Source organism: Parasphingorhabdus sp., from assembly GCF_048267785.1.
Lineage (GTDB): Bacteria > Pseudomonadota > Alphaproteobacteria > Sphingomonadales > Sphingomonadaceae > Parasphingorhabdus.
Window position 1 is genome coordinate 57672 of the sequence record NZ_JBLWWU010000004.1, and the last position, 57671, is coordinate 115342.

Sequence of the window (57671 nt, forward strand, 5' to 3'; positions counted from 1 at the left end):
TCTTTGGCCATATCCAGATTGCTTTTGCGTTCCGCGATTTGCCCACCAAGGCGTATGCCGTGATACATTGCCCAGCGGACGTAAGTCCCGATCCAAGCAATCGTTTTGATTGGGTTAATGGGGAAACCTTCCAGCGCGGTGGCAACTTTTTCGTCTGTTATAGCCGAAATCCAAGGTCCGGTTTCGTGCAGTCGATAAATCCAATCGCCTTGCTCTTGGTCTGATTGGCTCATTGATCTCTGACCAATTTCAGGGTTCCAGTAGCGGTGCCGCGACAATAATCCGCCCAATTATCCATTAATATCCGTCTCTTATCGAACATACTCCCCCTCCTGTAAGCCGCCTCCGTTTTGTCTTTTATGGTATGCGCCAAGGCCATTTCGGCAACGTCACCAGCAAAGCTGGTTTCCTCTCCCACCCAATCGCGAAAACTGGAGCGGAATCCGTGAACGGTGAACGGCAAGGCTTGGTCCCGCAATATTTTGGTCAGAGTCATATCGGAGAGTGGTTTGCCTTTCTTGGTCCCTTGAAAGACGAAATCGCTGCCCGCTATGCGATGACCCTTTGCGGCCTCAATTACGGCCAGCGCGGCCTTTGAAAGCGGAATGACATGTTCCCGTCCTGCTTTCATCCGTTCGGCTGGAATGGTCCATGTTGCCGCTTCAAAGTCGATTTCATCCCATGTCGCCAGCCGGACCTCTCCAGACCGCGCAGCCGTCAAGATTGCCAGTCGTAAGGCCAGCGCACCAATGCTGTTCTTTTCCTGTAATGCCCTCGTAAATTCGGGGACGTCAGAATAAGGCATGGCAGCAAAATGCCTCTTCTGTCCCTTTGGCACTTTGGGAAGCGACTTGTTGATGATGGCCATCGACAAAGGCGCGTCGCGGTAGCCCTTGGCCACCGCCCAATCGACAATCGTATTGATACGCTGCCGCACCCGCGTTGCGGTTTCATGCTTGGTCAGCCAGATAGCCGCCAATATGTCCCGCACGGCTGGGCCATCGATCTGGTTGACCGCCCTGTCTCCGATGGCAGGGAAAGCATAAGCCTCCAGCGATGAAATCCACTGGGCATTGTGTTTCTTGTTTTTCCACGCTTTGCGTTGTTCGGCATAGACCAGCGCCGCCGCCTCGCGGAATGTTGGAATGCCAGCCGCCTTGCGCCGTTCGGCTATCGGGTCGACGCCCAGTTCAATCTGGCTTCGCGCTATTGCTGCACGGTCGCGCGCAACGGCAAGCGAGACTTTCTTGGCGCTGCCCAATCCAATATCGCGCCGACGCCCGTCTTTCTGCACCCGCACCATCCAGGAACGGGAACCAGATTTGCCAACGACCAGATAGAGTCCATCGCCATCGCCATAACGCCCAGCCGCTTTTGCTGCCTTTACCGCCGTTGCTGTCAGACTGCCCATTTCGCTTTCCCCACACTATTTCCCACATCGTAATCGGGTTAACAGGGAATAGCAAGCGACAGTGAGTTACACGGAAGCCCAGAAAACCCTTAGTGAAACCTTATGGTTCGGGATTTTCAGGAATTGGGAGATATAGGGAAATGGCGGACACGGAGGGATTCGAACCCTCGAAGGACCGTGAGGCCCTTGCCTCCTTAGCAGGGAGGTGGTTTCAGCCGCTCACCCACGTGTCCAAGCAGTTGGCTAGAAGGCGCGCTATAACCATCCATCGCGCTGGCTGCAACGGGTAAAGTGGGCCTTATAAAAACATCCTCCAAAAAGTCGGAATGGGGTCAATTTTGGCGTTGAGACTCAAACCGCCGCATAATCGACTCATTTCGTCGTCCGTTCATTGCGTGGTCAGGTCCAACGGTCGAGAGCTTTCGGCGGCTGGTAATGGGAAGGAGTTTACCCATGTTACCGTTGTGCGTGAAGAAATCTTTGGGACTATTTGCTGTTTTGGCCATGGCCATGACACCAACAATGTCGCCTGCATTTGCCCAGGTGGAGACGGTCGATCCCAATGACATGATCGACGCCGATCTGGCAGCGCCCGACTATGACGGCAATTTCGAATCCGATACCTCGCGCCCGACGATGGTCGAGGACGCGCCGATGGACAGCACCGTCGACGCCGATATTGTGCCGCCCTATGGAACAGAGGCCCCGGCGGCGGACGGGGCAGTTGCCAATACGGTCGACGACAGCGCCACATATCAGGACGATGACCTGATCGGAGCGGCGGAAGGGGTCTTCGGCAAAGGCGCAAAAGGTCTCGCCGAAGTGATCGAGGATATCCTCAAGAAACAGGGCCGCCCCAACGCCTATATCGCAGGCCGCGAAGCCAGCGGCGCCTTCATCGTCGGATTGCGCTATGGCTCGGGCAAGCTTTACCACAAGATTGAGGGCGAGCGTCCGGTTTACTGGACCGGGCCGTCGATCGGTTTCGATGTCGGAGGCAACGCGGCGAATACCTTCGTACTGGTCTATAATCTCTATGATACCGAAGAATTATTCCAGCGCTTCCCGGCTGGCGAAGGCGCTGCCTATTTTATCGGCGGCTTCCATGTCAGCTATTTGCGCAGCGGCGACAAGGTCCTGATCCCTGTACGGCTCGGTGCCGGTCTGCGCCTCGGCGCCAATGTCGGCTATATGAAATTCAGCAAGAAGCAGAAATGGCTGCCCTTCTGACCAGCTGATTCACCCGCTACCGGTCGACGGTCTTCGGGTCAGGCTGTCGACCGGACCATTTCCATCCTCGCCAGATAACGTGCCAATATATCAATCTCGAGATTGACCGGCCGCTCCGGTTCCAGCTCCCCGAGCGTGGTCACCTGCGCGGTGTGCGGGATAATATTGAGGGTGAACAAAGCGCCCGTTTCGTCATCGGTAACCGCATTCACGGTCAGCGAGACGCCATCGACCGTGATCGATCCCTTGGCGGCAATGAATGGCGCCAGATCCTTCGAAACCCGGATCAGAATCTCGCGAGAATCACCGGCAGGCTTGCTTGAAACCACCTCGCCGACGCCATCAATATGGCCGGTTACAATATGGCCGCCCAGTTCATCGCCGACCTTCAGGGCACGCTCAAGATTGAGCCGGCGTCCGACGGTAAACTGTCCTTGCGCAGTGCACGCGAGGGTCTCGCTGGATATGTCGACCGCAAACCAGTCCGGGCCCTTGTCGACCACCGTAAGGCAGACGCCCGAACAGGCAATCGACGCGCCCATGTCGACACCGTCCATGTCATAGCTGCACTGAATGTGTGCGCGCAGGTCGCCACGCTGGTCGAGCGACGAAATCGCGCCGATATCTGAAACAATGCCTGTAAACATGGGCGATCCTATTTGCTGAGCCTATTTGCCGTGAACGGAACGAAACCTAGGCGGCGCGATCATATATCTCAAGCATATCCTGCCCGAGATCGCGCTGCTCGATACGCCGCCACTGGTCGTGCGCATCGCCCAGTCTTTCCAGCCCGATATCGGCGATGCCGGGCAGGCCGCCGCCGATAATGATCGGTGCGCGATAGAGCAGAAGCCGGTCGACCAGATCCGCCTGCAAGAAAGATGTGGCGGTTTTAGCGCCGCCTTCAACCAGCAGCCAGTTGATATCGGCGAGATCCGCTATCGCCGCCGGCTCGGCAATTTGCAGCCAATGCGCCGGCATTCCGGGATCATTGCCGAGCACAACCGGCTGGGGTGAACGGTCCGTCAGTCCGTCGATCCGGACATCAAGCCCTGGCCGGTCCGCCCGCGCCGTGCCTGCTCCGACCAATATGGCATCGCTGCGCGCACGTTCGAGATGGGCATGCGCCCGCGCCCGGTCACCGGTGATCCACTGGCTTGTGCCATCTGCCATCGCAATACAGCCATCGAGCGACATCGCAAGCTTGAGCGTGACAAAGGGGCGCGCTTTTTCGACGCGGCACAGAAAGCCGGCCATCGCACGGCGCGCCTGATGCTCGCGGATACCGACCGAAACAGGAATGCCTGCGTCGCCCAGCCGGTCGATGCCTCTGCGCCGGGTCCGTTCATCCGCGTCGAGCGTCGCGACAATCACTCTTTTGGGTTTGGCGTCAATGATTGCATTACTGCAGGTCGGACCACGGCTGCTTTCATGGGCACAGGGCTCCATGGTCACATAAATGTCGGCGCCTTTGGCCGATGCGCCAGCCTGGGCGAGCGCCATTTCCTCGGCATGCGGCCTCCCCCCTGGCTGGGTCCAGCCGCGACCTATGATTATGCCCCGTTTGACAATGATGCAGCCGACGTTGGGATTCGCACCGGTCCTGCCACGACCTCGCTCCGATAAAGCCAGTGCCGCTGCCATGAACTGTGCATCGCCGATACGATCTAGCATTCCAGGCCGGCGGGGCGTTCCACCTCCACCTCGCCGCGAGCCCGCCGTTCCGCGACGGCTTCCCGTTCGATTTCGTCGACATCCATGCCGGACATCCGCCCCAGTGATTTCACCGCTTCCCGTCGCTTCTCTTCAAGCTTGTCTTTCAGACACTGAACTTGCCAGCGGTCCTGCAGGATTTCCTCATCCGTCCGGTCGGTCGTCCAGTTTTCGACATAAATGACCTCCTGGGGTATATAAGTGTACGTATTTACCTTGGGATCGAGCCAGAAAAGGAACAGAATGAACGTCGTGCAGGCAATCGCCATCAGTGCCGGAAGCAATCGCTCGCCCGGTTCATTCTGACGCACAAAGGCAATCAGGTCGCCAAACCCGCCGGTCACGGATGCATCTTTTAACAAGCCCATTTGCTTCAAATAGTGCGGACGCACCCGTATGACCAGCCCTTCCCGCAAATTTGACGCGGGAAAATTGGGACCGGGCATCCGGCGAAGCGGTCAGCCATTGATTTCAAAGCGGACTTTCAGCGTCATCCAGCTTTCGATCAGCTTGCCGTCCCTGGTCGCTGCCGTGAAACGCCACTTGGCCAATGCCTGTTTGCGCGTAGCGTTCCAGAAATCTTCATGGGGCGATTCGAGCAATTGAATGTCCTTCACCCGGCCGTCGGTGCCGACCAGCACCCGGACGCTCACCTCGCCCTCCTGTTCCCGCCGCAATAGGCCTGCCGGGTAACGGGGCTGAAAATTCTCGGCGTAACGGGGGTTTAGCCGCGCATCGACGATGACAGGATCGGGCGCAATTTTTATCGGATCGATGCGAAATTCGTCGCCGAGACCGCCCGATCCGCCCCTGATGTCGATATTCCCATAGTTGTTCACCGAAACAAACGGGTCAGGACGATCAATATTGGTTGGTCGTTCAGGCAGCGTCTGCTTTGTTGGCGGCCCTATTGCAATCTCGGGCTTCTTCTTTTCGATCACGGGTTCGGGTTGCTTTTGAACTTTCACCGAAAAGGCGTTGATAGTCCCCTTGAGTTTCTCGGGCACCACGATTTCGGGCATCGCCATCGCGCCGGCAATGATCAGCGCGTGAACGGCAACCGCCATCGCCACGCCTTTCGAACGAGGTGTCCTGTTCTCGTAAACGGAAACATAGCTCATGATCCTATCCTCTCATCCATCCTCAACAATGGCGGAGCGGCCGGTGCCTGTTTGACTATCTGGTCGCATCACCAATTGTTATGTTATACTATAACATTAAATATTGCAAACGCGGCACTTCAAGGATGAAAAATTGTTTTTATAGAGGTGGTTAGGCGGCAGCCGCGGCCAGTCTAGCGAGCGCGGCTTCCCGACCGATCAAGGGAAGCAAGGCGTTCATATCCGGACCATGGTCGAGTCCGGTCAGCGCTTGGCGCAGCGGCATGAACAACGGCTTGCCCTTGCGTCCCGTCGCCTCCTTGAGCGCGCCCGTCAGATCCTTCCAGAGATCAGAAGATGCTTCCAATTCTTCCAGTTTGCCGTGCGCGATCGCCAGAAATTCACGGTCTTCAGGCGAAAATGCGGGCATGGAAACCGGCCCTGTCACCACCTGCCACCATTGGTCAACATCGCCCATATCGTGCAGGTTCGGACGGATCACCGCCCACGCCTCGGCAGTCATGGTTTCCGGCAGCCGATCCTTCACATCCGCATAATCGAGCAGATGCACAATCTTCTGGTTGAGCTGGGCCAATTCTTCGTCATCAAAGCGCGCCGGTGCGCGGCCAAAGCGGGCAAAGTCGAAACTGGAAATCAGCTGCTGCACATCGGCAATCGGTTCCACCGGATCGCTTGTCCCGATCCGGGCGAGCAGCGCGACAATTGCCTGCGGTTCGATATTCTTCTCCCGAAAGCTGCTGACACCAAGCGAACCCAGTCGCTTGGAGAGTTTGCCCTCGGTGCCGACGAGCAATGCTTCATGCGCAAATTCGGGCGGCTTTGCGCCCAGCGCGTGGAACATCTGAATCTGCACCGCCGTATTGGCAACATGGTCTTCACCGCGCACGACATGGGTGATTGCCATCTCGATATCGTCGATTGCCGAGGGCAACATATAGAGCCAGCTACCGTCTTCGCGAAGGATGACGGGATCGGACAGCAGAGCCGGATCGAAATTCTGGTCGCCCCTGATCAGGTCGGTCCAGGTGATGGGTTTCTCGTGATCCAGCTTGAAGCGCCAGTGGGGCTTGCGCCCTTCGGCTTCATAGGCCGCAATCTGTTCCGCTGTCAGATCGAGCGCCGCGCGATCATAGATTGGCGGTTTTCCGCGACCGAGCTGGATCTTGCGCTTGAGATCCAGTTCCTGCGCGGTCTCATAGGCGGGATAAACCCGTCCATCGGCCTTCAGCCGCGCGAACTGCTCTTGATAACGGTCAAAACGTGCCGACTGTCTTTGCTCTTCGTCCGCCGCCAGACCAAGCCATGCCAGATCGGCCCGGATCGCCTCGACATATTCTTCCTTCGACCGCTCGGCATCGGTATCGTCGAGACGCAGCAGAAATGTGCCGCCCTCTTTCTTCGCGAACATCCAGTTGTGGAGCGCGGTGCGGATATTGCCGACATGAAGGTGCCCCGTGGGAGACGGAGCAAAGCGGGTTTTTATGGTCATACAGTCCTGAATGCGTTGGTTATCGGATAGCGTCGGTCGCGGCCGAAATTTCTGGTGCCAAGCTTGACGCCCGGGGGGGCCTGTCGGCGTTTATATTCGGCGATATAGAGCAGCCGCTCTATCCGCACCACTGTTTCCCGGTCGAAACCACGCCCAACCAGATCGTTGACCGACAATTCTTCCTCGATCAGGCCGTGCAATAGCGGATCGAGAATCTCGTAGTCCGGCAGGCTGTCACTGTCTTTCTGATCCTCGCGCAATTCCGCGCTCGGTGGTTTGGTGATCACCGTTTCCGGCATAACCGGTCCATCCGGGCCAAGACCCAGGCTTGGCTTGTTGTGATTGCGCCATGAAGAGAGCTTGAAAACTGTCAGTTTATAGGCGTCTTTCAGTACCGAATAGCCACCTGCCATATCCCCATAGATAGTGGCATAGCCGACGCTCATCTCGCTCTTGTTGCCTGTGGTCAGCAGCATATGACCGAACTTGTTCGATAGCGCCATCAAGGTCACCCCGCGAATTCGCGACTGGATGTTCTCTTCGGTGATATCGACATTGCGGTCGGAAAAACTGTCTTCGAGCATCGCATCAAAGGCTTCAACCGCCGGATTGATCGGAATAGTGTCCAGCCTGGTCCCCAGCATTCTGGCACAGTCCGCGGCATCATCCAGACTCTCCTGTGACGTGAACCGTGAAGGCATCATCACATTCCACACCCGGTCCGCACCCAGCGCATCGACTGCGACCGCGGCGGACAGGGCGCTGTCGATCCCGCCCGAAAGTCCGAGCAACACCCCGGGGAAGCGATTGCGGTTCACATAATCACGCAGACCAACAATCATTGCGTTATAGATATCGGCCGGATGGTCATCCAGCGGATGGATATCGCCCGGCGCGCAAGTCCAGGTAGCATTTTCCCGCGTCCAGTGCGTATCGACTATCGTCTCGTCCCAGTCGGGCAGCTGATGCATCAAGCTTGCATCACCATTAAGTACAAAGCTGGCGCCATCGAAAACGATCTCGTCCTGCCCGCCAACCCGATTAAGAAACAGCAGCGGCAGTCCTGTCTCCCTGACCCTCTGCGTCGCCACCTGCCCCAGACGCTTGTCATCCTTCTCGATCTCGTACGGGCTACCGTGCACCGAAATGAACAATTCCGCTCCTTGCGATTTCAGATGTTCACAAACCGTCGGGAACCAGACATCCTCGCAGATCGGCAGGCCGATCTTGCAGCCCTTGAAATCAATCGGCTCCGGCAAGGGCCCGGCGGTGAAGAGCCGCTTTTCGTCGAACGTACCATAATTGGGCAATTCAACCTTGTAGCGAATATCCCGGACATGACCACCTGCCAGCAGCGCGATGCCGTTGTAAAGCTTGTCGCCCTCGCGAAACACCGAACCGACCAGCATCGCCGGCCCGGGCCCTGCAGTCGCCGCCGCCAACCGGTTGAGCTCCGCCTCGGCCCGCTCCCAAACCGCCGGCTTGAGCACCAGATCTTCCGGCGGATAACCGATCAACTGCAATTCCGGGAATACGATCAGGTCGCTTTCCGACCGCGCGTCACGCGCCGCGATCATCGCATCGGCATTGCCACGCAAATCGCCAACGCTCTGGGTCAATTGGGCCATAGTGATGATAAGCTTTTCCGTCATCACGCCCTGATAGGAAGGGCCACAGTGCGGAGCAATCGAAATTAACGGAAATACGGACTTTTGATTCCTCCGCCATCTGTCTAACAGGGTCACGAAATTGTCATAAGGTGCCGCTGGCGATTCTGGCGGCCCGCTGGATCAGGGAAATCTGCTATGAAACTCATGTCGGGCAACAGTAATCTACCGCTTGCTACCGAAATTGCCGAATATCTGAATATTCCGCTCACCGATGCAAGTGTGAAGCGTTTTGCCGATGACGAGATTTTCATAGAAATCCACGAAAATGTCCGCGGCGAGGATGTCTTTGTCGTCCAGTCGACCAGCCATCCGGCCAATGATAATCTGATGGAACTGCTGATCAGCATCGATGCCCTGCGCCGCGCTTCGGCCAAACGCATAACAGCAGTTATTCCCTATTTCGGTTATGCCCGGCAAGATCGGAAACCGGGACCACGTACACCGATATCTGCCAAACTGGTTGCCAACCTCATTACCGAAGCCGGCGCTGACCGCGTATTGACGGTTGATCTTCATGCCGGTCAGATTCAGGGCTTTTTCGATATTCCGACCGATAATCTCTATGGCGCCCCGGTGATCAGCCAGGACATTATCAAACGCCATAGCGACAAGAATATCATGGTTGTCTCACCCGATGTCGGCGGCGTGGTCCGCGCCCGGGCACTGGCAAAGCGGCTCGACAATGCGCCGCTCGCGATCGTCGACAAACGCCGCGAGCAAGCCGGAGTCTCCGAAGTCATGAACATCATCGGGGATGTCAAGGGCCGCTTCTGTGTGATGATCGACGATATCGCCGACAGCGCCGGCACGCTCTGCAACGCCGCCGATGCGCTGATCGCCGCGGGCGCAACCGACGTCGCGGCCTATATCACCCACGGCGTTCTCTCCGGCAAAGCGGTGGAACGAGTCAACGCTTCGTCGCTGCGCAAGTTGATCATCACTGACACCATCCGCGCTCCACAATCGGCCCTCGATTCCGATAGAATCCGCATTTTGCCCATTGCTCCCCTGCTCGGAGAAGCGATCCGGCGGATCGCGGATGAAAGCTCAGTGAGTAGTCTGTGGGACTAGTCACGACCGGGAATTCCAATATCGGGAGATGACAATGCCCAGTTTTGAACTTCTGCTGAAATATCGCATTCACATCGCAATACTGGCGATTTTAATCTCACTGTTTGCTTGGATTACCGAATGGGCGGATTGGGTCTATGTCTGCCCCTATTGCCGGGCACAAAGGACGGTGATCGGACTGCTGGGCCTTCTCCTGCTCGCGAATCCCCGACACTGGTTAAACCGATGGATCGCATCGACCCTTGCTGTGCTGGGACTGGTCGTCGCCGGGATGCAGCATTTTAACGGATGGAAGAAAATCATGGCAGGGGAGTTTTCCTGGGGTGAATATTGGTACGCCAATGCTTGGATGCTGTCCGGCTGCGCCCTGTTCATTATCACCGGGTTGATCTTATATCTATGGGCCTGGCGCCCTATCCCGACGAGGATCGATGAGTCATGATCCACACAGATCTCACCATCCTGCCAGCCGACCAGGCCCCGGCAATCAGACTGATTAACTGATATCCATTGGACAAGCCGTCGCGATCAATATTGATACTGGGGGCCTATGGCTTCATTGGTAGCGCCATCGCCCATGCGCTTTCCGTCGCAGGCCATCGCGTCACAGGTTTCGGACGCAATACCTCCTATGGTCGGTCGATTCTTCCCGAGATCGCATGGCATAGGGGCGATCTGAGTCAATATTGCACGCCGGAAAGCTGGTCTCCAATTCTCCGCAATATCGATGTCGTGATCAACGCGAGCGGTGTGCTGCAATCCAGTCCCGGGAACAACGTGACCGTCACACAAGCGGATGCGATCATTGCGCTGGCTGTAGCCTGCGAAGCTTCCGGGACCGCTCAATTCATACAGATTTCTGCGTGCGGCGCTTCTGATCAGGCCACGGATAATTTCATGCAAAGCAAGGCTCACGCTGACCGATATTTGCTGAAATCATCACTGACAACGACCGTCTTGCGCCCCGGACTGGTAATCGGACGCAACAGCTATGGTGGAACAGAGCTGATCAGGATGGTCGCCGCCTTGCCCGGTATCACAATAGGATTTCCGAAATTTGGCAGGGTCCAGTCGATTGCTCTGTCGGACGTGATCGAAGCCGTATTACACGCCGTCACCGCGCCGGAAAAATATGCAGGCTCCTACGATCTGGTGGAATCGAAATCCCGGACGCTTGATTATATTATAGCCCGTCATCGCCAATGGCTGGGCATTGCGTTAGCTCCACGACATATCCATGTGCCAATGTGGCTTGTGAAGCTGGCCGCAGCTGTTTCGGACGCACTGGGGTGGTTGGGCTGGCGCTCGCCGTTGCGAAGCAATGCGATCCATTCTTTGGCCGGCGGGATCGTTGGCAACGTTGACCAAACGCGCGAAATACTGGGTCGCCCCGCCTTGGCTCTCGACCGGTTTTTGATAGACAATCCTGCCGGCAAACAGGATCGCATCCATGCCCGGTTGATGCTTCTCCTGCCGTTATTTCTGTCGGTACTCGCTCTGTTGTGGCTGGGTTCCGGGATATTGGGCCTGATCAAGGTCGAGGAAGCGGCATCACTGCTGGCCAGCTCACGTCTCTCGCGTCAGACTGCCGAATTTCTGGTTATCGGTGGTGCATTGGGCGACCTGATGCTTGGCCTTGGCCTGCTGTTTCGTAGATATGTCCGTTTCGCGCTCGTTGGAACCATCCTGCTGTCTGCCGCCTATCTGATTGGCGGTACGCTATTCACCCCCGAGCTCTGGCTTGATCCTCTGGCGCCGCTAACCAAGGCATTGGCCGCGATGGGTCTGTCCTTTACCTGCCTGATTGTACTGGACAAACGGTGACCGGGATTATCTTGTTCTTGCAATGGCTGCATATCATTGGCGCCACAGTTCTGATCGGTACTGGTGCGGGAATCGCATTTTTCATGCTGATGGCTCATCGCACCGATGATCCGACACTTATTGCCCATGTTGCCCAAACCGTGGTGGTTGCAGACCTCCTGTTCACCGCTCTGGCAGTGATCGTTCAACCGATTACTGGATTCTGGCTGGCCGTTCTGATCGGTTGGCCAATCAACACGCCCTGGATCATCTGGTCACTCGCGCTTTATATTTTCATTGGGTTATGCTGGCTTCCTGTCGTCTGGATACAGCTTCGCCTGCGAAACCTGGCCCGGCAAGCCGTTCAGGCGCGCTCTGCCTTGCCACCAGAATATTACCGGCTTTACAGGGTCTGGTTCGCGCTTGGCATTCCCGCCTTTACCGCCATCTTGGTCATTGTCTGGTTGATGCTCGCCAAAAGTGCTTTTTGATTTTAAGGAAACTGATAATGACACCCAAAGATATCGATCTCGCGCAAAAGCTTGCAGAAGCTGCTGGCGAAGCCATCCGCCCTTTCTTTCGCGCCAAATTTGATCAGGAAGCAAAGAGCGATTCGACCTTTGTTACCGAGGCAGATCGCGCCGCTGAAGCGGCTATGCGGACGATCATCGAAACCGAAAGGCCGGATGACGGCATTATCGGCGAGGAATATGGCACGCGAAATGAAGGTGCTTCTCGACAATGGGTGCTCGATCCGATTGACGGAACCACCAGTTTCATCGCCGGGCGCCCTATATTCGGCACCCTGATCGCGCTGATGCAGGAGGGTTTTCCGCTGATCGGCATCATCGATCAGCCGATTGCGCGAGAGCGATGGGTCGGCGTGGTCGGACGCCCAACCCTGTTCAACGGCCAGCCGGCCAAATCTGCGCGCTGCCGGGAACTCAAGGACGCCGTTCTCGCCACCACCTCTCCCCATCTTTTTGACGAGCATGACGCAGACCATTTCATGGGTCTCGCCGGCAAGGTGGCGACGCGCAAGATCATCTATGGCGGCGATTGCTATAATTACGGCCTGGTCGCCAGCGGCCATGTCGATGTGGTTTGCGAAGCGGGCCTGAAGCTCCATGATTTCGCCGCCCTCGCCCCGATTGTCGATGGCGCCGGCGGGATGATGTGCGACTGGAACGGCGAACCGCTCCACGCGGAATCAGATGGCCATGTCCTGGCGATCGGGGACCATGCTAGGGTCGATGATGTGCTGGAGGCGATTGCTTGCCATCATTGAACTCCCTTTCTGGAATTTTTATAGCCTGCGGACTATTGATGTCGTGCGGTGATCAAATTTCAGAACGAATGCAAATCTGCGATTTGAGTAAGGCTGGGTGGGACAAACCAAGCCCTGCTGGATACCACTCGACCCCCTTGATATTCGTGACCGTGTCCGATCATGATATAGTTTGGCGGTGGGAAGCTTCCGAATTAGCAGAAACTCTGTCTGATAGCGATCTACGAAAGAACTTAAGAGTAGTTCGGGAGCAAGCTCCTTTACCTGGAATTATCCTATCCAACGGTTCTACCAAAGACTGTTCAAAAACCAAGGAAGTCCAAGGCATAATTGATCAGGAGCTCACCTGTTCTAGTCGGCATCCATGCGGCTTGGGTTCGGAAAAAGAATGGTATGGGGAAATGCACTAATATCCTTGCTTTCGAGCCGAATCCTGCTAATGCGCCTCTTCCGAAGTGACGCTCTGGCCAGTGTTGGGCTGCCACAAGTGTCCGTAACGGTAACTTCTAGAGGAGACCAAAATGCCCAAGTTGAAGACCAAAAGTGGTGTGAAGAAACGCTTCAAAATCACCGCGAACGGCAAGGTAAAGCACGGCGTAGCCGGCAAACGCCACCGTTTGATGAGCCATAACAGCAAATATATCCGCCAGCAGCGCGGCACCAAGAAATTGTGTGATGCGGATGCACGGACAGTCAAGAAATGGGCGCCATACGGCCTGGGTTAATCCTGCCGCAGCGACATTCAAACTTACAGGATATAGAATATGGCACGTGTAAAACGGGGTACGACCACTCGTACAAAGCATAAAAGATTATTGGTACAGGCGAAGGGCTATTATGGCCGTCGCAAAAATACGATCCGCGTTGCGCGGCAGGCTGTCGAAAAAGCCGGCCAATATGCGTATCGCGACCGCAAGGTTAAGAAGCGGGCTTTCCGCGCAATCTGGATCCAGCGTATCAACGCTGCAGTGCGCGCCGAAGGCATGACCTATGGCACGTTCATCCACGGCACCAAGCTGGCCGGTATCGAACTGGACCGTAAAGTCATGGCCGATCTGGCGATGAATGAACCTGCTATGTTTAGCAGTATCATCAAACAGGCGCAGGATGCTCTGGCCAAGGCCTAAGCATTTTCATAATTTCAAAGAAGCGCCGGGGAGCAATCTCGCGGCGCTTTTTTATTGGGTTTTTCGTGAGGCTTGCTAGACGGGCGGCACAAGAAAACGGGATAATATGATGAGCGACATCGAAGCGGTCAGGGACAAATATCTGGAGCAGATTGGGACGGCTGCCGACGGCGACGCGCTGGAAGCAATCCGCGTGGCTGCGTTGGGCAAGAAGGGTGAGATTTCGCTGTTGCTGAAAACCCTGGGCAAGATGACGCCGGAAGAACGACAGCAACAGGGGCCAAAGATCAATGGCGCGCGGCAGGCTGTTGCCGATGCGCTGGCCGCCCGCAAGGAGGCGATGGAGACCGCGGCGCTGGACGCGAAGCTTGCCACCGAAAAGCTCGACCTGACATTGCCGCCACCATCCGCCCCCAAAGGCAGCATCCATCCTGTCAGCCAGGTAATGGACGAACTCGCAGAGATATTCGCCGACCTCGGATTCTCGGTCGCTACCGGCCCGGAGATCGAGGACGACTGGCACAATTTCACCGCACTCAACATCCCGGACACCCACCCGGCGCGTGCTATGCACGATACATTCTATTTCCCGCAAACCGACGAAGACGGGATGCCAAAGCTGCTGCGCACCCATACATCGCCGGTGCAAATCCGCACGATGATGGATATTGCGAAGAAGACCGATGGAGCGGGCCAGCCAATCCATATCATAGCGCCGGGCCGCACCTATCGCAGCGACAGCGACGCGACCCATACGCCGATGTTCCATCAGGTCGAAGGGCTGGTGATCGACAAGGGCATCCACATGGGCCATCTGAAATGGACGCTGGAAACCTTTGTCCGCGCTTTCTTCGAGCGGGACGATATCGAATTGCGCCTGCGCCCGAGCTATTTCCCGTTCACCGAACCCAGCGCCGAAGTCGATGTCGGATTCTCGGTCGAAAAGGGCCGCCGGATTATTGGCGGCGACCCACGCGGCGACAATGGTGGCTGGATGGAAATTCTCGGCAGCGGCATGGTCCACCCCAATGTCATCCGCAATTGCGGACTGGATCCCGATGTCTGGCAGGGCTTTGCCTTTGGCTGCGGTATCGACCGTCTGGCGATGCTGAAATACGGCATGGACGACCTGCGCGCCTTTTTCGACGGCGACCTGCGCTGGGCCGACCATTATGGCTTTGACGCGCTCGACGTACCGACATTGAGCGGAGGAGTTGGCGCATGAAATTTTCTTTAAGCTGGCTCAAGGCCCATCTCGAAACCGATGCAAGCCTCACCGAAATTACCGAAAAGCTGACCGATATCGGCCTCGAAGTGGAAGGGATTGAAAACCCCGCCGACGCTTTGCGCCCGTTCCGCGTGGCCCGGGTCATCGAAGCCGGACCGCATCCCAATGCCGACAAGCTGCAATTGTTGAAAGTGGATGATGGCAGCGACGAGCCCTGGCAAGTCGTCTGCGGCGCGCCGAATGCACGCAAGGATATGGTCGGCGTGTTCGGCCCTCCGGGCACCTATATTCCGGGCAGCGATTTCACCTTGAAGCCCGCGAAAATCCGGGATGTCGAGAGCTTCGGCATGATGTGCAGCGCACGCGAGCTGGAACTGGGCGAGGATCATGACGGTATTATCGAATTGCCGGAAAGTGCGGCCAGTGAAGTTGGCACCAGCTATGCTGACTATGCCAAGCTGGATGATCCGGTCATCGACGTCGCGATCACGCCCAACCGTCAGGATTGCATGGGCGTACGCGGCATAGCGCGCGATCTCGCCGCCGCCGGCCTCGGCACGCTGAAGCCGATGGACATCGCCAACATCGCCCGCAACGGCGCAGGCCCAGATATCGCGATTGACGATCCGGAAGGCTGTCCCGCATTTTACGGCTGCACCGTCAGCGGCGTGACCAATGGCGCGTCGCCGGACTGGATGCAGGCCCGGCTGAAGTCGGCTGGCCAGAAACCGATCTCGGCGCTGGTTGATATCACCAATTATGTTACGCTGGATCAGGGCCGCCCGCTGCACGTCTATGACGTCGCCAAGCTGAAGGGCGGACTGGTTGCGCGCAAAGCGCAGGACGGTGAAACGCTGGTCGCGCTCAACGATAAGGAATATATACTCGACGAGACCATGACCGTGATCGCCGACCAGACGGGCGCGCATGGTATCGGCGGCATCATGGGCGGTGCGGCCAATGGCACCGACGGGAACACCACCGATGTACTGATCGAATGCGCCTATTTCGATCCCGCCCATATCGCCCGCACGGGGCAGAAGCTGATGCTGACCAGCGATGCCCGGCAACGGTTCGAGCGCGGCGTCGATCCCGCGTTCCTTGAAGAGGGGATCGCTATTGCTACAGCGCTGGTGCAGGAACTGTGCGGTGGCACGGCGAGTGAAATCACCCGCACCGGTGAAGCGCCGACGGACCAGCGCACTATTATCTATGATCCGCGTCAATGCGCTTCGCTGGGCGGGCTGGATGTGGCTGCGGACCGGCAAAAGTCCATTCTCGAATCGCTCGGTTTCGAGATATTGTATCCCCGCGAAGGCGGGGATCCATCTCCTGATAGCGCCAAGAATAACGAGCGGGAGATGGACCCCGGCCTTCGCCGGGGAACATGGACCGTCACCGTGCCGACATGGCGTCGTGACGTCACCGGCTGGCAGGATCTGGTCGAGGAAGTGATCCGGATAGAGGGACTGGACAAGGTTCCATCGACCCCGCTTCCCCGCAAGCCGGGCGTGGCCAAACCGACCGCCTCGCCGCAACAGCTGGCCGAACGCAAAGCACGACGCGCAGCGGCGGCAAACGGTCTCAACGAAGTCGTCAACTGGAGCTTCATTTCCGAGAAGGAAGCGGCGCCTTTCGGTGGCGGAACCTGGTCACTGGCCAATCCGATCAGCGAAGACCTCAAGGTCATGCGCCCATCGCTGCTGCCCGGCCTGATCGCGGCCGCCCAGCGCAACGCAGCGCGCGGCGCAACGTCGATCCGCCTGTTCGAAGTGGGTCGCCGCTATCTGGAAAGCAGCGAGCATCCGACCATCGGCCTGGTTCTGGCGGGCGAAAACCGCCCCCGCCGCTGGCAGAGCGGCGGCGCGACGAAATTCGACGCTTATGATGCCAAAGCCGAAGTGCTCGCGATACTGAACGCCGCCGGCGCACCGACCGACAAGCTGATGGATTTCGGCGAGGCAGGCGATCATTATCATCCCGGCCAGTCGGGCACGTTGCGCCTCGGGCCGAAGAAGATTTTGGCGGCTTATGGCGTACTCCACCCCTCAACGACCAAGGCGATGGGCTTCAAAGGCACTGCCGTTGCCGCCGAGATATTCCTCGATGCAATCCCGCTGAAGAAGAAATCCGGCCATATGCGCGAAGCCTTTGCGCCACCGGCGTTGCAGGCGGTGACCCGCGATTTCGCCTTCATCGTCGATGCGGATTTGCCGGCGGGCGATCTGGTGCGCGCGGTCAAGGGCGCGGACAAGAAGCTGATCACCGATGCGCGGATTTTCGATCTGTTCGAGGGACCGAGCGTCGGCGAAGGCAAGAAATCGCTGGCGGTGGAAGTGACCTTGCAGCCGACCGACGCGACTCTGACCGAAGAGGATTTGAAGGCACTTTCGGACAAGGTTGTGGCGAATGCGGCTAAATTGGGTGCTGAATTGAGAGGATAGAATATTCGTCATCCTGAACTTGTTTCAGGATCTTTCGAGACAAGCGAGTACATGGAGATGCTGAAACAAGTTCAGCATGACGAGAGTTAGATATTAATATGACCAAAGCACGCCGCACATTCGCGATTATCTCTCACCCCGATGCGGGTAAGACGACGCTGACCGAGAAGCTGTTGCTGAAAGGCGGCGCTATCCATCTGGCGGGCGAGGTCAAGGCGCGGGGCGATAACCGGCGGGCGCGGTCGGACTGGATGAAGATCGAGCAGCAGCGCGGGATTTCGGTGACATCCAGCGTCATGACCTTCGAGCGCAACGGCATTGTCTTCAACCTGCTCGACACGCCGGGCCATGAGGATTTTTCCGAGGATACCTATCGCACCCTGACCGCCGTCGACAGCGCGATCATGGTGATCGATGCTGCATCGGGTATCGAGGCACAGACATTGAAACTGTTCGAGGTCTGCCGGCTGCGCAACGTGCCGATCATCACCTTCGTCAACAAGGTCGACCGCGAAGGCCGCGACCCGTTCGAACTGCTCGACGAGGTCGCCGACAAGCTGGCGCTGGACGTCTGTCCGATGAGCTGGCCGACCGGCATGGGCGGGCAGTTTGAAGGCGTCTATGATCTGGTCAAAAACCAGCTGCACCAGCCAACCGGCGACAGCAAAATATATGACGGTGTGACCCAGCAATTCACCGGCCTCGACGATCCAAAACTGGCCGAAGTTCTGAGCGAAGGCGCGCTCGAGCGACTGACCAGCGAAGGGGAACTGGCGCAGGGTGGTTATAGCAGCTTTGACCTAGAGGCTTATCAGAACGGCGATCTGACGCCGGTTTTCTTTGGTTCGGCGCTCAAGCAGTTCGGCGTCGAGGAGCTGATCGAGGCGATTGCCGATTACGCGCCCTCGCCGCGCCCGCAACCGGCCGAACCGGCTCCGATCGATCCGGAGAGCGACGATGTCACCGGCTTCATTTTCAAGATTCAGGCCAATATGGACCCGCAGCACCGCGACCGGATTGCCTTCATGCGGCTTTGCTCCGGCGAGTTCAAACGCGGTATGAAGCTAACGCCGTCCGGGCTGGGCAAGCCGATTGCGATTCACTCGCCAATCCTGTTTTTCGCGCAGGATCGCGAAATTGCCGACACCGCGGAACCGGGCGATATCATCGGTATCCCCAATCACGGCACCTTGCGGGTTGGCGACACCTTGTCGGAAAAGAACCAGGTGCGGATCACCGGCCTGCCGAATTTTGCGCCTGAAATCCTCCGCCGCGTGATCCTGCGCGATCCGACGAAAACCAAACAGCTCCGCAAAGCTTTGGACGATCTCAGCGAAGAAGGCGTCGTGCAGGTTTTCTATCCCGAACTGGGTGCCAACTGGATCATCGGCGTGGTCGGGCAATTGCAGCTCGAGGTTCTGGTATCCCGCCTGCAGGCCGAATATAAGGTCGACGCCTTTCTGGAACAGGCCCCGTTCGAAACCGCCCGCTGGATCAGCGGCGACGACGCGACCCTGAACGCCTTTGCCAATATCAACCAGTCCAGCCTCGCCCGGGACCGCGATGACAATCTCGTGTTTCTGGCCAAATCGGCCTGGGATGTCGGCTATCAGGAAGAGCGCAATCCTGACCTAAAGTTCAGCGCGACACGCGAACGCTAATCCGGTAAATCCCGGTCATGGCCAGCAGAACCACGACCCAAAAAGCCTTTCAGGCGATCACCATCGACGACGAAGGCCGTGTTTGCGCCGATATCCCGGAAAGCGCCTGCAATCAGGAACCGGGCAATTTCTTCAAACATGTCGGCTCGCTGGCGCTGACCAAAAGCGCCGACGGGCTGATCGACCCGAAGCTGGTGCTCAGCTGGCTGATGACATCGCTGGGCGCGCCGGTAGCGCTGATCGGGCTGCTCGTCCCGGTCAGGGAAGCAGGCGCCTTGCTGCCGCAGCTTCTGACCGCCGGATATTTGCGGAAATTACAACGGCGGAAGTGGGCATGGGCGGTCGGATCACTGGTGCAAGGCCTGGGAGCCGCCGCGATCGGGGTGGTCGCGATCACCATGACCGGCGCGGCCGCCGGCTGGGCCATTGTGATCGCGCTGGCGATATTGGCACTGGCCCGTAGCATATGCTCGGTCTGCTACAAGGACGTGCTTGGCAAAACCATCGACAAGTCCCGGCGCGGCACCGCGACCGGTCTGGCCGGCTCTATCGCGTCGGTCAGCGTGATTATCTATGCGCTCGCTCTATCGTCCAATCTCGTCGACCGGATGCTGCTGGTCACCGGCGGCCTGTTTCTGGCCGGCATGGCATGGCTATTGAGCGCCCTGTTGTTCGCCAGCTTGAAAGAAGAGCCCGGAGCGACCGAAGGCGGCAAATCCGCGCTGAAGGAAGCCTATAAAAATTTCGCCTATTTGCGCGATGATCCACAGCTCGTCCGCTTCATCCTGACACGTGGATTATTGACCGCCACCGCATTGGCGCCGCCGTTCATGATTGCCGTCGGCAGCCAGGCCGGGGAAGGCTATGACAAGCTCGGCTTTCTGGTCCTCGCCTCGGCGATGGCCAGCCTGTGCAGCAGCTTCGTCTGGGGCCGCCTGTCCGACCGGTCCAGCCGCAAGGTGCTGGTCTTCTCGGCAATGGTCGCGGCGATCATATTGGCCGTGACCAGCTGGCTCGCCTTCGCAGGGACGCTGAGCGGCGGCTATATATTGCCGGTCCTGCTGTTCGGCCTGATGATCGCCTATCAGGGCGTACGCCTCGGCCGGTCAACGCATCTCGTCGACATGGCCGACAAGGACAGCCGCGCCGCTTATACCGCGCTGTCGAATACGATCATCGGATTGCTGTTGCTGGCGGGCGGCGTTTTCAGTCTGGTCGCGAACTGGTTTGGCGGGGAGGTTGTGCTGGCGATCATGGCGGGGATGAGCGGGCTGGCGATATGGGCGGCTTGGGGGTTGGACGAGGTTCAGGCGTGATGGACATGCGCCTATTTGTCTGAAAATGTTGGGGACATCCACCCTGGATATCGGTTATCAGAAAAAGAGAGAATCCCGAAATAAAGCCGTCGCTCATAAGCAGCGATAAGAGAAAGAAATAATATGCAGAATATCTGGTCCGTCTATCTGTCAGGTGAAATCCACACCGATTGGCGTAAAGAAATTGCCGATGGCGCGGAGAACAAAGGGCTCCCAGTGCGATTTACTGCACCGGTCACCGATCATCCCGCGTCCGATGATTGCGGCGTCGCCATATTGGGTAGTGAAGACAACAAATTCTGGCACGATCGCAAAGGTGCGCAGATTAACGCGATTCGTACCTCTACCTTGATCAAAAAGGCCGACATTGTCGTCGTGCGCTTCGGCGACAAATACAAACAATGGAACGCTGCCTTTGATGCCGGCTATGCCTCTGCGTTGGGCAAACCCCTGATCATCAATCACGGGCCAGATATCGTTCATCCGCTCAAAGAGATTGATGCCGCAGCGCTGGCTGTGGCCGAAACGCCAGCCCAAATCCTAGAGATTCTGGATTATGTGATAAATGGGACACTGGCTGGATATACTGACTAGCCGAGTCGGCGGAGCAGCAGGTGCATGGACCTTCCGTCATTCACCCCCGCAGCAAGAACACCGCATGTTCGGCCAGCAAATTCGCTAGACCGCGTCCCGTCTGCTTGTCACCGCTGAGGAACCACTGGCCTTCCTGTGTATAGTTGCCATCCTGCACCAGCGCGCGGAAATCGGCGATGGTGACATGATGGATATTGGGCGTGTCAAACCAGGTCTGCGGGATCAGCCGCGTCACCGGCATCCGGCCACCGAGCAGCAGTGATGTGCGGATGCGCCAATGGGCGAAATTGGGGAAGCTGACAAAGGCCTGCTTGCCGATACGCAGCAGCTCGTCGACCATGATGTCGGGGCGGTGGGTGGTCTGCAGCGTCTGGCTGAGAATCGCATAGTCGAAGCTGGCGTCGGGATAGGTGCTGAGATCGGTGTCCGCGTCGCCCTGCACCACCGAAAGCCCTTTGGCGACGGCTTTCGAGACATTGGCGGGGTTGATCTCCAGCCCGCGTGCGTCGCAGCCTTTTTCATCGCGCAAGGCCATCATCAGCGCGCCATCGCCGCAGCCAATATCGAGCACCCGGCTGCCCGGCGCGATATTGTCGGCGATAATCTGCAGGTCGGGGCGGAGGCTGGTCATGCGGCACCGAACTCCCGTTCGCCTAGAGCCTGTCGAAGGGTGTTGTGCGCGGACGGTGCTTCGACAAGCCCAGCACGAACGGTCATTGCTATTGTCATTGCCTTTCTCCTGCCTTCAGAAAGCCGTCGACAATCCGGTTCATCTCGGGATTTTCCAGCAAAAAGCTGTCATGGCCAAAGGGGCTCGACAATTCCATGAAGCTGACTTCTGCTCCGGCCGCGTTGAGCGCATGGACCATCGTCCGGCTCTCGCTGGTCGGATAGAGCCAGTCGGTGTCGAAGCTGATCAGGCAGAAACGGGTTTTCGATCCCTTGAAGGCATGGGCCAGCGTCCCGCCATGGGCCTCTGCGAGATCGAAATAATCCATCGCCCGGGTAATGTAGAGATAGCTGTTGGCGTCGAAGCGGTCGACAAAGCTGATCCCCTGATGGCGGAGGTAACTCTCAACCTGAAAATCTGCATCAAAGCCGAAGGTCTTGGCGTCGCGGTCCTGCAGGCGGCGGCCGAATTTCTCGGTCAGGCCGGCTTCCGACAGATAGGTGATATGGGCCGCCATCCGTGCCACCGCTAGACCGCTGCTCGGCGGATCGTCATCGGCATAATAGGCACCGCCGCGCCAGCGCGGATCGGCCATGATCGCCTGTCGCCCGACTTCGTGGAAAGCAATATTCTGGGCACTATGACGGGCCGCCGAAGCAATGATCACCGCAGAGCGGACGCGCTGGGGATAGAGCGCGGCCCAGCTGACCGCCTGCATCCCGCCCATCGAACCACCGACGACGGCATGGAGCCGCTCGATTCCGAGATGATCGAGCAGCATTGCCTGTGCCCGCACCATGTCGGCAATGGTCAGCACCGGAAAATCCATCCCCCAAGGCGTGTCGGTCGCGGGATTGATCGTCGCGGGGCCGGAGCTGCCGAGACAGCTGCCGATGACATTGGCGCAAATGACAAAATGACGGTCGGTGTCGACCGGCTTGCCCGGGCCGACCATCCGCACCCACCAACCGGGTTTGCCGGTGATCGGGTGAGTCGAGGCGACATATTGATCGCCGGTCAGCGCATGACAGATCAGAATCGCGTTGGACGCATCTGTGTTCAGCGTACCATAGGTTTCATAGGCAAATTCGACCGGCGCAAGCTCTGCCCCGCTGTCCAGCGGCAGCGGTCCGAGCAGGCGCACCTTCCTGTCCAATCCAAATCGCGCATCTTCATTCATGATCAAAGGGGGCTAAGCGGCGAAATCCCGACCGTCAATTGATAATGCAGTTGACTGGCTGGCCGCAAAGGTTAGTCCGGCGACATAGTTTCACTCCAGACAAGCAGGCCAAGGCGATGAGTGCACCAAAACCAAAAGACTGGATCATGGGCATTGCGCCTTATGTGCCCGGCAAATCGAGCGGCGATGACGGGCGCAAGCTGGTCAAGCTGTCGGCTAATGAAAACCCGCTGGGCTGCAGCCCGGACGCGACGGCAGCGCTGAACGCAGCCTCGACTTCGGTCGACCGCTATCCCGATCCCGGCTCGACCAAATTGCGCGAAGCGCTTGCCGCGAAATATGATCTCGATCCAGCAAGGATCATTTGCGGCACCGGTTCCGACGACGTGCTCCATCTCGCCGCCAACGCATTCAGCGGGCCGGGCGACGAAATCATCTACGTTCGTTATGGCTTTGCGGTCTATGACATTGCCGCCCGGCGCTATGGCGGAACCCCGGTGATTGCCGATGATGCCGACTATGGTACCGATGTCGATGCGATCCTCGCCAAGGTGACCGACAGAACCCGCGTGATCTTCATCGCCAATCCCAATAATCCCACCGGCACATTTGCAAGCCGCGCTGAAATCGCGCGTCTGCAGTCTGAACTTCCCGGACATGTGTTGCTGGTGCTCGACGGTGCCTATGCCGAATATCTCGACGCAAGTGAAGATGACGGCGCGCTGGAGCTTGCCGAAACCAAGGCCAATGTGCTGGTCACCCGTACCTTTTCCAAGATCCACGGCCTCGCCGCCGAGCGGATCGGCTGGGGCTATGCTTCGTCCGAAATAATCGGCGCGATGAACCGGATCAGACTGCCCTTCAATGTCACCACAGCGGGTCAGGAGGCGGCCGTCGCCGCTCTGGCCGCCGATAATTTTGTCGCCAGCAGCCGCGTCCATAATGCGAAATGGCGGCGATGGCTGAGCGATGAGATCAACGGACTTGGCAATCACGGCCTCCGGGTCGTGCCGAGTCACACCAATTTCCTGCTCGTCCTGTTCGAAGGAAAAATGACCGCCGAACAGGTCAATGCCGCGCTGATGACAAAAGGCTATGCCGTACGCTGGCTGCCGGGGCAGGGTCTGATCAACGGCCTGCGGATGACCATCGGAACCGAAGACGAGACCCGTGGCCTGGCCGGGGCCTTGCGCGAGATTCTGGAAACCGCAGACTGATGCTTCCCTTTACCAATATCGCGATTATCGGACTGGGGCTGATTGGGTCGTCCATAGCCCATGCGGTGCGGGCCACCATGCCGACTGCGCGAATCACCGGCTTTGACGCCGATCCGGCGGTGCGGGCACGGGCCATCGAACTGGGCTTTTGCGACGATGTCAGCGACAGCGCAGGCGCGGCCGTGACCGATGCGGATCTTGTCATGCTCTGCGTCCCGGTGGGAGTCATCGCCGCGGTTGCGGCTGACATCGCCCCGGATCTGCCGGACGATGCCATTATCAGCGATGTCGGTTCGTCGAAAGAAAATGTGCTCGCCGCACTGACGGAGGCCCTGCCCGGCGCACGGATCATCCCTGCCCACCCGGTTGCAGGCACCGAGAATAGCGGCCCAGATGCCGGATTTGCGACCCTCTTCCACGAGCGCTGGTGCATATTGACACCACCAGAAAACGCCACAGACGGCGATATCGAGCGGGTAAAGGCCTTCTGGGAAAAACTCGGTGCCAATGTCGAGATCATGGATGCCAAACATCATGACCTCGTTCTCGCCGTAACCAGCCATTTGCCGCATCTGATTGCCTATACGATTGTCGGCACGGCCTCCGATCTCGAACAGGTGACCCGCGGCGAAGTGATCAAATATTCCGCTGGCGGTTTTCGTGATTTCACGCGGATCGCCGCATCCGACCCGACCATGTGGCGCGATGTATTCCTGTCCAACAAGGAAGCGGTGCTGGAAATGCTTCAGCGCTTCTCCGAGGATCTCTCGGCCCTGCAGCGCGCGATCCGCTGGGACAAGGGCGACGAACTGTTCGACCTGTTCACCAAGACCCGCGCGATTCGCCGCCGGATTATTGAAGAAGGCCAGGACGATGCAGCCCCCGATTTCGGACGTACGCACGATTAAAGGCCGCTTGTTGCGGAAAACGCACCCAAAGAGCTTTACAGACCAGCTTCGTTTTATTTTCTGTGATCTTTGCCCGAAAATTGCAGATTTCCGGCCTTTTTTAGGCGGCAATCGGTCGCCCAGTGTGACCTTTCAAATTGCCCGCCGAGCCAGTCCGCCAGAAACGGGCGGATAGCGGCAAAAATAACTCTGTCCAAATTGTCAAAGAACCGGTCCTGCGACTGGCGCTGGATAATGACGATCATATTCGATGAAACCAGGTGTAGGACAGCACTATTTCGGTGATGGGCAAGACGGTCACTGTGCCAGTCGTCGCCATTGCCCTCAACCAAAAGCAAAGTTTCACAATGGCATATACAATGCCCAATAATTCGGTACCATATGGACAATACCCAACGGTCACAATCAGTTGGGAAATATTATGGGAGTCTGGATTTGGCCGAAGCTACAGCGAGCGTCTCGCATGCCGCACATGGCGGTGCACCGGAAACGGGATATGGAACTAGGAATTACCGCAACTATATCCTCGGCATCCTGCTCACCGTTTATATTTTCAATTTCATCGATCGCACCATCATCAACATATTAACCGAGCCGATCAAGGAAAGCTTCGGGGTTGAAGACTGGCAAATGGGGCTGCTCGGCGGACCGGCTTTTGCAATTCTCTATACATTTGTCGGCATCCCGATCGCCCGTTTCTCCGAGAAGAACCACCGGGTCTGGATCATCGCAGGATCGGTGGCGCTGTGGAGTCTGATGACCGTTTTATGCGGCTTTGCCACCAGCTTTATCGCCCTGTTCATATTCCGTATCGGCGTCAGCATCGGCGAAGCGGGTTGTTCACCGCCCGCCAATTCGATTATCGCCGACTATTTCATTCCCAAGGAACGCTCGACCGCGGTCTCGGTCTACGCGCTGGGCATCCCGCTGGGCGGAATGGTCGCTTATGTGTTCGGTGGCTTCATTGTCGGAAGCCTCGATGGCCCAACGGTCGCTGCGATGTTGAGCAGCTGGAACTGGACCTGGGCGGTCAATGCGCTGGACTGGCAAAATATCGAGGGATGGCGCGTGGCTTTTGTGGTGGTTGGCGTCCCCGGCCTGATCGTTGCAATGATCGTCAGGATGACGATCAAGGAACCGCCTCGCGGCTACACCGACCCCGTGGAAATGCAGAATAAGGACCATGTCGGCTTTCGCGAAGTCTTGAAGATATTGTCGCAAAAGCCCGCTTACTGGCACGTCACCATGGGCGTTACGATCGCCTCGTTCGTCAACTATGGCGTTGGCCAGTTTTTCGTGTCCTTCCTGATCCGCACCCATGAACTGTCGATATTCGACGCGTCGGTAAAAATCGCATTGGCATTGGCGGTCATGGCATCGATCGGGACCTATATGTCCGGTTTTCTGGCGGACAAATATGCCGAGCGCTTCCCCAAGGCACTGGCCTTGATACCGATGTTTGCGTTGCTCGGCGTGATTCCCATGCATGTCGTCGGCTATCTCGCGGAAAGCCTGTGGTTGGCTGTCCCGCTGATGATGGTCGGCCAGATGCTGCTCTACACCTATCTCTGCCCGCTCTATGCCGTGCCGAGCGGGGTGGTCGACAGCCGGATGAGAGCAACGGCGGTGGCCGTGACCCTGTTCATCGTCAACCTGCTCGGTTACGGGCTCGGACCGCCGCTGATCGGCGGCCTGTCGACGATATTGAATGCGACATTCCTGTCGGGGCTGGACCCGACGCTGACCCTGGAGGCGTGCAAGGCAAACAATATTGCGGTGGCCGCCCAGACCGCTTGCGATTCGGCCAATGCCGACGGCCTGCAATGGTCGATGATCCTGTTCAAATGCCTCTATCTATGGGCGGTGTTCCATTTCTACATGGCCAGCCGCACGATCCAGCGCGATATGGGACGCTGACCGGCTGACGGGGGCATTCCGCTAAAGCGGCAACACCTCCGTCATCCGATCCGGATAACCCAAATGGAACCGGCGACTATTCGGTCGTCTTGCCGTCGAAATGGTCATGCTCGTTTGCAGCATCGGCCGCGGTGGCATGCACGGTTCCGTCGATATGCTCGGGTGGACCGTAGATGGTGTAAAGCCGGAGCGGCTCCTTGCCGGTATTCACAACATTGTGACTGGCGCCCTGCGGCACGATGATGCCATCGTCGGATTTTACCTTGTTGGCCTTGCCGTCGATCCAGATTTCGCCACTGCCCTCCTCGATCCGGAAAAACTGGTCGCGGTCATCATGCACTTCCATACCGATCTCGTCACCGGGCTGAAGCGTCATCAAAACAAGCTGCAGATTGTGACCGGTGTAGAGCACCCGGCGGAAATCATCATTCTGCTCCGTTAGAGCCTCTATGTTGTCGACAAATCCTTGCATTTGCATATTTCCTTTCATGGCTGCACCGGTTGGGTCGTTCAGATAACTATTCGTTCTCGCCGCTTTCGGCCATTTCTTTTTCCCACGTTTCCTTTGCGGCCACTTGAGCAGCTTTGCTAACATCCAGAGTAGCGGCGGCAGCCTTGATCACGGCTTTTTGCGCCGATTCTGCTGCATCTTTTGCAGCAATTGCATCGGATTCCAGGCCTGCCTTGAGCGAAGCGCTAGTCTCGCTCACCGCTTCACTCGTTGCAGCCACCGCTCTTTCCGCGAGCTCCTGAGCTTTCCGAGCATTATCATTGACCGCCATGTCTATTTCGGCATTGGCCACCAGAATCTCGGCTTGCGCCTGTTTGGCAGCAGCCTCTGCCTTTATCGCCATTTGCAACGCGGCCTCTCTGTCTTTCTGTGCTTCGGAACAAACGGCCAGTTTCGCAGCCATCACCGATAATTTTGCGGCATTATACGCTTCGACCGCCGCTTTGGTGGCGTCATGTGTCGCTGCTTCCAGACTTTGTCCAGCGTCCTCCATATCGTCATTTACCGACATGGAGGATTCCGTCCGATCATCAGTTTCTGTTTTCTGGGTACAAGCTTGAACCGCGAGGGAGAATACCACTGCGGTGCCAATCGTTGATATTATTTTCTTCATGCCTCTGGTTCCTTGATGATGTTTGTGGCGCGATAGCGTCGTCGCCCCGAGTTACACCTCCAGACAATATGGACGTCCATTTGTAACTACGTAATGTCCACTAAATGAAATCTGAGGAATGCCAGTACATCGCGTGGAATTCCGGGGGTTTCAGAAAGAGGTCGCGCCCAGTCGGCTAAGTGAAATTACGGATTTTGAGGTCGGCTATGCGCTTGTAAATTGCTCTGGAAAATTTGGATAACCCTGATTTGAGCAGAATCGTGGCGCACAGGAATCAAATTTCGAAATGCTGCCGCTACACCCCAATTTCTGGGTAGCGATATTTGCGCCCGCTTCCCTTTGGAGAAAGACTATGACCGCCGCCACTCAAAATGATCTATCGTTTTTCGAAGAAAATATATCCCGCAGTCGTAGCTGGATCATGGCAACCGGGATTCTCATGATTTTGGCTGGTACCGGTGCGATCATCTTTCCCATGATCAGCAGCTTCGGCGTTACCATATGCATCGCTGCCCTGCTGCTCATTGCCGGAATTGCCCAGATAGTACAGGCCTTCAGCTTTCACAAATGGGGCAGGATTCTGTTGGCAGTGCTCGTCGGGCTTCTGTGGCTGGCGGCTGGCATCATGCTTCTGGCAAGACCATTGGAGGGTGTTTTTGTCCTGACGATTTTTGTTTCGGCGGCTTTTCTGGCGGAAGGCATATTGAAAGCAATATTTGCCTTCAAACTATATCCCGCGTCCGGCTGGGGCTGGATGCTGTTCAATGCTGTTGCGGCGGCCACCGTAGGCATATTGCTCTGGTGGCAGTTGCCATCCTCTGCGCTTTGGGCGCTTGGGCTGCTGGCCGGAATCAACATCCTGATTTCAGGCTGGACGCTGGTGATGCTCGCAAGTGCAATCGGCAAAGTGACCAAACCACTGACAAGCGCAAAAAGCACGTCCTGATCATCGCCATCAGCCGCCTCCGCGCCGGCTCCGGAACAACCACTGGGCGGCTGGCCGTTTTACCGTTTCGGACCGACAAAATCTAACCGCCAAGGAGAATAAAATGACCGATCAAAGCCCCATTCACCCCTATATTGAGCAGGCGAAAAACCGTTTGGATGAAATTGATGCATCCATAGCGCACTTTGAGGCGAGAGCGCAGGAACTGAAAACGGATGCTCGCGCCAAAGCGGATGCCGCCATTGCCAAGATGAAGAGCAACCGCGACGCCTATCGGGCGTGGGTTAAGGAGAATCAGGAAATCGGCGAAGCGATCACCGCCGGGGCACGCGAGAAACTGAAAGCCGAATGGACCAGATTCGAAGATAATGTCATGGCATATTTCGATGCCGCAGCCGGAATGTATGAACAAGACAAAGCCTATTTCCAGGTCCGTATCGAGGCGCAGAAAGAAGCCTGGCAAAAGACCATGGACCGCGTGAAAGCGGCAGCGAAAGCGTTCCAGGCAAAGCGCAAGGCCGAAATTGATGCTGCCGTTGCAACACTGGAAAAAAATGCGGAAAATGCCAATGCAAAGCTGAAAGACCTGAACAAGGCAGGCAGTATATCGTGGACAGCCGTGCGTGACGCATTATCCGCTTCTCGCGCCGCATTTGACAAGGCGATGGACGAAACCCAATCCGCCTTCAAAGAGGCGATGAAAACGACCGAGGACGCCTGACAGAATAGCAGATGGGCCTCCCTCCCCCAAGCTGTTGGCACCGGCGCTCTGTGTTGATTGGCCCCGGGTTTCCATCCGGAATCCTGGGCCAATTCTCTCTACGGAAAATTGAACCGGGGAAGCGGTTTTGACGAACGCATTCTGGATTCCGTTTGTTGCGAGCTTGCTTGTCGCGGGTGCAACGCCAGTCGGCATTTTGGTGCTGCGCCATTTCACACAATGGGCACGGCGGAACACCGATTATTTGACCAGATTTGCGGCTGGCGTTCTCATTACGGTGTCCTTTGTCCATATTTTGCCAACATCATTGGCGATGGCTAACCAACCTGCAATTTCTCGCGTGCGAGGTTGATTTCCTGAAGACGGTCGCCGTTTTTAGGGCATGGCATGCCGTCATCGGAGGCAATTTCCAGTTGCTTTTCGCTATAGGCCCAGCGTTTGAGAATATCATCCTTGACTGCGTCCGGCAGATCGCTCTCCAACAGCTTTTCCGGCGTCTCAAATTCACCCGCAGGATCGCGCAGGATTTTTTCCAAATCCCATCCCTGGGCCTTTGCCTCTGCCCGCAGGGTTTCGAGATAGATATCCCGGTCTATCCTTGCCTCGACGTCACGTTTGCTGGGCAGAACCTCGCCAGAAATATAATATTCGTTTTCCGCGATATGGGCATAAGGCACGTCGCGATAGGTCAGCAACTCCCCTTCGAAATCCTTGCCATTGTAGCGATTGTCGAGAACCGCATGAGACGCGGGAAGTTCGTGGACATGAACATCCGCTCCCGAATGATCAGCGAGAATTTTGACCGCACGCTCTTCGTCTGATGCATTCCAGGTCCGCACCCACAAAAGCAGGCCGCCGCGCTCCAGCTGTTCTTCAAGATAATCGGCATAACGCTGTCCGATGATCTTGGCCAGAAGGGCACCGATCGCGCCGCCGCCAATACCGCCGGCAGCCGCCGCTATTATGGCAGCACCAATCGCCCCGCCCGATGCAACCACGGCCGTCAGCGTGGCCAGCGCACCAACATAGATCAAGCCGCCAAAGACACCGCCTTCTGCATCGCCAATCGTTTCCTCCGAAACATAGGCCGTGGTTGGAACCGTCGGATCATCTTCCAACTCCTTTACCGACGTGAAGCTATGCCCCAGTTTCGTCTCTATCGACGAGACCGGCGCAAGCAGGCTGAGCTCGGACTGATCAAAACCGTGGAGGAGCAAATCGTCAATCGCGTCCTGCAGTGCACTTTCGGATTGAAAGACGCCAACCGCTTCTCGGACAGTAGGAATATCTTGCTCAGTCATGTTCAATTCTCCAGATTGGATGTGAGGGAGGCATCGCAGGCGCCTCCATTCGGTCTTCAATTATCGGCATAGTGCGCCGCACAGCGTTCAAATGCAGGCTTGTGTCGGAACGCCGATGCGTCTCTTAACCTCGTCATCACGGTCACAATATTGGCGTGGCCGGCAACCGCCGGGAGCAGCTCTTCATCATAGAGCCGCACATTGTCTATCTCGCCCTGCACACCCAGTTCGCAAAGGGTCTGCAGATCGGCGGTTTCAAATATCGGCTCAACCACCGTGTCGTCCGTCGGTACCGGAATATTATAGGAATTGTAGAGCTTGAGCAATGCGTCGATATGGCGTTGCTCGGCTTCCGCGATGTTGATGAACGGTCGCACCGGGCCAAAGCGATCGAGAACAGTCTGGTAATTCAGGACCGCACGGCGCTCATCCGCCAATGCGGCGTCCATCGCCCCGACGACACCTTCCGGGAGCGGCGTGACAGGTCCTTCGCCCATCTGCGCAGGGGCATCGACACGGCATCCGTTGCCCATACCTCTATTGCGATATTGTCTGCGCTGCCGCATTTTACCCTCCCGGCCGCAATGAAACTGCAATGCCGGAAATTGTGCCGCAGTGACAGCCAACCCATGTCGAACAGAATTTCGTGTCGGCAAATCCCGCATGTCGTGCCATATTCCATCCTCCTCACCGGCTGGGAATCATACACAACGCACATAGTCCGCCATGGATGGAGAAAAACCACGTAATCTCCCGTAGTTTTGCTCGATACTGCGTGATGAGGCGCTTTCGCGAAACCCGGGCGGCCGTTGTGGCCAACAGAAGTTTGCGCTGGCAGCCCTGCCTAGTCGTTCAGCACATTGATCGCGGCGTGAACTCGGTCGCGAATTTCCTTGCGGTCGAGGCCGGGTTCAATCTCCGGCTGCACCTCATAGGTAATCACGCCGCTTTTCTGGACGAATGTATCGCGGGGAGAGACGATGCCGCTGTTCAGCGCCACTGGCACCAAAGGTATGCCGAGCAGCTTGTAGATGCCCGCGAAACCCGTCTGCAGTTCGGGTCGCTCGCCGTGATGGGCGCGACTGCCTTCGGCAAAAATGACGATTGGACGGCCTTCTCCAACCGCTTTCTTGGCCTGCTTGATGATCTGGCGCATCGCTGCGCCGCCGCCGTCACGGTCAATACCGAGCAAGCCGTGCCGGGTGGCAATCCAGCCCCATAAAGGAATGACCAGCAGTTCCTTCTTGGCAATAACCACCGGCTTGTCGAAATGCCGGAGCAGGTCGATCGTTTCGAACATGCTTTCATGCTTGAAGACGTAGAGCAACGGTTCGTTGCGAATCTCGCCCCTGACTTCCACCCCGATGCCGAGAATCAGGCGGGCGCAGAGATAGTGATAACGGCTCCAAAACTGCGCCATATAATAGATGGAGTCGGGCCAGAAAAACGCAGCGATGAACGTGAAAATGATAATCGGTATCGAGCCGATATAGAAGACCGCCATGAAGATCAGGGACCGGATGAGAGCCAGCATCTCAGACACCTGCAAATGCCGCAAGGCGGCGCATCAGATATTTATTATATTCGGTGAACAACGTTCCAAGCGAAGGCTGTGTCTGCACCGCGTCGGGCAACAGGCGGACCTCTGGTGGCATCGCCCTTTCCAGTTCCAGCAGTGCACGGCGCATATGCCAGTCTGACGTTACCAGCCGCACCGATTTATCTCCCCGCCGCGCCGCCCAGCGGGCCGTTTCGAGGGCGTTGGAGCGCGTATCCACCGCCTGGAACCCGAGATCGATACAGCAGTCAAACAAGGCGCCTGGCCGGTCATATTCCGCAGCCAGTTCCGCCGGTTTCACATCCCGGTCCACCCCGGAGACCAGCAACCGTCCCGCTGCTTTGGCTTCGAGTATGTCGAGCGCGCGATCAATGCGGCCGGCTCCGCCGGTCAGGACGACAACGGAACCGGTATGGGCATCATCTCCTGCCGGACGCGGCAGATCGATGGCGAACCAGGCAAAGCCTATGATCCACAGCAAGAGCAGGAAAGAGAAGAAGCGCAAAATCATCCAGCGGAACTACAATATCTTTTTCAAGGCGCCGATGACCGTCAATTTGGCGGTAACCATGGCAAGGAACATCCCCAATATCGGAATGGCAGCAATTATCAACCAGCTCCACCAGTCGAGGCCAACCGATTGCACCAGACCCGAGCCAAGCGCTGACAATTGCCCGCTGATCAGCCAGATGATCACGGCACCGCCGATCAGCCCTAGCAATCCTCCGAGCAGCGCATCCAGCGCAATGCGCCGCTGGAATAAACGGCTGATCTGCTGATCCGTGCCACCGAGCAAGTGCACCACCGCGATGGTTTCCCTATGGGTGTTGAGCGCCGATCGCGCCGAAATAATAACCGCAGCTCCAGTCGCCAAAGCCAGCAGGGCGACCAGACCAAAGGCAATCCACTGAAAGGAGCGGACCAGCGAAAATACCGGCGCAATATACCCGCTGCTCGGTTCGATCCGCGCGCCCGGTGCGACGGATTGAAGCGCGCTGCGTAGCGATTGATATTCTGCCTCGGTGGCGGCGCGGACCATTTTCACATCGATCAGGGCCGGCAGCGGTATATCATCCTCCAGGTCCTGGGTGCCGAGCCACGGCTCGATGAGCGCTTTTATCTCTTCGGGCGGCAGGACACGGACCTCCTTTATCAGCGGCATTGCGCGCAATCGTTTCGCAGCGGCCTCTGCCTGACTGCTGCGGGTCTCGGGATTGGCTTCGATAATCTGGACCGTCGCCCTGCTCGACAGTTCATCCGACACATCGCCAATCGCGTGCGTCATCGCGAGCCCGGCGGCGGTCGCCAGAACGGTGAGGAAAATCATGATCGCGATAACCCAGGGCATTGGCCCGGACAAACGCCCTTCCGGTATCAGGCGTCGGTCATGACTGGGAATGACGAAGAATTTGAACATCCTCTTTGCGCCCTATTGCGTCTGCTCGGCAGGACGCGGGGGATGACGCAGCGACCCTGTCGGGTCCGCGAGCATGCCTTTCTCCAGCCGCATCATCTGGGCTCCGGGTATTTTGCTGAGCAAGTGGATGTCGTGGGTCGCCACGACGATGGTAGTGCCGAGCGTATTGAGCGCCTCGAACAATTGCAGGAGGCGGACCGCCATCTCGGGATCGACATTTCCGGTCGGTTCGTCCGCGACCAATATTTCCGGTCTTCCGATCACCGCCCGGGCGATCGCCACCCGCTGCTGTTCCCCGCCCGAAAGCGTTGCCGGTCGCGCCGATGCGCGATCGCCCAGACCGACCCAGTCGAGCATTTCTGCTACCGGGGTTTCGAGATCTTTCTCCCGGACACCGGCAACCCGCAAGGGAAGCGCAATATTGTCAAACGCTGAGAGGTGCGGAACGAGACGGAAATCCTGAAAAACCACCCCGATCCTGCGCCGGAAACCGGGCAGGCGCTCGCGCGGCATGGTGACGGCATCTTCGCCGAACAGCCGGATCACGCCGCGGCTGGGGCGCTGCGACAGATAGAGCAGTTTGAGCAGCGATGTCTTACCCGCGCCCGACGCACCGGTGAGGAAATAAAAGCTGCCCGGATAAAGGGTGAAATTGAGATCGGCCAAGGTTTCTACGCCCGCACCGTAGCGCAGACCGACATTTTCAAAGCGAACAATTTCGTCCATTTATATGCTATATTCCAATATCCTGGCCAAATATTGTCTGGCCCCGCGACCAATAGGCCGGGAATAGGTTCCAAATCAACTCCGCTATCCTCGGCAAGGCTCTATTTTGCGGGAAAACGCGAAAAAAAAGGCTTCGGTCTCAAATCAACGATGCAGCCACTTGCAGTTTGCCGTCATGGCGTGTTTAGAGGTAAAGTCATGATTTTGAATTGCCCAGCTTGTAAAACCCGTTATCTCGTGCCCGACAGCGCCATTGGGCTTAATGGCCGTTCGGTGCGCTGTGCGTCCTGTCGCCATAGCTGGTTTCAGGAGGCCCCGATTCTGGAAAAGGAACTGGTCACAGCCGACGTCACCAGTCCGGCCGCCCCCGCGATCAAAGCAAAGCCGGCTACGGACGAAAATTGGGAGGCCGCGCCGCCAGCCTCTCCGGTCACCCGATCGGCACCACCGCCGCCCATTTCGGTTACGCCCGATTATGGCGAAGAAGCGAGCAGTTTTGCACACGAGCCGCCGTTCAAGCCGCGCCGGAATCCGGCAAAATTATGGACCATCGCCGCCTTTGCCTTCGCCGCGGTCATACTGGCATCGGGGGCTGCGCTTTACATGTTCGGTACGCCGCAATGGATGTCCGGCTATCAATTTGCCTCGGTCGAAGAAACGCCGCTGCTCATCGAACTGAGCCAGAAGCAGGACCGCCGCACGCTGCCGGACGGCACCGAATATTTTGCCGCCAGCGGGACGATCATAAACCCGACGACAAGCGACCAGACCGTGCCACCAATGCTGGTAATCCTGCGCGATGCCAGCGGCCGGATTGTCTATAGCTGGAAAATGAAGGCGCCGGCGGGATCGCTGGCTCCCGGCGCAAAGATAAATTTCAACGAAGCCAAGCTTGATGTGCCCCGCTCCGCCAGCCAGCTCGAAGTCGGATGGGCAGACAAGATAAGGGAATAGTCCCGCTGTCCGAGCGGATCAGTGAAATTCCTCGAGCTGGATTTTCTGACCATCCTCGCTGGCAATCTCGCCCGCAGACCGGATCGGCGCGATCAGGAAGTTCCCGCCGCTGGCCTTCCCGATGTCCCGGCTCGCGGGCCTTCCGAAATATATCTCTTCGCCTTGCAGGATTCGGGCGCTCGCCATGGCCTGTACGCGGGCCCCGGGGCCGGACGGAACTGGGGATGGCCCATCGGGTACCGCACCAAGCAGAAGAAAAATCACAAGCAGACTGTCCATGGGCCAGAATAAAGGCGACCAGAGCGGGAATGAGCAAGGTAAATAGAAGGTTAACGGCGCTATCTGGCGGCGCTTGTCCGGGAAAAAAGGGTGCGATAGCCAGGATTGTACGGTTACGAGACAAAATCACGACGCCGGTTAACACCAAAATCGCGCGACAACGAATATCTGTTGCGGCTGCCTACCCCCTTTGCTAAGGGCACGCGCCTACCCGGGACAAGCTGTCCCCAGCTAGTGACAGTGCGGTCGTGGCGGAATTGGTAGACGCGCAGCGTTGAGGTCGCTGTGGGATAATATCCCGTGGAAGTTCGAGTCTTCTCGACCGCACCATTTACGGTCTGACAATCATTTATAATTTTGCCTTCGGGCAGATAACGCTTGCAGTCGCGCTAGATCCTGACCAGCAGCTTGCCCGTATTGCCGCCCGTATAGAGCAGGTTGAGTGCTTTGGGCGCCGCTTCAAGTCCATCAACAATATGGAGGGGCATGGTCAGCTTTCCCTCGGCAAGCCATCCGGCAAGCACGGCTATGGCGTCCGGGAAACGATCTTCATGGTCAAGGATCACAAAACCGCGAACGGTGAGCCGCCGCATGATGAGATTGCGAAACATGTAAGGGCCGGGTATCGGTTCGTTGCTGTTATAGGATGAAATCAGTCCGCAGATCACGACATGGCCGAAATCCTTCATATGGGTCAGGGACGCGTCCAGTATGTCGCCGCCCACATTTTCAAAGCACAGGTCGATTCCCTCGGGGCAGAGCACGCCCAATCGCTCGGTCACATTTTCGCTTTTATAGTTGATCGCGCCGTCAAAACCGAGATCGTCGGTCAGCATCGCACATTTGTCATCGCTTCCCGCGATGCCGATGACTCTACATCCTTCGTTCTTGGCAATCTGGCCAACCATCGTGCCGACTGCCCCCGCGGCGCCACTGACCACGACTGTATCGCCGCTTTTCAGATTTCCGATATCGTGAAGGCCAACATAGGCCGTCGGCCCGGCGACACTGAGGATCGCAAAGGCTTCGGCAAGATCGATGCCATCAAGAGACGGGAATACGGAAAATCCGGCGCCATCGGTGACGATATAGTCAGACCAGCTGTGCAGCCCGGCTGTATGCGCACCTACCGGGAAGTCTGGATTTCTGCTCTCGACAATTTCGCCGAACACGAAGCCGCGCATGGGCTCGCCAATGCGCACTGGCTCCATGTAAATGTCCCAATCGCTGAGCCAGACCCGGTTGGTCGCATCAAGCGAGAGATAGAGCGTGCGAAAGAGGAACTGGCCGTCTTCCAGTGCGGGAAGCGGCTCTTCGCGCAGGACCAGCGTATCGTCTTCGATCATCTCTTCGGGGCGTCGGTTGAAATACCAGCGCCGGGCGGTTTTTCCGCTCATCTTTACTCTCCAGATCCTATGGGACGGGCTTTAACGCCCGGCCCGGTTTTCATATAATGTGACGACACAGGCGCCGCCCAATCCGATATTGTGCTGCAGCGCCAGACGCGCACCCTCGACCTGCCGTGCACCCGCGCCGCCGCGCAATTGTGTGGTTAGCTCGAAACATTGGGCGAGGCCAGTGGCACCCAGCGGGTGGCCCTTGGATAGCAGGCCGCCGGAGGGATTGGTGACCACTTTTCCGCCATAGCTGTTGTCGCCGTCGCGGATGAATTGCTCCGCCGTGCCGATGCCGGTCAGCCCCAGCGATTCATAGCTCAGCAGCTCGTTGGCGGTGAAACAGTCATGTAGTTCCACCACATCGAGATCGTCCGGACCAATCCCCGCCGCTTCATACACCTGGTTCGCAGCGTTGCGCGACATGGTTGCACCAACCGTTGCGGCAAGATTTTCGCCGTCGAAGGAATCAGGCCGGTCTGTCGTCATTGCTTGGCCAGCAATGACGATGTCGGAGCCAATTCCATGGCAGGCCGCGAAAGCCTCGCTGCATAGAATCGCAGCCGCGGCACCGCAGGTGGGCGGACAGCATTGCAGCCGCGTGAGGGGGCCATACATATGAGGCGATTCCAGAATCGCGTCGGCGGACAGGGCTTCCCGGAAAACGGCAAGCGAATTATTCGCCGCATGGCGACGGGCCTTTTCGGCAATTAGCGCAAAAGTGTGGTCTTCCGCGCCGTATAGCTCCTGATATTCCAGAGCAGCGCCCCCAAACAGACGCAACGCCATCGGGCTGTCGGACGCGCCCATCCGGGATTCGCATGTATCAAGGAAATCGCCCAACGGATCGGGCCGGTCATCATAAACAGTGGCCAAAGCGCCACGCTTCATCTGTTCGAAACCCAGTGCGAGAACGCAATCTGCTGCGCCACTGGCAATCGCCTGACGGGCAAGCCAAAGGGCAGTCGAACCGGTCGCGCAATTATTATTGACGTTGACGATCGGGATTCCGCTCAATCCGCTCGGATAGAGTGCGGCCTGGCCGGAGGTGCTGTCGCCATAGACATAACCGACATAGGCGTGCTCGATCGATGAATAAGTGATGCCGGCGTCCGTCAGCACATCAGCCACAGCGTCGGTCGCCATCGCCCGATAATTACGGGCTTTGCCGGGAGTGGCAAATGGGGTCATTGCTACACCGGCAATGATCACGGAGCGGGACATCATGCTCTCCTGCAAATTGTCGTTCTACACTCTGGCCGAGCTCTCTGGCGACCTTGACCTGTAACTGCGGCCGGCCCTAAGTCTTCACACCACCCAAAAGGGTGGGGTTAAAATCGGATTGGCCGCTAAAATGGGTGGGAGCGAAAACGCAATCGGCAAAAATTGGCCGGAAATGGAGAGTGGACTGGTGGATCTGCGGCGGGAAAGTCTTCTTGATCGTATCCAGTCGAGCAGTGCGCAACTGATTCTGGCGCAGGCGCCAGCCGGTTATGGAAAGTCGACGTTGTTGCGACAATTGGCAGCGGTCGAAGTCGATGATGGCGGATCAGTCGGTTGGATCACCCCCGTTTCTCAGGACGGTGATTTGTCGCGCTTTGTGCAGATGTTCATCCGGACCTGCGAGCGCTTGATCGAGGACACCGGCGGAAAGCTGCGGCGTACAACCCGCGATATTCCTGCACTGATTTCCGCCATCAATGGCCCCGCTTTGTTGCTGCTGGATGAGTATGACCAGTTTGCCCATGGTCAGGCAGACGCGCTGCTTGAACAAATTATCGAACAACTATCGCCGGGCAAGCGGATCGCGGTTGCAACGCGGACGATGCCCAATCTCTCCAGCGCCCGGCTCAAACTATCGGGACGGGCCATTGTTCTGGGCAGCATCGATTTGCGCTTTGATCTGGGCGAGTCCTATCAGTTTCTGTCCGAGCGCTGCCGATTGGGACTCGAAGAAGTGCGCGAACTGCATAGCAGTATTGACGGGTGGCCCGCGGCGCTCCAGTTTATCAACCTCTCGCTCGCCTCACAGAAACAGGGTGCCGCAAAGGCGCTGCGGAGCGGTATGACGCCAGAGGTGGTCGAGTATCTAGCTCAGGAAGTCTTTCTTCTGCAAAATGCCGAAACGCGTAAAGCGTTGTTGGGCATCTGCCTGGCCGATCGGCTCTGTGCAGAATTGGTTGATCACAAGCTGGGCGGCACGGGAGGCCGCGCCCTGCTTAATCGCTTGTCTGACGGAGGGTTGTTCCTCGATCCGGTTGACGGCGACCGGCACTGGTTCCGCTTTCACCCGCTTTTCGGCGATTTTCTGCGAACCCAGGTACGGCAGGAAAACAGCCCGGACGTATTGACGGAGCGTCATGTCAGGATTGCAGACTGGTTCGCGGCGGAGGATATGCGCGAGGTTGCGATCAGCCACTATCTTGCGGCTGGGCGGCAGGACAGCGCTGCTGCCTGCCTCGAGGAAGTCGCCGATCAGCTTGTGCGGGAGGAGCGGTTGGGGCTATTGGTCTCGCTGTTCGAACAGCTTGACCAGCATGTCCTGCTCGGCAGCACCAAACTGCTCAATGCGGCGGTAATCGCTTATGGCTTCCGCCGCCAGTTCACCAAGGCCCATCGACTTCTTAATCATTGCGAAGCAGCGCTTGCCGAGTCCGAAGAGGATATCGTTGCAGCGGCGGAGCTGGAGGTTCGCCGATGTTTCGTTCTGGCGGCCGAGGACCGGGTTGTCGAGATGGGAGAACGGGCTCGGGCTGCAGAGAAGTGTCTCGACGATGACCAATCCTTTTCAAAGGCGGTGGCCTTTAACGCTCATGCGTTTCTGCTCGGTGCGCAGAGTCAATTCCCGGAAGCGCACGAATTGCTGCTGCGTGCCCGTCCGCTCCACGAAAAGGCGCGCAATTATTTCGGACGGTCTTATGCGAACGCCATCCATGCGAGTCTCAAAATTTCCGAAGGTCTGCTGGGTGAAGCGATCGATGATCTGCGCCGGGCCTTGCGGGAGCTGGATATCGAAGGGCCAGGCGGCATCATGGCAGGTGGCGTCGTCGCCGCGCCACTGGGCGACGCCTTATATGAGCGCAACGAGATAGAAGAGGCGAGACGGGTGATCACCGACTATCTTCCGTTGATCCAGCAGCAGTGTATTGTCGATCCGCTCTGTTCAGGGGTTGTAACGCTGGCCCGGATCGCCAAGCTGAAAGGCAGGTCTGAATATGCGCATGAACTCTATGAATATCTGATCGATTCGGGCCATAAATATGGCTTGAGCCGGCTTGTCGATTGCGGACGGGCGGAACTGGTTCGCGAAGCCGTGTTGGACGGCGATATCAGTACGGCTGAAAGGCGTTTTAGGGCGCTGGGTTCCGAGGCACGGCTACCGACCGAGGGCCAACTGATTTATTCCAGCGGTGAGCTTGAGGTGCAGCGCATCACCTATATACGCTTACTGGTTCACAAAGGCGACCATGCCGAAGCGCGTGCGATGATCCAGTCGGAGATTCGCACTGCCACTGTAAGACACAGGGTTCGCCGGCTAATCCGCCTCAAGACATTGTTGGCGATCAGTCTGGAGAGAGATGGACAGCTCGGCCATGCCAGACGCGTGATGATGGAGACCGTTTCCCTCGCCGCGCCGGCCCGAATGTACCGCATTTTCCTTGATGAAGGGCCTGCTGCCATCCGCATGCTCAATCATTTGGCGAACGATAATTTCACTCATGATCCTGATTGGGCTGTGGATGACGTCGCACGCTATGTAAAGCTGCTCGTCAAAGCGGCGGAAGGCGGAGCCAGCGAAGAGGTCACTATTTCCGGCCCGGACGAAGAGGAAGCCAGGGCGCTCGCGCAGCCGCACGAAAATCTGACCCCGCGCGAGATAGATATCCTGCGTTTCCTGGCCAAGGGCTATTCGAACAAGGATCTTGCCGACCGGCTGGCGGTCTCGCAGAATACCGTCAAGTTTCACCTGCGGAACGTTTTTGCCAAGCTCGATGTCAGCAATCGCATGCAGGCGGTTCAGGCCGTCCGGCATTTCAAATTGATCGAATAAGCGAAACCTACCCACTCGGGTGGGGTGGGGGTAATGGCTTGAGCCTAGATATTCTCTCGAACGGCAAAAAGGGTGGGATGACTCACCGGAGCCGCAAGGGAGGATGAGTGCATGGGTCTGCTGGTCAATATCGACAATGGCGGTACATTAACTGACATCTGTGCTTTTGATGGGGAAAAGGTGGTTCACGCCAAAACCCTCACAACGCCGCATGATCTTACCGAATGTCTGATGAATGGTCTTCAGGCGCTGGGCGAGCAGCTTGGTCAGAAGGACGATCTAACCCGTCTGATCGCGTCAATTGATCATTTGCGCTATTCCACAACGCAGGGCACCAACGCGATTGTCCAGCGCAAGGGGCCGCGCATTGGGTTGCTGGTGTCCAACGATGCGCAGATTGATGCAGCCAAGACATCGGCCCCGGATCTTTTTGAAGCAATGGTTGGAAACCGGGTCGCTTTATTGGGCGAAGCAACGGATACCGAAGTTATCCAGGCTGTCCGCACGCTGATCGCCCAGGGTGCGAGCCGACTGGTCCTATGTCTCGATGGCGCAAGCGCAGCGCGAGACGAAGGCGACTTGCGGCGTTTGCTCTACACCGCTTTCCCCCGCCATTTACTCGGCGCTGTTCCCTTGCTCTTCTCGACCGACCTCGCACCCGGGGCATCGTCGGAACGTCGTATCTGGTCGGGCCTGATTAACGCCTTTCTCCATCCGTCGATGGAGCAGTTTTTGCATCATGCCGAAGATCGGTTGCGCCAGCATAGAACCCGCAATCCTTTGCTCGTATTTCGCAATGATGGCGGGTCGACCCGTGTTTCGCGGACCATCGCGCTGCACACCTATTCGTCCGGTCCACGCGGTGGCGCTGTCGGGGCGGCAATTTTGGCAGGCCATTATGGTTTTGACCGTTTCGCCTCGATCGACATTGGCGGGACCACGACCGATTTCGCCCTGTTCGAAAATGGCAAGGTGGCTGAACATCGTTTTGGTGATGTCGAAGGCGCACCCATTGCATTTCCGCTGGCTGATGTGCCGAGCGTCGCCGCGGGCGGCGGCTCGATACTTCGCGTTGTTGAAGGCGCGATTCGGGTTGGGCCGGAAAGCATGGGGGCATTGCCGGGGCCGGCCTGTTTTGGCCGGGGCGGCACCAATGCGACGCTTACCGATATCATGTTACTCGCGGGCATCCTCGATCCTGACAGTTTCTTTGGAGGCAAGCTCGCGCTCGATGTGGAGCGTGCGAAAAGCGCCATACGCACCCATATTGCTGATCCGCTCGACATGGATATGGATGCGGCGATTGTGGCTGCGATTGATGCCTATGAGGCGAAGGTCGCAAATGCCATTACCGGCTTGTCAGGCGAGAATGCGCTGGATGCGATGCTCGCCTTTGGCGGTGCCGGGCCGATGAGTGCCTGTGGTATCGCTGAAAAGGCCGGAATCAATCGCGTTCTTGTGCCGCGGTTTGCCGCTGTGTTCAGCGCATTCGGGATCGGGTTCAGCCCAATCAGGCACACCCATAGTCAGGCCGTTTCGGCGTTTAGCGCCGATTCAGTGGATGAAGCAAAACGGGTGCTGGAAGAGCAAGCGGGTCGCGCGATGGAAAGCGAAGGCTTTGAGCTGCAAGATTGTCAGATCGAATGGCAGGCAGTGGTTGGTGAAGGGGATGATGCGATAACACTGCCACTAACCGCCGTTCCCGCAGATGTGGCCGGTTTTGTCGAGATGAACGTCGTATGCGACATGCCATCCTTTAGCCTTGGTGCCGTGTCTGGCGATCAAGGTCATGATGCGACCAGTGTAAACACCCGCGACGCAATGGGCGGGATGCCGCTGTATCGACTGGAAGAACTTGAAGCGGGAGCGGGCGCAGCCGGGCCCTGTCTTGTCGAAGAGCAATTTTTCACCGCCTGGATACGCCCCGGCTGGCATTTCACCATTACCGGCAATTACGACCTACTCATTGAGCGCAAGGGAGCCTGAATATGCATATTTTTATCACGGACGCGCTTGTCATCGATCTCGACAAAGAGGTCTGGCAATGCCGGGGCTGCGAGGCCGAACTTGGTTCGGCGCGGGAAAATTACAAGTCCTTCTTGCGCGTGCGTCCGCGCGACCCGCAGGATATTCATGCGCCGATCATCGACAAGAATCGCTATGAATTCACATTTGCGCCCGATCCTGAATGGACGCGCATCGTTGAATATTATTGCCCGCATTGCGCACGTCAGATGGAAGTGGAGTATCTGCCGCCCGGCCATCCGCCTGCTTATGATATCGAACTCGATATAGACGCGTTGAAAGCGCAATGGGCCGACCGCGAAGCGCTGGCTGAACCAGCCATTGGCCCGGCGTTCGTCCCTCCACAGCATCACCATCGCAAGGGGGGCGAATAATGGAGCGGGTTTCGGTCGATATCGGCGGCACCTTCACCGATTGCTTCCTCGTCTGGGGCGAGCATTATGTATCTGCCAAGGCGCTTACCACGCATCAGAATCTTGCGCTCGGCTTTAACGCGGCGCTGGGGCAAGCGATTGAACAGCTCGACCTCACCCTTGACCAGGTGATGGGCGAGGTGGACAGCGTTCGTTATGCGACAACCCTCGGCACCAACGCACTGATCGAGCGCCGCGGGCCCACCATCGGTGTCATCACGACCGCAGGCTTTGAAAGCAGCGTTCCACTGAGTCGTGGCCGTGGCTATGGTGAAGGCCTGCCAGATCGTTATCGCAAGGATCTGCCGATGGCGCAGCGACCCGAGCCGATCGTGCCGATCCCGCTGATCGCCGGTGTTCGTGAACGTCTGTCGGAAAAGGGCGAGGTCATCATGGCCTTGGACGAGGAAGATGTCCGTGCCCAGGTACGCAAGCTCGTTGATCGCGGGGCGCAGGCTTTTGTCGTCAGTCTCGTAAATTCGGTCGTCAATCCGGCTCATGAACTGCGCGTCGAGGAACTGATCCGCAGCGAATATCCGGAACATATGCTTGGGTCTGCACCGATCATTCTTGCCCATCTCGTGGCAGGCCGAAAGGGCGAATATGCGCGAACCTCGTCCGCCATTGTCGATGCTTTTCTGCACAAGGCTATGTATCTTGGTCTTTCAACGCTCGAACTGAACCTGCGCGACAACGGACATGAACGACCGATGCAGGTCGTCCATAATTCCGGTGGCATGGCGCAGCTGAATTCAACGGATGCGCTGCAGACACTGCACTCGGGACCGGTCGCCGGAATCGGTGCCTCGGAACATCTTGCCGCTGAGACAGATCTCGGCAATGTCGTGTGCAGCGATATGGGCGGCACGTCCTTTGATATCGGTCTGGTGGTCGAGGGCGGGGTGAAATTCTACGATTTCAATCCGGTGATTGATCGCTGGATGGTCAATATCCCGATGGTTCATCTGGTGACGCTGGGCGCTGGCGGCGGTTCTGTCGCGCGCTACGACCGGTTGCGCCGAACGGTCGCAGTCGGGCCGGAAAGCGCGGGGTCTGACCCGGGCCCGGCCTGCTATGACAAGGGCGGCCGCGATGTGACGGTGACCGATGCCGATCTGGTGCTCGGCTATCTCGAGCCGGACAATTATGCCGGCGGGCAGATTGCGCTGAGCGAGAAGCGCGCAACCAATATGTTCCAGCGCAATATCGGCAAACCGCTCGATATTGATGCGGTGGCTGCAGCCAAATTGGTCAAGCAGAAGGTGGATAATGACATGGCCAACGGCATTGCGCAGGAATTGCGTGCCAGAGGCTATGAGCCGGCCAATTTTACCTTGCTGGCCTATGGTGGCAATGGTGCATTGCATGCCTGTGGCATCGCTGATGCCATCGGTATAAAAAAGGTTCTGGTACCGCCGTTCAGCGCCATTTTTTCGGCCGTCGGCGCGGGCAATATGGACCAGCTCCATATCCATGAACGCTCCGTCTATCAGCAAATCTATGACAGCGTCACACGCGAGCTGATGTCCGATTTTGATGGTTTCAACGCCATTGTCGAACAGTTGGAAGAGCGCGGTCGTCTGGATCTTGAGCGCCAAGGCTATGGCGATGTCGAGATTGAGCATCGGCTCGAACTCGATATGCGGTACGGTAACCAGCTCGCCCAGACCGCCGTTGTTGTCGGCCAGAATCGCATCACGCACAGCAGCGAATTGCTGGAGCTGATCGCACTGTTTGGCCGTGATTATGGCAAACGCTTTGGCGAAGGCAGTCAGGCTCCGGAAGCGGGCATCCGGATCAACACGGTGCGTGTAGCCAGTTTCGTCCGGGCGCCAAAGCTGGCATTCTCAAAAGTGCTGCCGGACCCGAATAGATTGCGCCCTGCACCTGAACCCGTGGAGAAGAAAACCTGCCATTTCATCGGTTACGATGAGCCGATCGAGACCGGATTTTATCGGCTTGAATCGCTGGAACCCGGTCATTTGGTAGAAGGGCCATCCGTCGTCATTTCTGAATCGACCACTTTTCTGGTCGAACCAGGCTGGCGGCTATCGGTCGGCGAATATGGCGCAGGCTGGCTTGAGCGCCAGGACATAGTTGGAGAAGCAGAATGACCGTCAACCCGAACGAACCGCAGAGCGGCGAAACACCCGAAACCGGGGATGAAGGCGTCAGCGAGTTTTTGCGCGACACCAGCCTGTTTCTGGCTCCCGATCCGCTGATCATGAACAATCATGGTATAGAGGAGCGGACTGCACTTGAGGACGAAAGCCTAGCCGCAGAGACGGATCCGGCGCGGCTGGAAATCGTCCGCGAACGTTTGCTTGCTGGTGCGAATGAAAGCTTCGACATGCTGGAAAGCATGGGCGCGGCACCGGGGGCCAAATGGGGCGATTGCGTCTCGGCTATCTTTACCGCGAGCGGCGATCTCAGCCTGGCCAGCACCGGCGGCGTCGTCATTTTCTGCAACCTTGTTCAATATCCGATCAAGTTCATTAACAAATATTGGACAAACGAACCGACGGTCGGCGTGCGCGAGGGCGATGCCTTTCTTGTCAACGATGCTCGTTACGGCCAGGCCCATAATACCGACCAATCAATGATGATGCCGGTATTCTGGGAAGGGAAGCTTGTCGCCTGGGTCGGGGCGACCGTCCATGAGGGTGAGAATGGCGCGATCGAGCCGGGTGGCATGCCGTCGATGGCGGAACAGGTGTGGGACGAAGGGCTGAAAATGTCGCCTTTCCGTGTCGCCGAAAATTACACGCTGCGGCGGGATATCGTGACCTTTCTGCAAAATTCGGTGCGCGAACCGAAGCTGCAATATGCCGATATGAAGGTGAAGATGTTCACCTGTCGCCGGCTTGAGCAGAGGATGCACGAAGCAATCAGCGAATTTGGCTTGGAAGCCATTGTTGCCTGTCTGCGCTCGAACCTTGAAGACACCGATATCGAGGTTCGCAAGCGGCTGAAAGAATGGCCGGACGGCACGGTCCGCCACAGCTGGTGGACCGATGGTACTTTACGCGAGAATGCGATGATCAAGATCAATCTCGCGCTGACCAAAAAGGGTGACCGACTGATCTTCGATTATCGGGGCTCTTCGCCCGAATTCACCAACAGGTCGAACAATTCGCTCGACATCACCCTGAAGGGCATGCTCGCCCAGCTGTTTCTGACCTATATCTGGCCCGATCTGCCTCGCAATCAGGGCGTGCTTGCTCCGATTGAGTTCATCTTTGATGAGCGCTCTATCATCAAGCCGGATTTTGGTACGCCTAATGCGCAAAGCATGATGTCGGTCTTCACCTCCTGGAGCGTCGCGCAGGTCGCGGTGATGAAATATCTCTATTCGGTGCCCAACAAATATACCCGGGTGATCGCGCCCTGGTTCAACATGATCAACACCTTCCTCTTTGGCGGTGTAACCCAGCATGGCGAGATGGTCGGCAATGTCTGCGCCGATATCAACGGCATGGGCGGCGGTGCGCTGGCGGATCGGGATGGCCAGCATAGCTGTGCACCGATTTTCGCCACCATGGCCGATTTGGGTGAGCAGGAATTCATGGAAGAAGAAATGCCCTTCGTGCAGCTCGTCTCCAAGAAACTGATGAAGGACAATCAGGGCTTTGGCCGCCAGCGCGGGGGCATGGGTTATCAGATGATCCTGGCGCTGCGGGACAGCCCGGTATGGGGCTTCATGCTGACCGCAATCGGCGCGAAATTCCCCAACGTGCCCGGTCTGTTTGGCGGCTATGGCTGCCCGACCTATCCGCTGTGCCGGATTTCGAACGTCGATGTGTTCGAGACGATGCAGAGCGATCCCTCGCAATTCCGCTATACAATTGAGGAACTGATGAACGACCAGCCGTTTGAGGACGGAAAATACAGCACCCATCCGATGTTCATGCCCTATTCGCTGGCCGAACGCGGCGAGCTGTACATGATCGCGCAGGGAACCGGTGGCGGCTTTGGTGATCCGCTGGAACGCGACCCGGAAGAGGTGATGCGCGATTTCCAGGAAGATCTGGTCTCCGAAGATGTCGCCTGGCGTATCTATCGCGTCGTGTTCGATCCGGAAACGCGGATCGTCGACGAGGATGCCACGCGTCTGGCCCGCAATGAAGCGCGCAAGGAGCGACTTGAGGAGAGCATGTCGTTTGAGGATTATTGCGCCGATTTCGTGACCGATGCTCCGCCCGCAAGCCTTCCCTATTACGGGTCATGGGAAGACCCAGCGATGGTCTATGCCGGATCGCCGGATCGCTATTATCCTGCCGGCCAAGTCAATCCGCCGGTCGTTATGCCCAACCCGCTTGAGGTGAAAATCGCGAAGCTGGAGCGTGAACTCGCCGAAGCGCGTCAGGACTGATCGATGACGCGGAGGCTATGGCTTGATGCCTATGACTATGCGGTTGGTTTGCTGCGCAGCAGCGAGGACCCATGGCTGCAGCCGGACTCGATAGGGATATTCTGCGACGAGGCGATCAAGTTGCTGGGCGCAGATTATCTGCTCCTTCCGCTGGCGCCCTTACTGGAGCGCTATCTTGGTGACGCGGGCAAGGATGGTGAAAAACGCGCAGAGACGCTGGATGAAGCCGTGGGTGACGGCGAATTATTGCAGGCGATCGAGCGGGCAATGACGGCGCTGAGCGTTTCGGCGGGCTCTGCCAAGGTTGTGCCTGTCCTGCCCGGCCCCGCTGCGATTGCGGGCGAGAACAATGATGCACTCGACATCGCGTCCATGGCGCTGGGCGATATTCTTCGGGCTGTTGCCGCCGTTCAATCCGGCATTGTCGGCATGGACGAGCCGGTGGACAGCGGGCTGGCAGAATCAGGCTCATTGTTCCGGATCGCCGAACATGGAGGATGCGCGATCATGCTTCTCGGTCATACGGACTATGCGAACGCCACCTATTGTTTCCCGACTGCGGACAGGATTTCGGCGACCGCTAAGACCGGGTGCCAGACCATCGGCACCGAAGGATTCTCGGGTAATGCCACGCCTGATCCGTCTGTCGATCATGTCCGGGTACAGGTCCCAGCAGACGCACAGCCGGAGTTTGTGCTTGCGCGGCTTGCTTCTTTGCGGACCATGGAGGTGAAATAATGCAATCAGGTCTCCTTTTTCACGACATGTTTGATTTCAACGTTGCCAGCCGTCCGGAGCAGATGTGCATAGATGATGGCATACAGGCGCTGAGCTTTGCCGAGGCAGCAGTGGCAGTGAACCGGATCGCCAATGGGTTGATCGGGCTGGGTCTGAATAAGGGCGACCGGTTCGGCTATCTTTCGCGCAACTCGGCAGATATGTGGCTGATGTATCTTGCCGCATCGCGGACCGGTGCGGTGCCTGTCCCGCTCAACTATCGTCTCGCACCTGCTGAATGGACGTATATTCTCGACAATGCTGAGGCCAGGCTGGTCTTTGTCGGGCCGGGTTATGATAAGGCAATGAGAGAAATCGCGGCAGAGCTTGCGACGGTCGAGCGGTTCATTTCTTTTGATGGCGGGCTGGATGGCGCGCTTGGATATCATGAATGGCTGGAGCAGCAGGACGCTTCGGCGGTGGCCTGCACCATCCAGTCGGACGATATTTTCTACCAGATGTATACGAGCGGGACGACCGGCCTGCCGAAGGGCGTGGTCGTCAATCACGCCAATTATGCCGCCAATATCGCCCAGACAACAAACATGATCACCCGGCTTCCCGAAGCCGGTGACACTGCTCTGGTGGTCACTCCGCTCTATCATGCCGCCGCCGTTTGGATCGCGGCCTTCTGCACCGCACGCGGTATGTCGATCATCTTGAAAACCGACTTTGACCCGGCCGACGTGGTTGAAACACTGGACCGGGAGCGCGTTGCCTTCACCTTCCTCGTCCCCGCAATGATCCAGGCCTGCCTCACCCACGTGCCTCATATCGCTCGGCGGGACTGGTCGGCGCTCAAGATGCTGATGTATGGCGCTTCGCCCATCGCCGAAGACGTTTTGCGCCGGGCCGTCTCCTGTTTCGGTTGCGATGTGTATCAAGCTTATGGCCTGACCGAGACGACCGCGATCCTCACTCTGCTGGGCGCTGACGAACATCGCCGTGCGCTGGCCGGGGAGAGCCATTTATTGCTCGCTGCCGGACGCGCCTTGCCGGGCACCGAGATGCGCATTGCTGATGACGACGACAGGCCTTGTCGATCCGGCGAGATTGGCCAGATATTGGCGCGCGGACCACAAATTGTTCCAGGCTATTGGGCGATGGAGGACGCGACCAGGGATTTCCTCAAGGACGATTGGGCGCATACCGGCGATGCGGGTGAAATCGACAAGGAAGGCTATCTCTATATCCGGGACCGTATCAAGGACATGGTCGTCAGCGGCGGCGAGAATATCTATCCGCGCGAGGTTGAAAATGCGCTCTTTGACCATCCCCAAATCATTGATGCAGCGGTGATCGGCGTCCCCGACCCGAAATTTGGCGAAGCTTTGCTCGCGGTCATCGTGACCGATCCCGGGGCAGAGCTTTCGACCGATGAGGTCATCGCTTTCTGCCGGACAAAATTGGGCGGGTACAAGGTGCCGCGCCGGATCAGCCGCGTCCCGGAACTGCCGCGCAACGCGAGCGGCAAAGTGTTGAAACAGGAATTGCGCAAACCTTATTGGGGCGATGGTGACAGGTCCGTCGGATAGCGGCCGATGAATTCATGCGGCAGCGTGCCACGCACTGTCTGATGGATCGCAAAAGCCTACCCATCGGGGTGGGTTATTCCTGCCGCCACTGTTTCAATGAACAAATAGAGCAACGTCAAACGGTGCAACAGAGCCCTTTCAGGGGCCGGGATTATTAGGGAGGATTTATAGCAATGAGCACTATTCGCGCAGCACTTCTGGCCGGTACAGCCATGGTTTTCATGCCGGTGGCGGCCAATGCCCAAACCGAGGAAGCGCCAGCAGCAGAAACTGGTGGCATCCGTCCGATCATTGTAACCGCCCAGCGCCGCAAAGAATCGCTTCAGGAAGTGCCGCTGGCAATCTCTGCGCTGGATTCGCAACGGATTGAAGAAAGCGGATTTAATGACGTTGAGGATCTCTCCTCCGCAGTGCCCAATCTGAATATCAGCGCGCTCTGGGGTACTTCCAGCCCCAAGGTCTTCATGCGCGGGATCGGCAATAATAATTTCAACCAGACGGCCGAGAGCAAAGTCGCGATCTATCTCGACCAGGTCTATCTGTCGGCCCCGTCCGGTCAGCTGTTCCAGATGTATGATCTGGAACGGATTGAAGTTCTCCGCGGTCCGCAGGGAACGCTTTATGGCAAGAATGCAACGGGTGGCGCGATCTCCGTCTATTCGAAACTGCCCGAAGACTATCTCGAAGGCTATGTCCGCGCCGGCTACGGGAATTACGACGCGTTTGAAACGGAAGGTGCGGTGACGGTTCCGATGGGGGATACGCTGTCTATGCGCGTCGCCGGCACCTATCAACGGCGCGACGGCTATGTGACGGATCTCGGCACGGGCGACAAGGTCAATAATATCGATCAATGGGCAGCCCGCGCTATCCTGCGCTGGCAGCCGAGTTCTGATGTCGATATTCGCCTGAATGTGCACGGTGGCGGTTCCGATACCACCCATAACAACAGCGTCCACCGCGGCATTTTTGATCCTGCACAGCTTGCATTGGGCAATATGGTGAAACTTCCCGCCGATGCGATCGTTGACGGGCAGGGCGTTGATATTTTTGGCTATCGCGACCCCAACCCGGATCCCTATGTGAACAGCTATGAAGGTCCCACTTTCGCGAACATTGACCTGTTCGGCGTGTCGCTGGTCGGCGATTTCACCTTCGGTGACGGTTATACGCTGACGTCTGTCACCGGATATGAAACATCGCAGCGCAGCGTCTTGCAAGAAGGCAATGGTGCGCCAAGCACGATTTTCACGATCAATTGGGGACCATCAGACTTTGAGTCGATCTCACAGGAGTTGCGGCTATCTTCGCCATCAGACGACGCTTTCAGCTGGGTGATTGGCGGCTTCCTTTTCCATGAGCGCGGCGAGGTTGATAATTTCTACAATCTCACCGACGCCAGTTTCGCGCTCGGCGGGCTTGAGGCCTTTGACCAATATTATGTCCAGTCAACCGACACCTATGCGGCCTTCGCGCAAGCGGAACTGGAAATCACGGACCACTTGAACCTCACCCTTGGTGGCCGCATCAACCATGAGAAACGTGATCTCGACCACAATAGTTTTGGCACCGATCGCAATGGCAACAATCTGCTACCCGGGCCGCTATTCGATATCAATTTGCAGGAAAGCTGGACAGAATGGTCGGGCCGGGCCGCCCTGGGCTATGATTTCAGCGATGATATCATGGGTTTCGTCAGCATCAATCGTGGCTTCACCAGCGGTGGCTTCAACACCGGCGCATTTAATGATCCGGTCGGTGCGCTCAAAATCTATGACCCTGAAATCGTGATCAGCTACGAGGCGGGTTTGCGGACCTCGCTGTTCGACAGCCGGGTCCAGTTCAATGTGACGAGCTTTCTCTACGACTACAGCGATCTTCAGGTATTCACCTTCACCGCAGGCGGACTTCAGTTCATCGAGAATGCTTCGGATGCCAGCATCATGGGCCTGGAATTTGAGCTGCAGGCGCTGGTAACGGACAATTTCGAAGTTGGCGGCAGCCTTGGGATTCTGGATAGCGAATATAAGAATTTCAACCGAACCAATGCCGGGGTGACCGAAGATCTTAGCGGTAACCGCCTGATCGGCGCGCCGAATACGCAGTTCAATCTTTATGGCCGCTACACGATCCCGACAGAAATCGGTGATTTCGTGCTCAGAGGCGATTTTACGTACACCGGAAATCGCTACTATGACGAACGCGAATTGGTGGAACTCAGCAGTGAAGGGGCAACTGTAAATCTCGACGCCCGAATTGCCTGGACCAGCAAGGATGAGACGATCGAAGCAGCGCTTTGGGCTAAAAATCTCACCGACGAAGTCAAGATCATCGACGTGGTAGAAGTGGGGCTCTTTGGTTATCAGAATGTCTGGTATAATACGCCTCGGACCTACGGATTTTCCATCGGATACCGGTTTTAGACAGCCGTCAACTCGAGGAAGATAGTTGAACCCAGAGTGCATTTGCTCGCACCAGTTAACACGCCAGCCAGTCCCAGTGGCGCGACCGGATGATGCTTTCCCTTGAGGCAATCAACCGGGCCACCGTCAATCTTGCGCTCTCAATACTATCGACCAACTCGATCGAACAGCCGACGGGACAAATCCCTTAGCAGTTTCCCGCAGCAAACGCTCCTTTGGGACCATCGGCGTGACGATTTTCCTATGATTACAGTGCTTTGAAAAGTGCTGGTGCCCAGAAGAAGACCGATTTGGATTGCGGCCCCGCAATAACAATTATCTGCGGCGTCTGGTTACGAACATTATTCTTGATCAACGACCAGTGGCTGGCCCCGTCAAACTGCATACCTGTATAATCAACCCCCGCCACATCCAACAGCGTGGGTGCCCAATTCTGAATGAAAACGGGTTCTTCAAGTATCTGATCGGGAGCGATATGGCCGCGCCACGATATCAGAGCGGGCGTCCGCATCCCGCCTTCGAAGGCCAGGCTTTTCCCGCCCCTCAATGGTGCGTTACTCGATCCCAGCTTTTTGTCACCTCCATTATCGCTCATCAATATGATGACGGTATTTTCCATCAGGCCATTAGTTTCAAGGGCGCTGACGAGCTTCCCGATGTGAGCATCCAGATCGGTCATCATTTCGGCATAAACTCTGCGGTCCATGTCCTCGATTTCCGGATATGATCTGGCAACGCCATCTATTGACTGCAGCGGCGTATGAGGGGCGTCATATGCCATGTAGAGAAAAAAGGGATTATCATCATTATGTTGGTCAATCAGTCCGAGCGCCTCCTGGGTTAGTAGCGCGGTGGTATGCCCTGTTTCACGAACAGTGGTTCCGTTGCGCTGCCAATCGAGACGGCCGTTGAACACGTGCGTATAATGATCCACCCAGCCATTCAACAGCCCATAGGAGTGATCAAATCCCCTTGCATTTGGCAGGGATTCCGGACTGCTATGTCCCAGATGCCACTTGCCAACCAACCAGGTATCATAGCCAGCGGATTTCAGACGCTCCGGTAGCAAGGTGAGATTGACAGGCAGGGTTCCATCAAGCGCCATCGGGCTGTCAATGCCATATTTGAGCGGGTTTTGACCGGTCATCAGGGCCGCCCGGGTAGGACTGCAGATCGGAAATACGTAGGAACGTTCAAGCTTGACGCCGCTCTCGGCCAATGCATCGATGTTTGGCGTCGATATTTCCGATCCATGGTAACCGACATCATTCCAGCCCATATCATCGACCAGAATGAACACGATATTGGGCCGCGGTCCCGATGACTGTGCATCTGCCACCTGATCCGGCTGCGTCATGCATCCGGTTAGCGACGCCAGTATAGAAGCCACGCACATAAAAAAGATCGCGGATGCGGACCGGTCAGGCTTTTGGGTATCTGCTTTGACGCTCATCGAATCAGCCAAACGAAAGCTGTTCGAATAGAATCTGACTCTCCGGCACGCCAATTTTACGCAAATTGTCAGCGACCGCATCCACCATCACGGGTGGACCGCACACATAGAATATCCAGCCCTCCCGCTGGGCAGGCGTAAATTGTTCTGCCAATAGTTCCGCGGAAATATATCCAGTTTTCGCTTCGACCGTATCATCTGGCTGTTCCAGAACGAGCGTCTGTCTGAAATCAAGCAGCTTCTTTTCTATATGTCCGATTTCGTCCTGAAAGACCATTTGGTCATAGCGCCGGTTACCATAAATCAGTCGAACCGGGCGGGACTCGCCAAGATCATCCAGCTGCCGCAATATGCCGAGGATCGGGCCGATGCCGGCCCCGCCTGCGATCAGGGCGATGCCGCTCGCGCTGCGACCATTGAGCGTGAACACACCATGTGGTCCATCGACATAGACCCGCTGTCCGGGCCTTAATTGCCCAAGATTTGAAGTGAAATCGCCCAGTTCGCGGATGATGAAAGATATTTGCGGAAGACTGGTGGGGCTTGATGCAATCGAGAAAGGATGCTCCGAGCGGTTAAAGGGATTGCCGCTGGTGTTGATCCACAGAAATTGCCCTGCATCAAATGAAAAGGGAAAATCGCCGTCCTTTTCTATTGTCAGCGACCAGTCGCTTGCGCCAACTTTTTTGGCTTCGACCAGCTTGAACGGTCGCCGCTTCTGGACAATAGGCCGATAAAAATAGGTATAGGCGACGATCCCGACAGAGATGGTGCAAAGGATGATCCACATTGCATCGAAATAGGGATTATATCGGCCGTGGCGACCGACCGACACCGCATGGTCAGTTCCCAATATTGCGACGGCTACCAATGCGACCCCGTGCGATATGCGCCAGGATTCATAACTGATTTTCAGCTTGTCCCTGTACATCGACATCAACACAAAAACGGTCATGATGGCCCAGGCAAATACCCCGGTCGACACTTCGCCAGTGGTGATGGAAGACCACATATCACCCAGCGCCTTTTGTGGTGCAATGAAATAGCGGGGCGCCACTATGAGAACGGGGTGCAGCAGGAAGAACAGCCCAATAATTTCGCCAGCCTTGCGATGGAGCAGCATGCCATTGTCGACGCCGGTATATCTGGTCAACACGTCAATCCGGCCCGAAAGCGGATATTGTGCCAATAAGGCGGCAAACATCGAAATATTGAGAGCCGTCAGTAGCGTTGCATAGATACCGCGATATTCGAGATCCTGCGTGGTAGACCAGATATAGGGTATTAGAACCAACGATATGTAGACAAGCATAAGACGGCGAAACGTCAAAGGCGGTTGCCGCGTCGGCGGAAGGAGAGTCGAAGGAGTGGTCATAGAAATGGCATCCAATATTCAGCGGATTGGTTCGGGCTTGCTGCGGTTGGTTTCATCTCCCCGCAGACAGATTTGTGGCATCACTTGCGGCGGAGGAAGAGGCATTGCGTTTGCGAAACCATACCGAATTTATGGTCGAAAAAACTTCCATGTCGTTCTGATTGATTAACGAGAAACGGGTTCGAACCAATCCCCGGTCGGGTAGCGAGTCCTGTTCCCGTTTTTCGACAAGTTGCGTTCTGAGCCGGAGTTTGTCTCCTGCATGGACCGGTTCCAGAAAACGGACTTCATCCTGATTGGCAACACCGATCACTGCGGCACGCGGTGTGTTCTGATGGACCAACTTGACGACCAGCGCCGGAATGAGAACCGACGGCGCGACGAGAGCCGGAGCGCCGATTTCCTGTGCAGCGGTCTCGTCCAGATGAAATTCAATTGGCTCGAAACGTTCTGCCATATCGATGATTTCTTCGCGCGTCACTATATGCGCTTCCGGCCATATCATGTCGGGAACCGGGAGATCCTCAAAATAATGTTCGATTGCCCTTGAATCCGTTGTGACAGCCATCCCGGTTCTTTAACCCCACGAGACGGTGGGTTTGACCGCTTTGTCCGGTGTAAGCTCGATGGCATCAACCGGGCAGCTCAACCTGCACAGATGGCAAATCTGGCAGTCATCCTGATAGGCGATATAGGCCTGAGCGGAATCCGGATCCATACGGATCACATCGGTCGGACAAGCCTTCACGCAATTCTCGCATCCGATACAGCCGTGAATTTTTTCGATGGGCATATGGGGCTCCTCTAGGCCTTGCCGATTTTGGCGCGATATTCATCTTCGCCGGGATAGGGCCTTGGATAGCTTTCACGATAAGTCAGCTTCGCATAGGGCTTCCATTCTTCGGGAAGCATATGTTTGGACAGCTCCATCTGGCCTTCAGGCCCTTTTTTCAGCAGCACCAGACAATGCCATTCATCGTCGTTGCGAGCGGGGATATCTTCGCGAAAATGGGTGCCGCGGCTTTCTTCACGGAACAGTCCGGCACGCAACTTCATTTCCGCATTCAGCAGCATATTCGATGCCTCATGCGCGAGCCTTAGTTCATGACCATCCCGCGCAATCATATTGGGTACTATGGCTTTGCGAATATATTCGATCGACGACAACGCCCCTTCAAGACGTTTGGGCTCCTTCACGTACAGGATATGAAATGGCGTCATCGTGTTGCGCAACAGATTTGTAACCCAGTCGGGAGAAAAGCCGCTTTCATTTTCGCGCGCAGCCCACATTTCAGAAATTTTCGTATCGACATAGGCTTGATCAAATCTTGGCATCGGAACTTTTGAAGCATATTCAGACGCGAATTTCGCCGCGCGCCTCCCTTGAATGGCCGAACCATAAGAAGAGAATCCCCGTGCAGGATAGCTCGCGCCACACAGCATCGATCCAAGGGAATCACCTGCGGCAAAAAGTCCTTCGACGCCATCAGCACGGCAGGTGTAATCGGAATTAAATACGCCTTCTCCCTTGTGCACGCCCATGCCTGCCGTTGATCCGCCTACCCGGAAGCCCCGGTCTACCGCCGGGCCGCCGAAAAGGCCGCCACCGCCCGGAGGAGGGCCTTCGGGAGGGCCTCCCCAATCCAGTGTGAGACCTTCTGCGGTGAGAAATCCCCTGCCCTCATATTTCGCTTTATTCCTGACGGCCTCGGGCGGCGGTCCCTCGCCACGTGTCTCACCCGCCGGGCCGGCATTGGGGTCTCTGGTGA

General features: G+C 57.1%; 54 protein-coding genes and 2 tRNA genes (3 of these 56 running past the window's edge). 29 read left to right on the top strand and 27 right to left on the bottom strand.

Annotated features, from left to right (window positions below; all coding sequences use genetic code 11):
• The 3 genes from ACN0VD_RS04550 to ACN0VD_RS04560 form a co-directional block, all read right to left on the bottom strand.
• On the bottom strand, positions 1-233 hold the 5' end (the start) of the coding sequence (locus ACN0VD_RS04550) for a hypothetical protein (RefSeq protein ID WP_417592081.1). 538 nt of this gene lie to the left of the window's left edge; only the first 233 of its 771 coding nucleotides appear in the window; the start codon lies at positions 231-233; its stop codon lies beyond the left edge, outside the window.
• Entirely contained in the window at positions 230-1411 is a 1182-nt protein-coding gene (locus ACN0VD_RS04555; protein ID WP_417592083.1) for a tyrosine-type recombinase/integrase, read from the bottom strand. Before ACN0VD_RS04555 ends, ACN0VD_RS04550 begins: the two co-directional genes overlap by 4 nt.
• A gap of 141 nt (positions 1412-1552) precedes the next feature.
• Positions 1553-1644, bottom strand: a tRNA-Ser gene (locus ACN0VD_RS04560).
• 220 nt (positions 1645-1864) lie between these two features.
• On the opposite strand from ACN0VD_RS04560, the gene ACN0VD_RS04565 reads away from it, so the two are divergent.
• The gene (locus tag ACN0VD_RS04565; RefSeq protein ID WP_417592085.1) at positions 1865-2641 is read left to right on the top strand and encodes a DUF1134 domain-containing protein; all 777 of its coding nucleotides are present in this window, start codon (positions 1865-1867) and stop codon (positions 2639-2641) included.
• A 38-nt stretch (positions 2642-2679) separates the two neighbouring features.
• On the opposite strand, the gene ACN0VD_RS04570 is transcribed toward ACN0VD_RS04565, so the two are convergent.
• The 6 genes from ACN0VD_RS04570 to ACN0VD_RS04595 all read right to left on the bottom strand — a co-directional run bounded on the left by ACN0VD_RS04570 (position 2680) and on the right by ACN0VD_RS04595 (position 8616).
• Positions 2680-3288: a riboflavin synthase gene (locus ACN0VD_RS04570; RefSeq protein ID WP_417592087.1), complete on the bottom strand. Its 609-nt coding sequence runs from the start codon at positions 3286-3288 to the stop codon at positions 2680-2682.
• A gap of 46 nt (positions 3289-3334) precedes the next feature.
• Positions 3335-4315 carry a bifunctional diaminohydroxyphosphoribosylaminopyrimidine deaminase/5-amino-6-(5-phosphoribosylamino)uracil reductase RibD gene (gene ribD / locus ACN0VD_RS04575; RefSeq protein ID WP_417592089.1) on the bottom strand — a complete coding sequence of 327 codons (981 nt, stop codon included), beginning with the start codon at positions 4313-4315 and terminating at the stop codon, positions 3335-3337.
• A complete protein-coding gene (locus ACN0VD_RS04580) occupies positions 4309-4698 on the bottom strand; it encodes a hypothetical protein (RefSeq protein ID WP_417592091.1) in 390 nt (129 codons plus the stop codon). Before ACN0VD_RS04580 ends, ribD begins: the two co-directional genes overlap by 7 nt.
• A 114-nt stretch (positions 4699-4812) precedes the next feature.
• Positions 4813-5475, bottom strand: coding sequence for a TonB family protein (locus ACN0VD_RS04585; protein WP_417592093.1), 663 nt, complete (start codon positions 5473-5475; stop codon positions 4813-4815).
• A gap of 151 nt (positions 5476-5626) precedes the next feature.
• Positions 5627-6964 carry a glutamate--tRNA ligase gene (gltX, locus tag ACN0VD_RS04590; RefSeq protein WP_417592095.1) on the bottom strand — a complete coding sequence of 446 codons (1338 nt, stop codon included), beginning with the start codon at positions 6962-6964 and terminating at the stop codon, positions 5627-5629.
• A complete protein-coding gene (locus ACN0VD_RS04595; RefSeq protein WP_417592097.1) occupies positions 6961-8616 on the bottom strand; it encodes an NAD+ synthase in 1656 nt (551 codons plus the stop codon). Before ACN0VD_RS04595 ends, gltX begins: the two co-directional genes overlap by 4 nt.
• Positions 8617-8769: 153 nt before the next feature.
• Between ACN0VD_RS04595 and ACN0VD_RS04600 the strand changes: the two genes are divergently transcribed.
• The 12 genes from ACN0VD_RS04600 (at position 8770) to ACN0VD_RS04655 (ending at position 21166) form a co-directional block, all read left to right on the top strand.
• Positions 8770-9705, top strand: coding sequence for a ribose-phosphate pyrophosphokinase (locus ACN0VD_RS04600; protein ID WP_417592099.1), 936 nt, complete (start codon positions 8770-8772; stop codon positions 9703-9705).
• 34 nt (positions 9706-9739) lie between these two features.
• Positions 9740-10147, top strand: a complete 408-nt coding sequence (locus ACN0VD_RS04605) for a hypothetical protein (protein WP_417592101.1) — start codon at positions 9740-9742, stop codon at positions 10145-10147.
• A 92-nt stretch (positions 10148-10239) separates the two neighbouring features.
• Positions 10240-11529: an SDR family oxidoreductase gene (locus tag ACN0VD_RS04610; protein WP_417592103.1), complete on the top strand. Its 1290-nt coding sequence runs from the start codon at positions 10240-10242 to the stop codon at positions 11527-11529.
• The gene (locus ACN0VD_RS04615) at positions 11526-11999 is read left to right on the top strand and encodes a DUF2269 family protein (protein ID WP_417592105.1); all 474 of its coding nucleotides are present in this window, start codon (positions 11526-11528) and stop codon (positions 11997-11999) included. The genes ACN0VD_RS04610 and ACN0VD_RS04615 overlap by 4 nt, the downstream gene beginning before the upstream one ends.
• A 17-nt stretch (positions 12000-12016) precedes the next feature.
• Positions 12017-12796, top strand: a complete 780-nt coding sequence (gene hisN / locus ACN0VD_RS04620) for a histidinol-phosphatase (protein ID WP_417592107.1) — start codon at positions 12017-12019, stop codon at positions 12794-12796.
• Positions 12797-13317: 521 nt separating this feature from the next.
• On the top strand, positions 13318-13521 hold the full coding sequence (rpmI, locus tag ACN0VD_RS04625; protein ID WP_159646979.1) for a 50S ribosomal protein L35: 204 nt from the start codon (positions 13318-13320) through the stop codon (positions 13519-13521).
• Positions 13522-13560: 39 nt separating this feature from the next.
• Positions 13561-13923 (top strand): 50S ribosomal protein L20, encoded by a 363-nt coding sequence (gene rplT, locus ACN0VD_RS04630; protein ID WP_417592109.1) that lies wholly within the window; start codon positions 13561-13563, stop codon positions 13921-13923.
• Positions 13924-14029: 106 nt separating this feature from the next.
• Positions 14030-15148 (top strand): phenylalanine--tRNA ligase subunit alpha, encoded by a 1119-nt coding sequence (gene pheS / locus ACN0VD_RS04635; RefSeq protein ID WP_417592111.1) that lies wholly within the window; start codon positions 14030-14032, stop codon positions 15146-15148.
• On the top strand, positions 15145-17595 hold the full coding sequence (gene pheT, locus ACN0VD_RS04640; RefSeq protein ID WP_417592113.1) for a phenylalanine--tRNA ligase subunit beta: 2451 nt from the start codon (positions 15145-15147) through the stop codon (positions 17593-17595). The genes pheS and pheT overlap by 4 nt, the downstream gene beginning before the upstream one ends.
• Before the next feature lie 98 nt (positions 17596-17693).
• Entirely contained in the window at positions 17694-19256 is a 1563-nt protein-coding gene (locus tag ACN0VD_RS04645; RefSeq protein WP_417592115.1) for a peptide chain release factor 3, read from the top strand.
• A 17-nt stretch (positions 19257-19273) separates the two neighbouring features.
• Positions 19274-20572 carry an MFS transporter gene (locus tag ACN0VD_RS04650; protein ID WP_417592117.1) on the top strand — a complete coding sequence of 433 codons (1299 nt, stop codon included), beginning with the start codon at positions 19274-19276 and terminating at the stop codon, positions 20570-20572.
• Positions 20573-20695: 123 nt separating this feature from the next.
• Positions 20696-21166, top strand: coding sequence for a YtoQ family protein (locus ACN0VD_RS04655; RefSeq protein WP_417592119.1), 471 nt, complete (start codon positions 20696-20698; stop codon positions 21164-21166).
• Between the two features lie 40 nt (positions 21167-21206).
• On the opposite strand, the gene metW is transcribed toward ACN0VD_RS04655, so the two are convergent.
• Together metW and metX are read right to left on the bottom strand one after the other, a co-directional pair.
• On the bottom strand, positions 21207-21797 hold the full coding sequence (gene metW, locus ACN0VD_RS04660) for a methionine biosynthesis protein MetW (RefSeq protein ID WP_417592121.1): 591 nt from the start codon (positions 21795-21797) through the stop codon (positions 21207-21209).
• Positions 21798-21891: 94 nt separating this feature from the next.
• Positions 21892-23016 (bottom strand): homoserine O-acetyltransferase MetX, encoded by a 1125-nt coding sequence (metX, locus tag ACN0VD_RS04665; protein WP_417592123.1) that lies wholly within the window; start codon positions 23014-23016, stop codon positions 21892-21894.
• 116 nt (positions 23017-23132) lie between these two features.
• On the opposite strand from metX, the gene hisC reads away from it, so the two are divergent.
• The 3 genes from hisC (at position 23133) to ACN0VD_RS04680 (ending at position 27058) form a co-directional block, all read left to right on the top strand.
• Positions 23133-24233, top strand: coding sequence for a histidinol-phosphate transaminase (hisC, locus tag ACN0VD_RS04670; protein WP_417592125.1), 1101 nt, complete (start codon positions 23133-23135; stop codon positions 24231-24233).
• Positions 24233-25141, top strand: a complete 909-nt coding sequence (locus ACN0VD_RS04675; RefSeq protein WP_417592127.1) for a prephenate/arogenate dehydrogenase family protein — start codon at positions 24233-24235, stop codon at positions 25139-25141. Before hisC ends, ACN0VD_RS04675 begins: the two co-directional genes overlap by 1 nt.
• A gap of 435 nt (positions 25142-25576) precedes the next feature.
• Positions 25577-27058 (top strand): spinster family MFS transporter, encoded by a 1482-nt coding sequence (locus ACN0VD_RS04680; protein ID WP_417592129.1) that lies wholly within the window; start codon positions 25577-25579, stop codon positions 27056-27058.
• A gap of 76 nt (positions 27059-27134) precedes the next feature.
• Here ACN0VD_RS04680 and ACN0VD_RS04685 read toward each other — a convergent pair whose 3' ends face one another.
• Both ACN0VD_RS04685 and ACN0VD_RS04690 read right to left on the bottom strand, forming a co-directional pair.
• Positions 27135-27530, bottom strand: coding sequence for a cupin domain-containing protein (locus tag ACN0VD_RS04685; protein ID WP_417592131.1), 396 nt, complete (start codon positions 27528-27530; stop codon positions 27135-27137).
• A gap of 46 nt (positions 27531-27576) precedes the next feature.
• Entirely contained in the window at positions 27577-28182 is a 606-nt protein-coding gene (locus ACN0VD_RS04690) for a hypothetical protein (protein WP_417592133.1), read from the bottom strand.
• A gap of 352 nt (positions 28183-28534) precedes the next feature.
• On the opposite strand from ACN0VD_RS04690, the gene ACN0VD_RS04695 reads away from it, so the two are divergent.
• Both ACN0VD_RS04695 and ACN0VD_RS04700 read left to right on the top strand, forming a co-directional pair.
• Entirely contained in the window at positions 28535-29128 is a 594-nt protein-coding gene (locus ACN0VD_RS04695) for an HdeD family acid-resistance protein (RefSeq protein ID WP_417592135.1), read from the top strand.
• A gap of 103 nt (positions 29129-29231) precedes the next feature.
• Positions 29232-29849: a hypothetical protein gene (locus ACN0VD_RS04700; protein WP_417592137.1), complete on the top strand. Its 618-nt coding sequence runs from the start codon at positions 29232-29234 to the stop codon at positions 29847-29849.
• A 317-nt stretch (positions 29850-30166) separates the two neighbouring features.
• Here ACN0VD_RS04700 and ACN0VD_RS04705 read toward each other — a convergent pair whose 3' ends face one another.
• The 6 genes from ACN0VD_RS04705 to ftsE form a co-directional block, all read right to left on the bottom strand.
• Positions 30167-31150 carry a hypothetical protein gene (locus ACN0VD_RS04705; RefSeq protein WP_417592139.1) on the bottom strand — a complete coding sequence of 328 codons (984 nt, stop codon included), beginning with the start codon at positions 31148-31150 and terminating at the stop codon, positions 30167-30169.
• A gap of 56 nt (positions 31151-31206) precedes the next feature.
• Positions 31207-31716 (bottom strand): ferritin-like domain-containing protein, encoded by a 510-nt coding sequence (locus tag ACN0VD_RS04710; protein WP_417592141.1) that lies wholly within the window; start codon positions 31714-31716, stop codon positions 31207-31209.
• A gap of 278 nt (positions 31717-31994) precedes the next feature.
• On the bottom strand, positions 31995-32684 hold the full coding sequence (locus tag ACN0VD_RS04715) for a lysophospholipid acyltransferase family protein (RefSeq protein WP_417592332.1): 690 nt from the start codon (positions 32682-32684) through the stop codon (positions 31995-31997).
• Position 32685: 1 nt separating this feature from the next.
• Entirely contained in the window at positions 32686-33219 is a 534-nt protein-coding gene (locus ACN0VD_RS04720; protein ID WP_417592143.1) for a YdcF family protein, read from the bottom strand.
• Positions 33220-33228: 9 nt separating this feature from the next.
• The gene (locus ACN0VD_RS04725; RefSeq protein WP_417592145.1) at positions 33229-34125 is read right to left on the bottom strand and encodes a cell division protein FtsX; all 897 of its coding nucleotides are present in this window, start codon (positions 34123-34125) and stop codon (positions 33229-33231) included.
• A gap of 12 nt (positions 34126-34137) precedes the next feature.
• Entirely contained in the window at positions 34138-34851 is a 714-nt protein-coding gene (gene ftsE, locus ACN0VD_RS04730; RefSeq protein WP_417592147.1) for a cell division ATP-binding protein FtsE, read from the bottom strand.
• A 198-nt stretch (positions 34852-35049) separates the two neighbouring features.
• Between ftsE and ACN0VD_RS04735 the strand changes: the two genes are divergently transcribed.
• Positions 35050-35805 (top strand): zinc-ribbon domain-containing protein, encoded by a 756-nt coding sequence (locus tag ACN0VD_RS04735; protein ID WP_417592149.1) that lies wholly within the window; start codon positions 35050-35052, stop codon positions 35803-35805.
• An 18-nt stretch (positions 35806-35823) separates the two neighbouring features.
• On the opposite strand, the gene ACN0VD_RS04740 is transcribed toward ACN0VD_RS04735, so the two are convergent.
• Positions 35824-36069 (bottom strand): hypothetical protein, encoded by a 246-nt coding sequence (locus ACN0VD_RS04740; protein ID WP_417592151.1) that lies wholly within the window; start codon positions 36067-36069, stop codon positions 35824-35826.
• A gap of 257 nt (positions 36070-36326) precedes the next feature.
• Between ACN0VD_RS04740 and ACN0VD_RS04745 the strand changes: the two genes are divergently transcribed.
• Positions 36327-36414, top strand: a tRNA-Leu gene (locus ACN0VD_RS04745).
• A gap of 59 nt (positions 36415-36473) precedes the next feature.
• Here ACN0VD_RS04745 and ACN0VD_RS04750 read toward each other — a convergent pair.
• Both ACN0VD_RS04750 and ACN0VD_RS04755 read right to left on the bottom strand, forming a co-directional pair.
• Positions 36474-37481 (bottom strand): NADP-dependent oxidoreductase, encoded by a 1008-nt coding sequence (locus ACN0VD_RS04750; protein WP_417592153.1) that lies wholly within the window; start codon positions 37479-37481, stop codon positions 36474-36476.
• A 30-nt stretch (positions 37482-37511) separates the two neighbouring features.
• Positions 37512-38705, bottom strand: a complete 1194-nt coding sequence (locus tag ACN0VD_RS04755; RefSeq protein ID WP_417592155.1) for a lipid-transfer protein — start codon at positions 38703-38705, stop codon at positions 37512-37514.
• 127 nt (positions 38706-38832) lie between these two features.
• Here ACN0VD_RS04755 and ACN0VD_RS04760 point away from each other — a divergent pair, with 127 nt between their 5' ends.
• The 8 genes from ACN0VD_RS04760 to ACN0VD_RS04795 all read left to right on the top strand — a co-directional run bounded on the left by ACN0VD_RS04760 (position 38833) and on the right by ACN0VD_RS04795 (position 53074).
• Positions 38833-41529, top strand: coding sequence for a LuxR C-terminal-related transcriptional regulator (locus ACN0VD_RS04760; RefSeq protein ID WP_417592157.1), 2697 nt, complete (start codon positions 38833-38835; stop codon positions 41527-41529).
• 111 nt (positions 41530-41640) lie between these two features.
• A complete protein-coding gene (locus ACN0VD_RS04765; RefSeq protein WP_417592159.1) occupies positions 41641-43515 on the top strand; it encodes a hydantoinase/oxoprolinase family protein in 1875 nt (624 codons plus the stop codon).
• Between the two features lie 2 nt (positions 43516-43517).
• Positions 43518-43928 (top strand): acetone carboxylase subunit gamma, encoded by a 411-nt coding sequence (locus tag ACN0VD_RS04770; RefSeq protein WP_417592161.1) that lies wholly within the window; start codon positions 43518-43520, stop codon positions 43926-43928.
• Positions 43928-46081 (top strand): hydantoinase/oxoprolinase family protein, encoded by a 2154-nt coding sequence (locus tag ACN0VD_RS04775; protein WP_417592163.1) that lies wholly within the window; start codon positions 43928-43930, stop codon positions 46079-46081. Before ACN0VD_RS04770 ends, ACN0VD_RS04775 begins: the two co-directional genes overlap by 1 nt.
• Positions 46078-48339 (top strand): hydantoinase B/oxoprolinase family protein, encoded by a 2262-nt coding sequence (locus ACN0VD_RS04780; RefSeq protein ID WP_417592165.1) that lies wholly within the window; start codon positions 46078-46080, stop codon positions 48337-48339. The genes ACN0VD_RS04775 and ACN0VD_RS04780 overlap by 4 nt, the downstream gene beginning before the upstream one ends.
• Positions 48340-48342: 3 nt before the next feature.
• Positions 48343-49077, top strand: a complete 735-nt coding sequence (locus ACN0VD_RS04785; protein ID WP_417592167.1) for a hypothetical protein — start codon at positions 48343-48345, stop codon at positions 49075-49077.
• Positions 49077-50651, top strand: a complete 1575-nt coding sequence (locus ACN0VD_RS04790) for a long-chain-fatty-acid--CoA ligase (RefSeq protein ID WP_417592169.1) — start codon at positions 49077-49079, stop codon at positions 50649-50651. The genes ACN0VD_RS04785 and ACN0VD_RS04790 overlap by 1 nt, the downstream gene beginning before the upstream one ends.
• A 173-nt stretch (positions 50652-50824) precedes the next feature.
• The gene (locus tag ACN0VD_RS04795) at positions 50825-53074 is read left to right on the top strand and encodes a TonB-dependent receptor (protein WP_417592171.1); all 2250 of its coding nucleotides are present in this window, start codon (positions 50825-50827) and stop codon (positions 53072-53074) included.
• A 247-nt stretch (positions 53075-53321) separates the two neighbouring features.
• On the opposite strand, the gene ACN0VD_RS04800 is transcribed toward ACN0VD_RS04795, so the two are convergent.
• The 5 genes from ACN0VD_RS04800 to ACN0VD_RS04820 all read right to left on the bottom strand — a co-directional run.
• Positions 53322-54527 carry an arylsulfatase B gene (locus tag ACN0VD_RS04800; RefSeq protein ID WP_417592173.1) on the bottom strand — a complete coding sequence of 402 codons (1206 nt, stop codon included), beginning with the start codon at positions 54525-54527 and terminating at the stop codon, positions 53322-53324.
• Positions 54528-54531: 4 nt separating this feature from the next.
• Complete coding sequence (locus tag ACN0VD_RS04805) at positions 54532-55821, bottom strand: ferric reductase-like transmembrane domain-containing protein (protein WP_417592175.1); 1290 nt, start codon at positions 55819-55821, stop codon at positions 54532-54534.
• 133 nt (positions 55822-55954) lie between these two features.
• Positions 55955-56470 carry a MaoC/PaaZ C-terminal domain-containing protein gene (locus tag ACN0VD_RS04810; RefSeq protein WP_417592177.1) on the bottom strand — a complete coding sequence of 172 codons (516 nt, stop codon included), beginning with the start codon at positions 56468-56470 and terminating at the stop codon, positions 55955-55957.
• A gap of 9 nt (positions 56471-56479) precedes the next feature.
• A complete protein-coding gene (locus ACN0VD_RS04815) occupies positions 56480-56695 on the bottom strand; it encodes a 4Fe-4S dicluster domain-containing protein (protein WP_417592179.1) in 216 nt (71 codons plus the stop codon).
• 11 nt (positions 56696-56706) lie between these two features.
• Positions 56707-57671: the 3' portion of a hypothetical protein gene (locus ACN0VD_RS04820; protein WP_417592181.1), read on the bottom strand. 16 nt of this gene lie beyond the right edge of the window; the window shows 965 of its 981 coding nt (coding positions 17-981); its start codon lies off the right edge, out of view; its stop codon occupies positions 56707-56709.
• Positions 57668-57671 carry the 5' end (the start) of a TonB-dependent receptor domain-containing protein gene (locus tag ACN0VD_RS04825; RefSeq protein WP_417592183.1) on the top strand. Its footprint extends 602 nt past the window's final position, so only the first 4 of its 606 coding nucleotides appear in the window; it begins with the start codon at positions 57668-57670; its stop codon lies beyond the right edge, outside the window. The genes ACN0VD_RS04820 and ACN0VD_RS04825 overlap by 20 nt on opposite strands.

Coding starts and splice junctions, on each gene's coding strand:
- ACN0VD_RS04750 (WP_417592153.1), bottom strand. CDS start 37,481: ATGAGCGGAAAAACCGCCCGGCGCTGGTATTTCAACCGACGCCCCGAA.
- ACN0VD_RS04690 (WP_417592133.1), bottom strand. CDS start 28,182: ATGAAGAAAATAATATCAACGATTGGCACCGCAGTGGTATTCTCCCTC.
- ftsE (WP_417592147.1), bottom strand. CDS start 34,851: ATGGACGAAATTGTTCGCTTTGAAAATGTCGGTCTGCGCTACGGTGCG.
- ACN0VD_RS04705 (WP_417592139.1), bottom strand. CDS start 31,150: ATGACTGAGCAAGATATTCCTACTGTCCGAGAAGCGGTTGGCGTCTTT.
- rpmI (WP_159646979.1), top strand. CDS start 13,318: ATGCCCAAGTTGAAGACCAAAAGTGGTGTGAAGAAACGCTTCAAAATC.
- ACN0VD_RS04785 (WP_417592167.1), top strand. CDS start 48,343: ATGACGCGGAGGCTATGGCTTGATGCCTATGACTATGCGGTTGGTTTG.
- pheT (WP_417592113.1), top strand. CDS start 15,145: ATGAAATTTTCTTTAAGCTGGCTCAAGGCCCATCTCGAAACCGATGCA.
- ACN0VD_RS04595 (WP_417592097.1), bottom strand. CDS start 8,616: ATGACGGAAAAGCTTATCATCACTATGGCCCAATTGACCCAGAGCGTT.
- hisC (WP_417592125.1), top strand. CDS start 23,133: ATGAGTGCACCAAAACCAAAAGACTGGATCATGGGCATTGCGCCTTAT.
- rplT (WP_417592109.1), top strand. CDS start 13,561: ATGGCACGTGTAAAACGGGGTACGACCACTCGTACAAAGCATAAAAGA.
- ACN0VD_RS04795 (WP_417592171.1), top strand. CDS start 50,825: ATGAGCACTATTCGCGCAGCACTTCTGGCCGGTACAGCCATGGTTTTC.
- pheS (WP_417592111.1), top strand. CDS start 14,030: ATGATGAGCGACATCGAAGCGGTCAGGGACAAATATCTGGAGCAGATT.
- ACN0VD_RS04565 (WP_417592085.1), top strand. CDS start 1,865: ATGTTACCGTTGTGCGTGAAGAAATCTTTGGGACTATTTGCTGTTTTG.
- ACN0VD_RS04810 (WP_417592177.1), bottom strand. CDS start 56,470: ATGGCTGTCACAACGGATTCAAGGGCAATCGAACATTATTTTGAGGAT.
- ACN0VD_RS04655 (WP_417592119.1), top strand. CDS start 20,696: ATGCAGAATATCTGGTCCGTCTATCTGTCAGGTGAAATCCACACCGAT.
- ACN0VD_RS04760 (WP_417592157.1), top strand. CDS start 38,833: ATGGGTGGGAGCGAAAACGCAATCGGCAAAAATTGGCCGGAAATGGAG.
- ACN0VD_RS04700 (WP_417592137.1), top strand. CDS start 29,232: ATGACCGATCAAAGCCCCATTCACCCCTATATTGAGCAGGCGAAAAAC.
- ribD (WP_417592089.1), bottom strand. CDS start 4,315: ATGCTAGATCGTATCGGCGATGCACAGTTCATGGCAGCGGCACTGGCT.
- ACN0VD_RS04570 (WP_417592087.1), bottom strand. CDS start 3,288: ATGTTTACAGGCATTGTTTCAGATATCGGCGCGATTTCGTCGCTCGAC.
- ACN0VD_RS04780 (WP_417592165.1), top strand. CDS start 46,078: ATGACCGTCAACCCGAACGAACCGCAGAGCGGCGAAACACCCGAAACC.
- ACN0VD_RS04605 (WP_417592101.1), top strand. CDS start 9,740: ATGCCCAGTTTTGAACTTCTGCTGAAATATCGCATTCACATCGCAATA.
- ACN0VD_RS04715 (WP_417592332.1), bottom strand. CDS start 32,684: ATGCTGGCTCTCATCCGGTCCCTGATCTTCATGGCGGTCTTCTATATC.
- ACN0VD_RS04720 (WP_417592143.1), bottom strand. CDS start 33,219: ATGATTTTGCGCTTCTTCTCTTTCCTGCTCTTGCTGTGGATCATAGGC.
- ACN0VD_RS04815 (WP_417592179.1), bottom strand. CDS start 56,695: ATGCCCATCGAAAAAATTCACGGCTGTATCGGATGCGAGAATTGCGTG.
- metX (WP_417592123.1), bottom strand. CDS start 23,016: ATGAATGAAGATGCGCGATTTGGATTGGACAGGAAGGTGCGCCTGCTC.
- ACN0VD_RS04695 (WP_417592135.1), top strand. CDS start 28,535: ATGACCGCCGCCACTCAAAATGATCTATCGTTTTTCGAAGAAAATATA.
- ACN0VD_RS04675 (WP_417592127.1), top strand. CDS start 24,233: ATGCTTCCCTTTACCAATATCGCGATTATCGGACTGGGGCTGATTGGG.
- ACN0VD_RS04725 (WP_417592145.1), bottom strand. CDS start 34,125: ATGTTCAAATTCTTCGTCATTCCCAGTCATGACCGACGCCTGATACCG.
- ACN0VD_RS04770 (WP_417592161.1), top strand. CDS start 43,518: ATGCATATTTTTATCACGGACGCGCTTGTCATCGATCTCGACAAAGAG.
- ACN0VD_RS04710 (WP_417592141.1), bottom strand. CDS start 31,716: ATGCGGCAGCGCAGACAATATCGCAATAGAGGTATGGGCAACGGATGC.
- ACN0VD_RS04775 (WP_417592163.1), top strand. CDS start 43,928: ATGGAGCGGGTTTCGGTCGATATCGGCGGCACCTTCACCGATTGCTTC.
- ACN0VD_RS04645 (WP_417592115.1), top strand. CDS start 17,694: ATGACCAAAGCACGCCGCACATTCGCGATTATCTCTCACCCCGATGCG.
- ACN0VD_RS04585 (WP_417592093.1), bottom strand. CDS start 5,475: ATGAGCTATGTTTCCGTTTACGAGAACAGGACACCTCGTTCGAAAGGC.
- ACN0VD_RS04650 (WP_417592117.1), top strand. CDS start 19,274: ATGGCCAGCAGAACCACGACCCAAAAAGCCTTTCAGGCGATCACCATC.
- ACN0VD_RS04600 (WP_417592099.1), top strand. CDS start 8,770: ATGAAACTCATGTCGGGCAACAGTAATCTACCGCTTGCTACCGAAATT.
- ACN0VD_RS04755 (WP_417592155.1), bottom strand. CDS start 38,705: ATGATGTCCCGCTCCGTGATCATTGCCGGTGTAGCAATGACCCCATTT.
- metW (WP_417592121.1), bottom strand. CDS start 21,797: ATGACCAGCCTCCGCCCCGACCTGCAGATTATCGCCGACAATATCGCG.
- ACN0VD_RS04765 (WP_417592159.1), top strand. CDS start 41,641: ATGGGTCTGCTGGTCAATATCGACAATGGCGGTACATTAACTGACATC.
- hisN (WP_417592107.1), top strand. CDS start 12,017: ATGACACCCAAAGATATCGATCTCGCGCAAAAGCTTGCAGAAGCTGCT.
- ACN0VD_RS04800 (WP_417592173.1), bottom strand. CDS start 54,527: ATGAGCGTCAAAGCAGATACCCAAAAGCCTGACCGGTCCGCATCCGCG.
- ACN0VD_RS04735 (WP_417592149.1), top strand. CDS start 35,050: ATGATTTTGAATTGCCCAGCTTGTAAAACCCGTTATCTCGTGCCCGAC.
- gltX (WP_417592095.1), bottom strand. CDS start 6,964: ATGACCATAAAAACCCGCTTTGCTCCGTCTCCCACGGGGCACCTTCAT.
- ACN0VD_RS04555 (WP_417592083.1), bottom strand. CDS start 1,411: ATGGGCAGTCTGACAGCAACGGCGGTAAAGGCAGCAAAAGCGGCTGGG.
- ACN0VD_RS04685 (WP_417592131.1), bottom strand. CDS start 27,530: ATGCAAGGATTTGTCGACAACATAGAGGCTCTAACGGAGCAGAATGAT.
- ACN0VD_RS04790 (WP_417592169.1), top strand. CDS start 49,077: ATGCAATCAGGTCTCCTTTTTCACGACATGTTTGATTTCAACGTTGCC.